Source organism: Devosia salina (assembly GCF_019504385.1).
GTDB classification, from domain to species: domain Bacteria; phylum Pseudomonadota; class Alphaproteobacteria; order Rhizobiales; family Devosiaceae; genus Devosia; species Devosia salina.
The window spans coordinates 2,043,701-2,100,233 of record NZ_CP080590.1 but is presented as its reverse complement, the minus strand read 5'-3'; the positions used below and the strand labels follow the sequence as shown (position 1 = coordinate 2,100,233).

55 protein-coding genes and 3 tRNA genes (2 of these 58 cut by a window edge) are annotated in these 56,533 nt (G+C 63.0%); 37 read left to right on the top strand and 21 right to left on the bottom strand.

The window, feature by feature from the left end; genetic code table 11:
- A protein-coding gene (locus K1X15_RS10155; RefSeq protein WP_220307315.1) for a hypothetical protein crosses the window boundary here: on the top strand, positions 1–219 show its 3' portion. It extends 138 nt beyond the left edge of the window; only the last 219 of its 357 coding nucleotides appear in the window; its start codon lies off the left edge, out of view; the stop codon is at positions 217–219.
- Positions 220–254: 35 nt separating this feature from the next.
- On the opposite strand, the gene K1X15_RS10150 is transcribed toward K1X15_RS10155, so the two are convergent.
- The 3 genes from K1X15_RS10150 to K1X15_RS10140 form a co-directional block, all read right to left on the bottom strand.
- The gene (locus K1X15_RS10150) at positions 255–518 is read right to left on the bottom strand and encodes a hypothetical protein (protein ID WP_220307314.1); all 264 of its coding nucleotides are present in this window, start codon (positions 516–518) and stop codon (positions 255–257) included.
- 434 nt (positions 519–952) lie between these two features.
- Positions 953–1,711 carry an exodeoxyribonuclease III gene (locus tag K1X15_RS10145; RefSeq protein WP_240549758.1) on the bottom strand — a complete coding sequence of 253 codons (759 nt, stop codon included), beginning with the start codon at positions 1,709–1,711 and terminating at the stop codon, positions 953–955.
- Positions 1,712–1,718: 7 nt separating this feature from the next.
- On the bottom strand, positions 1,719–2,204 hold the full coding sequence (locus tag K1X15_RS10140) for a pseudoazurin (protein ID WP_240549714.1): 486 nt from the start codon (positions 2,202–2,204) through the stop codon (positions 1,719–1,721).
- A gap of 229 nt (positions 2,205–2,433) precedes the next feature.
- Here K1X15_RS10140 and K1X15_RS10135 point away from each other — a divergent pair, with 229 nt between their 5' ends.
- Positions 2,434–4,368 carry a glucose/sorbosone family PQQ-dependent dehydrogenase gene (locus tag K1X15_RS10135; RefSeq protein ID WP_240549713.1) on the top strand — a complete coding sequence of 645 codons (1,935 nt, stop codon included), beginning with the start codon at positions 2,434–2,436 and terminating at the stop codon, positions 4,366–4,368.
- Positions 4,369–4,560: 192 nt separating this feature from the next.
- Positions 4,561–4,899 carry a hypothetical protein gene (locus K1X15_RS10130; RefSeq protein WP_220307312.1) on the top strand — a complete coding sequence of 113 codons (339 nt, stop codon included), beginning with the start codon at positions 4,561–4,563 and terminating at the stop codon, positions 4,897–4,899.
- Between the two features lie 225 nt (positions 4,900–5,124).
- Here the strand turns inward: K1X15_RS10130 and K1X15_RS10125 are convergent, their stop codons facing one another.
- Together K1X15_RS10125 and K1X15_RS10120 are read right to left on the bottom strand one after the other, a co-directional pair.
- Positions 5,125–7,188 (bottom strand): ATP-dependent helicase, encoded by a 2,064-nt coding sequence (locus tag K1X15_RS10125; protein ID WP_240549712.1) that lies wholly within the window; start codon positions 7,186–7,188, stop codon positions 5,125–5,127.
- Positions 7,189–7,248: 60 nt separating this feature from the next.
- The gene (locus K1X15_RS10120; RefSeq protein ID WP_220307311.1) at positions 7,249–7,419 is read right to left on the bottom strand and encodes a hypothetical protein; all 171 of its coding nucleotides are present in this window, start codon (positions 7,417–7,419) and stop codon (positions 7,249–7,251) included.
- A 95-nt stretch (positions 7,420–7,514) separates the two neighbouring features.
- On the opposite strand from K1X15_RS10120, the gene K1X15_RS10115 reads away from it, so the two are divergent.
- Entirely contained in the window at positions 7,515–7,796 is a 282-nt protein-coding gene (locus K1X15_RS10115; RefSeq protein ID WP_220307310.1) for a hypothetical protein, read from the top strand.
- A gap of 38 nt (positions 7,797–7,834) precedes the next feature.
- A complete protein-coding gene (locus tag K1X15_RS10110) occupies positions 7,835–8,092 on the top strand; it encodes a hypothetical protein (protein ID WP_220307309.1) in 258 nt (85 codons plus the stop codon).
- Here K1X15_RS10110 and K1X15_RS10105 read toward each other — a convergent pair.
- Positions 8,089–8,334: a hypothetical protein gene (locus K1X15_RS10105; RefSeq protein ID WP_220307308.1), complete on the bottom strand. Its 246-nt coding sequence runs from the start codon at positions 8,332–8,334 to the stop codon at positions 8,089–8,091. The genes K1X15_RS10110 and K1X15_RS10105 overlap by 4 nt on opposite strands.
- Positions 8,335–9,729: 1,395 nt before the next feature.
- A tRNA-Thr gene (locus K1X15_RS10100) sits at positions 9,730–9,805 on the bottom strand.
- 335 nt (positions 9,806–10,140) lie between these two features.
- On the opposite strand from K1X15_RS10100, the gene cysD reads away from it, so the two are divergent.
- Both cysD and cysN read left to right on the top strand, forming a co-directional pair.
- Complete coding sequence (gene cysD / locus K1X15_RS10095; protein ID WP_220307307.1) at positions 10,141–11,049, top strand: sulfate adenylyltransferase subunit CysD; 909 nt, start codon at positions 10,141–10,143, stop codon at positions 11,047–11,049.
- Position 11,050: 1 nt separating this feature from the next.
- Entirely contained in the window at positions 11,051–12,937 is a 1,887-nt protein-coding gene (gene cysN / locus K1X15_RS10090; protein WP_220307306.1) for a sulfate adenylyltransferase subunit CysN, read from the top strand.
- 94 nt (positions 12,938–13,031) lie between these two features.
- On the opposite strand, the gene K1X15_RS10085 is transcribed toward cysN, so the two are convergent.
- Complete coding sequence (locus K1X15_RS10085) at positions 13,032–14,264, bottom strand: ROK family protein (protein ID WP_220307305.1); 1,233 nt, start codon at positions 14,262–14,264, stop codon at positions 13,032–13,034.
- 226 nt (positions 14,265–14,490) lie between these two features.
- Here K1X15_RS10085 and xylF point away from each other — a divergent pair, with 226 nt between their 5' ends.
- The 8 genes from xylF (at position 14,491) to K1X15_RS10045 (ending at position 21,768) form a co-directional block, all read left to right on the top strand.
- Positions 14,491–15,525 (top strand): D-xylose ABC transporter substrate-binding protein, encoded by a 1,035-nt coding sequence (gene xylF, locus K1X15_RS10080; RefSeq protein ID WP_220307304.1) that lies wholly within the window; start codon positions 14,491–14,493, stop codon positions 15,523–15,525.
- Between the two features lie 112 nt (positions 15,526–15,637).
- Positions 15,638–16,957: a sugar ABC transporter permease gene (locus K1X15_RS10075; protein ID WP_220307303.1), complete on the top strand. Its 1,320-nt coding sequence runs from the start codon at positions 15,638–15,640 to the stop codon at positions 16,955–16,957.
- 11 nt (positions 16,958–16,968) lie between these two features.
- Positions 16,969–17,751 carry an ATP-binding cassette domain-containing protein gene (locus tag K1X15_RS10070; protein WP_220307302.1) on the top strand — a complete coding sequence of 261 codons (783 nt, stop codon included), beginning with the start codon at positions 16,969–16,971 and terminating at the stop codon, positions 17,749–17,751.
- A gap of 156 nt (positions 17,752–17,907) precedes the next feature.
- Entirely contained in the window at positions 17,908–18,552 is a 645-nt protein-coding gene (locus K1X15_RS10065) for a DUF1345 domain-containing protein (protein WP_220307301.1), read from the top strand.
- A 63-nt stretch (positions 18,553–18,615) separates the two neighbouring features.
- Positions 18,616–19,743, top strand: a complete 1,128-nt coding sequence (locus K1X15_RS10060; protein WP_220307300.1) for an S-(hydroxymethyl)glutathione dehydrogenase/class III alcohol dehydrogenase — start codon at positions 18,616–18,618, stop codon at positions 19,741–19,743.
- A gap of 71 nt (positions 19,744–19,814) precedes the next feature.
- Positions 19,815–20,366, top strand: a complete 552-nt coding sequence (locus K1X15_RS10055; RefSeq protein ID WP_240549711.1) for an AAA family ATPase — start codon at positions 19,815–19,817, stop codon at positions 20,364–20,366.
- Positions 20,359–20,823: a YaiI/YqxD family protein gene (locus K1X15_RS10050; RefSeq protein WP_220307299.1), complete on the top strand. Its 465-nt coding sequence runs from the start codon at positions 20,359–20,361 to the stop codon at positions 20,821–20,823. The genes K1X15_RS10055 and K1X15_RS10050 overlap by 8 nt, the downstream gene beginning before the upstream one ends.
- Before the next feature lie 126 nt (positions 20,824–20,949).
- Positions 20,950–21,768: a polysaccharide deacetylase family protein gene (locus K1X15_RS10045; protein WP_240549710.1), complete on the top strand. Its 819-nt coding sequence runs from the start codon at positions 20,950–20,952 to the stop codon at positions 21,766–21,768.
- A 10-nt stretch (positions 21,769–21,778) separates the two neighbouring features.
- Here K1X15_RS10045 and K1X15_RS10040 read toward each other — a convergent pair whose 3' ends face one another.
- The 5 genes from K1X15_RS10040 to K1X15_RS10020 form a co-directional block, all read right to left on the bottom strand.
- A complete protein-coding gene (locus K1X15_RS10040) occupies positions 21,779–23,029 on the bottom strand; it encodes an FAD-binding protein (protein ID WP_220307297.1) in 1,251 nt (416 codons plus the stop codon).
- Positions 23,026–23,418 (bottom strand): hypothetical protein, encoded by a 393-nt coding sequence (locus K1X15_RS10035; RefSeq protein ID WP_220307296.1) that lies wholly within the window; start codon positions 23,416–23,418, stop codon positions 23,026–23,028. The genes K1X15_RS10040 and K1X15_RS10035 overlap by 4 nt, the downstream gene beginning before the upstream one ends.
- Positions 23,415–24,170 carry a 23S rRNA (guanosine(2251)-2'-O)-methyltransferase RlmB gene (gene rlmB / locus K1X15_RS10030; RefSeq protein ID WP_220307295.1) on the bottom strand — a complete coding sequence of 252 codons (756 nt, stop codon included), beginning with the start codon at positions 24,168–24,170 and terminating at the stop codon, positions 23,415–23,417. Before rlmB ends, K1X15_RS10035 begins: the two co-directional genes overlap by 4 nt.
- Before the next feature lie 50 nt (positions 24,171–24,220).
- On the bottom strand, positions 24,221–24,802 hold the full coding sequence (locus tag K1X15_RS10025; RefSeq protein ID WP_220307294.1) for a hypothetical protein: 582 nt from the start codon (positions 24,800–24,802) through the stop codon (positions 24,221–24,223).
- 114 nt (positions 24,803–24,916) lie between these two features.
- Positions 24,917–25,001: transfer RNA gene (locus K1X15_RS10020), tRNA-Tyr, on the bottom strand.
- Between the two features lie 201 nt (positions 25,002–25,202).
- Between K1X15_RS10020 and K1X15_RS10015 the strand changes: the two genes are divergently transcribed.
- From K1X15_RS10015 to K1X15_RS09970, 10 genes are all read left to right on the top strand, one after another.
- Positions 25,203–25,276, top strand: a tRNA-Gly gene (locus tag K1X15_RS10015).
- Positions 25,277–25,411: 135 nt separating this feature from the next.
- Positions 25,412–26,443 carry a LacI family DNA-binding transcriptional regulator gene (locus K1X15_RS10010; RefSeq protein ID WP_220307293.1) on the top strand — a complete coding sequence of 344 codons (1,032 nt, stop codon included), beginning with the start codon at positions 25,412–25,414 and terminating at the stop codon, positions 26,441–26,443.
- Positions 26,444–26,590: 147 nt separating this feature from the next.
- The gene (locus tag K1X15_RS10005) at positions 26,591–27,439 is read left to right on the top strand and encodes an ABC transporter permease (protein ID WP_240549709.1); all 849 of its coding nucleotides are present in this window, start codon (positions 26,591–26,593) and stop codon (positions 27,437–27,439) included.
- Entirely contained in the window at positions 27,439–28,338 is a 900-nt protein-coding gene (locus K1X15_RS10000) for a carbohydrate ABC transporter permease (protein ID WP_220307291.1), read from the top strand. Before K1X15_RS10005 ends, K1X15_RS10000 begins: the two co-directional genes overlap by 1 nt.
- A 38-nt stretch (positions 28,339–28,376) precedes the next feature.
- Positions 28,377–29,798, top strand: coding sequence for an extracellular solute-binding protein (locus K1X15_RS09995; protein ID WP_240549708.1), 1,422 nt, complete (start codon positions 28,377–28,379; stop codon positions 29,796–29,798).
- Between the two features lie 243 nt (positions 29,799–30,041).
- Complete coding sequence (locus K1X15_RS09990; protein ID WP_220307290.1) at positions 30,042–31,211, top strand: ADP-ribosylglycohydrolase family protein; 1,170 nt, start codon at positions 30,042–30,044, stop codon at positions 31,209–31,211.
- A 9-nt stretch (positions 31,212–31,220) separates the two neighbouring features.
- On the top strand, positions 31,221–33,317 hold the full coding sequence (locus tag K1X15_RS09985; protein ID WP_220307289.1) for an ADP-ribosylglycohydrolase family protein: 2,097 nt from the start codon (positions 31,221–31,223) through the stop codon (positions 33,315–33,317).
- Positions 33,318–33,326: 9 nt separating this feature from the next.
- Complete coding sequence (locus K1X15_RS09980; protein WP_220307288.1) at positions 33,327–34,394, top strand: ABC transporter ATP-binding protein; 1,068 nt, start codon at positions 33,327–33,329, stop codon at positions 34,392–34,394.
- Complete coding sequence (locus tag K1X15_RS09975) at positions 34,391–35,587, top strand: CaiB/BaiF CoA transferase family protein (protein WP_240549707.1); 1,197 nt, start codon at positions 34,391–34,393, stop codon at positions 35,585–35,587. The genes K1X15_RS09980 and K1X15_RS09975 overlap by 4 nt, the downstream gene beginning before the upstream one ends.
- On the top strand, positions 35,587–36,390 hold the full coding sequence (locus K1X15_RS09970) for an HpcH/HpaI aldolase/citrate lyase family protein (protein WP_220307287.1): 804 nt from the start codon (positions 35,587–35,589) through the stop codon (positions 36,388–36,390). The genes K1X15_RS09975 and K1X15_RS09970 overlap by 1 nt, the downstream gene beginning before the upstream one ends.
- Positions 36,391–36,460: 70 nt before the next feature.
- On the opposite strand, the gene K1X15_RS09965 is transcribed toward K1X15_RS09970, so the two are convergent.
- On the bottom strand, positions 36,461–37,510 hold the full coding sequence (locus tag K1X15_RS09965; protein WP_220307286.1) for a LacI family DNA-binding transcriptional regulator: 1,050 nt from the start codon (positions 37,508–37,510) through the stop codon (positions 36,461–36,463).
- A gap of 133 nt (positions 37,511–37,643) precedes the next feature.
- Between K1X15_RS09965 and K1X15_RS09960 the strand changes: the two genes are divergently transcribed.
- From K1X15_RS09960 to K1X15_RS09935, 6 genes are all read left to right on the top strand, one after another.
- Positions 37,644–38,600, top strand: coding sequence for a glycoside hydrolase family protein (locus tag K1X15_RS09960; RefSeq protein ID WP_220307285.1), 957 nt, complete (start codon positions 37,644–37,646; stop codon positions 38,598–38,600).
- Positions 38,597–39,754 (top strand): serine hydrolase domain-containing protein, encoded by a 1,158-nt coding sequence (locus K1X15_RS09955; protein ID WP_220307284.1) that lies wholly within the window; start codon positions 38,597–38,599, stop codon positions 39,752–39,754. Before K1X15_RS09960 ends, K1X15_RS09955 begins: the two co-directional genes overlap by 4 nt.
- A gap of 109 nt (positions 39,755–39,863) precedes the next feature.
- On the top strand, positions 39,864–41,168 hold the full coding sequence (locus tag K1X15_RS09950) for an ABC transporter substrate-binding protein (RefSeq protein WP_220307283.1): 1,305 nt from the start codon (positions 39,864–39,866) through the stop codon (positions 41,166–41,168).
- Between the two features lie 38 nt (positions 41,169–41,206).
- Positions 41,207–42,142, top strand: a complete 936-nt coding sequence (locus K1X15_RS09945; RefSeq protein WP_220307282.1) for a carbohydrate ABC transporter permease — start codon at positions 41,207–41,209, stop codon at positions 42,140–42,142.
- Entirely contained in the window at positions 42,139–42,963 is an 825-nt protein-coding gene (locus K1X15_RS09940) for a carbohydrate ABC transporter permease (protein WP_220307281.1), read from the top strand. The genes K1X15_RS09945 and K1X15_RS09940 overlap by 4 nt, the downstream gene beginning before the upstream one ends.
- Positions 42,964–42,977: 14 nt before the next feature.
- Positions 42,978–44,042 (top strand): ABC transporter ATP-binding protein, encoded by a 1,065-nt coding sequence (locus K1X15_RS09935; protein ID WP_220307280.1) that lies wholly within the window; start codon positions 42,978–42,980, stop codon positions 44,040–44,042.
- Between the two features lie 59 nt (positions 44,043–44,101).
- On the opposite strand, the gene K1X15_RS09930 is transcribed toward K1X15_RS09935, so the two are convergent.
- The 3 genes from K1X15_RS09930 to K1X15_RS09920 all read right to left on the bottom strand — a co-directional run bounded on the left by K1X15_RS09930 (position 44,102) and on the right by K1X15_RS09920 (position 47,240).
- Complete coding sequence (locus K1X15_RS09930) at positions 44,102–44,944, bottom strand: carbohydrate ABC transporter permease (RefSeq protein WP_220307279.1); 843 nt, start codon at positions 44,942–44,944, stop codon at positions 44,102–44,104.
- Entirely contained in the window at positions 44,944–45,876 is a 933-nt protein-coding gene (locus K1X15_RS09925) for a carbohydrate ABC transporter permease (protein ID WP_220307278.1), read from the bottom strand. The genes K1X15_RS09930 and K1X15_RS09925 overlap by 1 nt, the downstream gene beginning before the upstream one ends.
- A 107-nt stretch (positions 45,877–45,983) precedes the next feature.
- Entirely contained in the window at positions 45,984–47,240 is a 1,257-nt protein-coding gene (locus K1X15_RS09920) for an extracellular solute-binding protein (RefSeq protein WP_220307277.1), read from the bottom strand.
- A gap of 325 nt (positions 47,241–47,565) precedes the next feature.
- On the opposite strand from K1X15_RS09920, the gene K1X15_RS09915 reads away from it, so the two are divergent.
- Genes K1X15_RS09915 through K1X15_RS09905 form a run of 3 tightly spaced genes read left to right on the top strand, consistent with a single transcriptional unit; the run spans position 47,566 to position 50,554 of the window.
- A complete protein-coding gene (locus tag K1X15_RS09915) occupies positions 47,566–48,792 on the top strand; it encodes an ROK family transcriptional regulator (RefSeq protein ID WP_240549757.1) in 1,227 nt (408 codons plus the stop codon).
- Positions 48,789–49,433 carry a ThuA domain-containing protein gene (locus K1X15_RS09910; protein ID WP_220307275.1) on the top strand — a complete coding sequence of 215 codons (645 nt, stop codon included), beginning with the start codon at positions 48,789–48,791 and terminating at the stop codon, positions 49,431–49,433. The genes K1X15_RS09915 and K1X15_RS09910 overlap by 4 nt, the downstream gene beginning before the upstream one ends.
- 32 nt (positions 49,434–49,465) lie before the next feature.
- A complete protein-coding gene (locus K1X15_RS09905) occupies positions 49,466–50,554 on the top strand; it encodes an ABC transporter ATP-binding protein (RefSeq protein WP_220307274.1) in 1,089 nt (362 codons plus the stop codon).
- A gap of 118 nt (positions 50,555–50,672) precedes the next feature.
- Here K1X15_RS09905 and K1X15_RS09900 read toward each other — a convergent pair whose 3' ends face one another.
- Positions 50,673–51,098: an Rrf2 family transcriptional regulator gene (locus tag K1X15_RS09900; RefSeq protein WP_220307273.1), complete on the bottom strand. Its 426-nt coding sequence runs from the start codon at positions 51,096–51,098 to the stop codon at positions 50,673–50,675.
- 52 nt (positions 51,099–51,150) lie between these two features.
- Positions 51,151–52,311 carry a hypothetical protein gene (locus K1X15_RS09895; protein WP_220307272.1) on the bottom strand — a complete coding sequence of 387 codons (1,161 nt, stop codon included), beginning with the start codon at positions 52,309–52,311 and terminating at the stop codon, positions 51,151–51,153.
- Positions 52,312–52,441: 130 nt separating this feature from the next.
- Between K1X15_RS09895 and K1X15_RS09890 the strand changes: the two genes are divergently transcribed.
- Positions 52,442–52,888 carry a DUF305 domain-containing protein gene (locus K1X15_RS09890; protein ID WP_220307271.1) on the top strand — a complete coding sequence of 149 codons (447 nt, stop codon included), beginning with the start codon at positions 52,442–52,444 and terminating at the stop codon, positions 52,886–52,888.
- Between the two features lie 54 nt (positions 52,889–52,942).
- Here the strand turns inward: K1X15_RS09890 and K1X15_RS09885 are convergent, their stop codons facing one another.
- Positions 52,943–54,247, bottom strand: a complete 1,305-nt coding sequence (locus K1X15_RS09885; RefSeq protein WP_220307270.1) for a sensor histidine kinase — start codon at positions 54,245–54,247, stop codon at positions 52,943–52,945.
- On the bottom strand, positions 54,244–54,900 hold the full coding sequence (locus tag K1X15_RS09880) for a response regulator transcription factor (RefSeq protein WP_220307269.1): 657 nt from the start codon (positions 54,898–54,900) through the stop codon (positions 54,244–54,246). Before K1X15_RS09880 ends, K1X15_RS09885 begins: the two co-directional genes overlap by 4 nt.
- A gap of 134 nt (positions 54,901–55,034) precedes the next feature.
- On the opposite strand from K1X15_RS09880, the gene K1X15_RS09875 reads away from it, so the two are divergent.
- A complete protein-coding gene (locus tag K1X15_RS09875) occupies positions 55,035–55,508 on the top strand; it encodes a DUF2271 domain-containing protein (RefSeq protein ID WP_220307268.1) in 474 nt (157 codons plus the stop codon).
- A gap of 18 nt (positions 55,509–55,526) precedes the next feature.
- Positions 55,527–56,533, top strand: the 5' portion of a protein-coding gene (locus K1X15_RS09870) for a PepSY domain-containing protein (protein WP_220307267.1). It continues 1,186 nt past the right edge of the window; the window shows 1,007 of its 2,193 coding nt (coding positions 1–1,007); it begins with the start codon at positions 55,527–55,529; the stop codon falls past the right edge of the window.

Genomic DNA, 56,533 nt, shown 5'->3' with positions numbered 1-56,533 from the left:
GGCATAACCTTCGGCTGCGGCTACCCGCGCAGAATCTGGCTGGTTGGCGGAGGACTGCTCCTTGGGATAGGCTGCCTCGAGTGGTCCCAGCAACTGCTGGTAGACCGGCATGGGCGGCTGGACGACGCTGCCGTCAAGTCGGGGGCGCTCATCATCGGACTCGGAATTGGACGGGTGCTTGCCCGAAGGTCCGGCGAACGGGAGCCGCAGGCGCGCTGACAACGACCTGGCGATGTTGAGCACCAGACTCGCATTTACTTTCTGTGGAGCTCGCGCATGACTTCTGCGAGTTCCTCGATCTGACGATCCTCTTCTGGCTCAGCAATCTGCGGACCGAGCACCAGGTGTCCCTCGACCGACAGCGCAAGTGCCAACAACGATAGTAGGGCCTGGTTTGGCGTGAGCGGTGGCGTTTGCCGAAGGCGCCACTCGGTGAACGCGCGCAGGAGCGAAGCGCTCATCCCCTGAACGGGCGGGAATGCTTCCGAGCTCGCCAAATGATCAAATCTGCGGTTCATGGCAGTCGTCCTTTCGGAAGCGCAATATGCTTCACGCCACGGGCCGGTGAAAATGGTTCTGACGGTTAAGGATAACGCAGGCGCGGCCGTGCGAAGGAGGCCATGCTGGGCCGGAGAATTGGGGCGTTGCTGCGCTTCCTGGCTTGCGCGTGGATCTTTTCCGGGATCAGCGCTGCATCGGGGTGGCCAGTGTAACGGATTGCGGGTTTGAATGCGCGGCGGCCGCCAGGTTGAGCCCTGAAATCCTTTAGGTCCTGCGCAATCGTCGCTGTTCTGGAGGAGCCAATGCTTTGGTCGTCGATCTCCGAAGCGGCCAGATCGAGCCGCAGCACAAGGTGGTGGCCACGATGCGCGGGGACGCCGCCGCAAAGGACCGGGTTGAAAGTAGTATGATCCGGTGGTCGTTCACCTGGTCCGTGGCGTATACTGCGGCCTTATTTCCAAAGCACGGCCACAGCGTTGGCTGGCGACCGCTGCGACAGGTGGATCCAAGCGGGGGCATGATCGATTGCGCCCGCCTCGCCGCGCACTTCCTTGTTGACGCCCGCCGCCTTGAGTTTGCGGGCAAGTGGGCGGCTCAAAAGGAGATGATCTAGACGCAACCCCGCGTTACGTTGCCAACGGTTTCGCATATAGTCCCAGAAGGTATAGATAGTCGCCTCTGGATGCTGGCGCCGGATGGCATCCGTCCAGCCCTGCTCCAACAGCTTTTGGAATAATGCGCGGCTCTCCGGCTGGACGAGAGCATTGTCCTTGTATGAAGTTGTCGCGTAGATGTCGCATGGTTCTGGAACGATATTGAAATCCCCGGCCAGCACAATTGGCAGTTCGCTCGACCAAAGCTCTTGAGCATGTGCGACCAGACGCTCGGTCCAGTCGAGTTTGTAGTCGTACTTCGGTCCGGGTCGGGGATTGCCGTTCGGTGCACAAAGACAGCCGACGATGACGCCATTGCAGGCCGCCTCGATGTAGCGCGCGTGGCGATCATTCGAACTCCCCGGAAGTGCATCCCTTGTTAGGACCGGTGTGCGTCCGCGGGCGAGGATGGCGACACCATTCCAGCTCGGTTCCCCTTTCCAGGCCGCCTCAGAGCCCGGATCCGCCAGCGCCGTGGCGGGAAACCTGCTATCGATGGTCTTGAGTTCCTGCCCGTTGAGACTAGAAAACAGGCGAAAGAATTGAACCTCGCGAATAGCGTAATTACTGCGGCCGATCGTCAGCGCTGTGCTGCTCCTCACCGCCCTGGTCCGCCTGTGCAATCAGTTCGGCCAAACGGGCTGCGGCACGGCCAGGCAGCTTGTCGATTTCCTCTGCGTCTATCTGGGGCCCATTGTCTCCGACCTGCAGCAAACCGACCATGCCTAGTCCTAAATGGGGCTGGCACTTGAAAGCGTAGAAGCCTTCTTGGTCATAGGTGATGGTGATCTCCTCATTGATCTTGCCCTTCCAGGGATCCGCCTCTGCCGGGATCATCTCCAGGATGGACTCGGAGTTGTGGCCCTTGTCGGAGGCAACGAAGGTGACGCTGTCACCCGGCTCGATTTTCAGGAACGCCGGCTCGAACTGCATGGTGCGGCCTTCAGAGTCCTTGTTGAGCATCTCTATGCGATGGTCTGCGGCCCAGGCGCTGGTTGCGGAGAGCAGAATGCCGGTAGCGATCGCAGATTTGAGTGCTGTGCGTTTCACGGCGTGATCCTCTTTCGGTTGACCTGGCCGGGAAATGCCTCACCCCCAGCAGGAGTTCAGAGCCGGGCAGACGAACCACTTCGGTTAACCCAGGTGAACGTCGGTTGGTCCTGAAGGACTTGCGAACCGGCCGCGGAGGCTGTGAAAGGCCTCCGCCACTTTGCAACCGAACGAAGTGCGGCTTGAACCGTTGGGGAAGGAGCCCAGACATCGATCCAAGGAGATGAAAATGTCCGCCTGCAAACCACGCCATCAGCAACCTTTGTCCTGTCTTATGAGCGGAGTTGCTCTTGGCGTGGCCCTGACTTGTGCGTCAGCTGTCGCCCAGGAAAATCCTGTCGAGATCGAACGGGGCGAAGATCAGCTCTTTTCGGGTCGTGTGCTCACCACGGGATTGTCCAACCCGTGGGAAATCACCTGGGGCCCCGACGACATGCTCTGGGTCACGGAGCGTTCGTCCGGGGAGGTGACACGTGTCGACCCGCGGACCGGCGAGCAACAGACACTCCTGACGATTGAGGATCTGAGTGTTGACGTGCAGCATCAGGGGCTACTGGGTCTGGCGCTGCACCCGGAACTGCTGCAGGGCAGCGGCAATGACTATGTCTATCTCTCCTATACCTACGAGACCGGCTCTACCCTGTCACCTGATCCACGCCAGAAGCTGGTGCGCTACACCTATGACGAGGCCAACCAGGTCCTGGCCGATCCTTTCGAACTGATTTCCGGAGTGCCAGCGTGGAACGACCACAATGCCGGCAGGGTGAAGATCGGCCCCGACCTGAAACTTTACTACACATTGGGCGAGCAGGGCGCCAATTTTGGAGGCAACTACCAACGCCCCAACCGTGCACAGGAGCTGCCCACGCAGGAGGAGGTCAAGGCCCAGGACTGGAATACCTATTCGGGTAAGGTGCTGCGCCTCAATCTTGACGGGTCGATTCCAGACGACAATCCGGAGATCAACGGTGTGCGCAGCCACATCTTCACCTACGGGCACAGGAACCCGCAAGGGATCGACTTTGGGCCGGGTGGCACTATCTATGTCTCGGAACACGGTCCGGACACCGATGACGAACTCAACGTTGCGGAAGCGGGGGGAAACTACGGCTGGCCGTTCGTCGCCGGCTACCGTGATGACAGTGCTTATGTCTATGGCAACTGGAGCGAGGCCTCCGCTGATTTGCGCTACACGGGCCGGGACATCCCCGAAGAGGTGCCAAAGTATCCCGAAAGCGAGTTCGAGCCGGATATCATTGAGCCGATTGCGACCTATTGGACGGTGGGCGACGACTACGATTTTGAGGGCAATTGCGGGTGGATCTGCAACCCGACGATCGCGCCCGGCTCCATCCAATATTACGCGGCGGGCGAGCGTGGCATCCCCGAATGGGACAATTCGGTACTACTGCCAACGCTCAAGCATGGCACCCTATACGTGCAACCTCTGAGCGAAGATGGTCTTGCGGCCGATGGTCGTCCCACGGCCTGGTTCAGTACACAGAACCGATACCGCGACACAGCCATCGGGCCAGATAACCGTACCATATTTATAGCCACAGATGGCTTCGGCACTGCCGCCCAAATCTACGGAGAGCGCGGCTTCACCAACGTGCTGCACAATCCTGGGACAATCCTGACTTTCACATATCAAGGAGAACTGGCGGAGGCCCAGGCGGTGTCAGGGCTGGGCTTGGGACCCGCCTCCGACCAGGAACTGGACGGGCAACGTGAGCCATCGAGCGAGGCAAGTGCAGCGGAAGGCGAGAGCTCCACAAAGGGGAGCAACGAAAGCGTCGGCTCGCAGGAAATGTCTGGCGGTGACGCGATTGGCGCAGAGGCGCCTGAGCGCGCCGCCCAAACGGACGTCGATACCAGCTTCGATCAGCTGTTCGACAATGGCCGAACGCTCTATGGCATCAACTGCGCCGCTTGTCATGCCGTCAATGGTCAAGGAGCGCAGGGGCCGGCACTGGCCGGCAGCAAAGCCCTGGATGACGACGAGTATCTCGCGCGCACCCTTGTACACGGCTTTGGCTATATGCCGCCCTTCGGCGACCAGTTGAGCGATCTCCAGCTCTCGGCGATTGCCACCTATATCCGCAATAGTTGGGGCAACGAGTTTGGGATACTGCCGCCTGACGATTTTGCGCAACAGCGCTAGGTTTTTTACTGAGGTGGGTCCTGAGATCGCAGAGATCCAAGCTCGGTAGCTGCATCAACGCTACAAGACGAGTCGACTCCGCCACCGCTCGAAGGGCAACGCTCTCGAAGCCCTGGCGTTTCGAATTCAGCAAGGAGACTGCGCTGCGTAGTGTTCAGTGACGCGTGCGCCCATAACGGACGAGGTGGGACGATGTCCAACGGAGAATTGAGCAATTTCGAACTTGAAGGCCGGCTTTCTGCGCAGCGCCAAGTACTGGCATGGGTGCTTGGGCGGACCGTAAGCTCGCCCGAAGCTCTTGCTGATCTCAAGGCGCATATCGACCAATCGGTCCCGCCGCGGGACCATCAGGAGGACCCAGGGGCCGTTCCCGATAGCGGTTATGCCGCCCTTACTGCTGCTGGCTTCGAAATCAGACTGTTGCTCGAACCTCTGGAGCTCAAGCTGGGCCATGAGCGCGGGGCCGAAGGCGAGCATAACCGCACTTGCAGAGACGGGTCGACTGGTGATGTTCGAGATCACGACCGATGAAAAGCAAAATTGCTGGCATGGCTTGAGCGAGGGGGCCAAATCGAGACCAGTGGTGTTCCTGTCTCTCTCTTCATTGTCTCTCGAACCGTCCGTACCGCACCGCTGCTTGGCTGAATCGCCGGCGCGGTGGTGCTTTGCGTTTGCGTCTTTGGCATACCGAGCGTGAAGAGCCGTGATCAGCGCTCCGGCGGAGAATATCTGGCGCCCACCAATTTTTTGCCCGTCTTACCACATTCCCCGCATCTTCGCGCCCAAGTCCACCACCACCGGACTTGCCGGCAACGCGCCGTCCCGAACAGACGCCACTGGCGGCCAAAAGAAGTCCTCGAATAGCACCATCATGGTGCGAGGGATGAAGCGCGTGCGCTGCGCATAGAGGTGCCGGTCGCCGTTTCGGGTCTGCTGGGTGACATAGAACCGCTGCGGCACGAGCAAGTGCAGCTCGTCCTTGGCCCGCGTCATGGCGACATAAAGCAGCCGCCGCTCTTCCTCCAGTTCTTGCGTTGAGCCGGTTCCCAAATCGGACGGAATACAGCCATCAACAACGTTGAGGACGTGGACCGATTTCCACTCCTGGCCCTTGGCGGAATGAATTGTCGAGAGGATGAGATAATCCTCATCGCGCATCGGCACGCCCGCTTGGCCGCTTGTGGCATCTGGCGGGTCGAGGGCCAGTTCCGTGAGGAACTTCTCGCGGTTCGGGTACCCCGATGCGATCTGTTCGAGCTGCACGATATCTGCGGTTCTGGTCGCAGCGTCCTCGTACCGGTCCTCCATGAGAGGCTCGTACCAGTGACGGGCGTGCGCCAGCTCCAGGGGCCAGCCGGTTTCTCGGCCGGACAACCGAGAGACGAGGGTGACGAGATCAGTCCAGTGCTGTCCTGCCTTGGACGGCGGCGGAACCTCGGACAGTGCCCAGGCTGCGTTCGTGGACGCCTCGATCACATCCAGGATGCGCCCAGCAGTGGTCGGCCCGATACCCGGCATCAATTGCAACACACGGAACCCCGCCACGCGGTCGCGTGGATTCTCTGCCCACCGCATAACCGCCAGCAGGTCTTTCACGTGGGCGGCGTCGAGGAACTTGAGGCCGCCGAACTTGACGAAGGGGATATTGCGACGGGTCAGCTCGATCTCGAGCGGCCCGGAATGGCTTGATGTCCGGAAAAGGACCGCCTGTTGCTTGAGGGGTGTGCCGGCCTCGCGCGCCTCGAGCACCGAACTGGCGATATAGCGGACCTGGTCCGCCTCATCCTTGACGGTCACAAGGTTTGGCTTCGCCTCCGAGACGCGCTCCGACCAGAGGTTCTTGGTGAAGCGCTCGGTTGCTTGCTCGATAACGGCGTTGGCGGCGGCCAGGATGGGCTGGGTGGACCGGTAGTTCTGATCGAGTGTCACGATCTCGGCCGGTGGGTCGAATGTCGTAGGAAAGTCCAGGATGTTTCGGACAGAGGCGGCCCGGAAAGAGTAGATGGATTGGGCGTCGTCCCCGACCACCGTCAGACCTCTGCCTTCGGGCCGCATTGCCAAGAGAATGGCGGCCTGGAGGCGGTTGGTATCCTGGTACTCGTCAACCATCACATGATCGAACTGGCTTGAGACCCGCTGGGCAATCATAGGCTCGGCCATCATCCCGGCCCAATAAAGCAGCAGGTCATCGTAATCGAGGACGTTTTGTTTCTGCTTCGCCTCCACGTAGGCGCCAAAGAGGTTCCGCAACTCGGCGGACCACATGGCGCACCATGGGAAGACCGACTGCAAGATTTCTTCGAGATCGGCCTGGCTGTTGACGACGCGGGAGTAGACCGCGAGGCACGTCCCCTTGGTGGGAAAGCGCGATTTGGTCTCACTGAAGGTCAACTCATGCCGGACGAGGTTCATCAGATCGGCAGAATCTTCGCGGTCATGAATGGTGAAGGCAGGATCCAGGCCAATGTGATGAGCATATTCCCGCAGGAGCCTGGCTCCAATCCCATGGAAGGTGCCCGCCCAGGTCAGACTGTCGGTGATTGCGCCCGAGCCCACACCGAGCACTCTGGTGGCGATACGTTCGACTCGTCGGATCATCTCTGCTGCCGCGCGTCGGGAGAATGTCAGGAGCAGGATGCGGCGGGGGTCGGTGCCATTGACGATCAGGTGGGCGACGCGGTGAGCAAGGGTGTTGGTCTTGCCGGACCCCGCGCCGGCAATAACGAGCAGGGGGCCGGCTTGAGGGGTCGAGCTTCCATGCTCGACGGCCCGGCGCTGCCCAGCATTGAGGCTATCGAGATAGGCGACATCACCAGGCACGAATCGATCCTTCCGAGTAGTCGGGCCAGATGATCGCATTCCTGTTTTGTTCACAAGCTCTCAACGGTGCAGCAAGGTGGCCAGGCCGCCGAAGACAAAAACGAGGAGCAGCCCGACCGCAGCCAGCCGAACATCGAATTCTGCCCCGGACAGTGGTGCCAGAACCAGGGTGGACATCGAGGCCACCGCCAGACCCGCCAAGATCTGAGCCAAAACTTTCTTTGCTTTCATCGCTATCGCCTCCTTGCCATTCAAACGCAGAATAAGCGGGCGTGACGGGCCGGGGATAAGATGGTTAGTCTCGACTTCCCATGGAAGGCGGTACCATGAAGGTCTACATCGACATGCTCAGCGAGAGTCTGATCGACCAGTACAAGCTCTATCTCGAGACCTTCATGGTCGATCTTTGGAGCGACCACGGCTTCATCGAGTTCCGCACAGGCTTTGCGCTGCGATCCGACCACAAGCTGCGCGACTTCGTAATCAAGGTCGAGGCCCGCGAAGCGATCAATGACGTGGAGCGCAGGGCCGTCATCGCTGCAGTTTTCGTTGAGATCGAGGATGCAATCGACGCGGCTATTGCCGACGAAGTCGTGGCGGCGAACTAATGGCGCGTGTTCCCACGTTCTCGAAGTGTGGAGGGCCATTGGGTGAGGCCGGCCAGTCCGGTGATGCTCTGCGTCAATTGTCTGACAGCGAGGTTGGAATCCTCATCAAACGGTGCGCCGCTGCCCTCAAGGCGCATGGCACTGACTTCCATCGGGGTGACGACAAAGAAAATGCGCTGACGGCCTTTGAGTCCACCATGGTGCTATTGCTCGAGGTTCGGGACCTGCACCCCAGCCGCCGCGTCGACATCGACGCCGTCTTAGTGCGCTTCGGCTATCCGGTGCAGGTAAATTAAGTTCGCCGCTGCGGCTTCTTGGCTCGTGCATAGAGCAAGCAGCCCAAGATCAGCGCGCCGCCGATGACGAGGTTGGACCAGACCACGAGCTGGGGCATCGCGGGGCTTGCTGCACACGCATTGATGTTGATCAGATCCATGTAGAAGCAGTGCTGCTCCGGCTCGGCAAAGCTGAAGGTTCGAGTGAACATGCCATTGGTGAACAGCAACAGACCCAAGACCAGAAGAAGCCACTTCAACATCGCGCACCCCCAAAGACACGATCGAGCGGCAGGATAATGCGCCTGATCCTACGCGATGTCCAATATGAACAACTGAGTTGACAGCCAGATACTTGTGGTCCCCGGTAAAAGCGCCTTGGTAGCATCTCCGCCGAGGCCAGCACGGAGATCGGCGCGGACGGCCCAGTCGGCTAAGGCCTATGCTGCGCTCCCTCTGCGCCGGGCAAGGCGTCAATGTCCATTCCGCCAGGATACTAGATTTCCCGCGCCGAGCGTCGTGCCGTAGCGGCACAAACGCGGAAGGCGGCGCAAGTTGCAGGCCCCGATCCTGACCAAAAACCCCAACAGCGCAAGCTGTCGGGGTCATGGGGAAGATTGGGGGGGGGGGTAGTGCCCCTGGCGATGGGAGTCACCAAGGCAGCGCGTGAGATCACCGGGGGAAGTTCACCACGCCCCGACAGAACGTGCGCAGGGCGACGGGGTTCCCATAAGATATCCAGAGTGAGCGCAACCCTGGCCCTTAGCCGGGGTGGGACCATCCCGTTCCGGTCTCAGGGCCGCGCTCGGGTCGTTGGTAGCGGGGGGAGGCTGACGGGTGCTTTAACCGGCAGGCGGCATTTTAGCGATAGGCGAACTTACCTTCGGTGGACGGAGCCTATAGCCAAACGGGTGAGGCAACCGCAGTGCCGCTGCCATCGCCTCACTCTCTGTTCCAAACGGCCCATCCAGCAAGCTGTGGCTATCGTAGACGCCGTAGCTGCCGTCTGGTCGGCGGCGGATTTCCCAGCCATCGACCCATGCCACATCCTGGTCCATCTCCGACCTCCTAGCTCTCGCAATGCAGGCATTCTAGGGAGCGGGGAAGACACCAGCAATTCAGTTTGACATGTCGATGGCCGGTCGTGATTTGACCACGGAGCGAGACTCTTGGTCCCGGTTTTGGCGTTGGCCGACATCTACGACACGCTGGATCCGAAACCTCGGTTCAAAGCCATGGATCTAAATCTAGGTTCTGGCCCGCGTATATGACGGACATGGCAGCCGGGACACGCATTCCGTCACAACTGCTCTCAGCCGTGGGACGGCGTTCACAAGTTGCCAACGCCTTGCCGGGAGACCTGCACTGGGCCAAGCCACAAGGTTGGCCCAGTCTGCTGAAAGTGCCTGGTTACCCCAGGCGGTTCGCCGATCAGTAGGCCGACTTCGAACCGAACAATGGGCACTACGCTCAACGCAAGGCGAGAGCGGCTAAATCGACCGTTTAGAGATGGGTCTGGGTAAGCGGCTCCGGGTGGCGATTCTGGAAGAAAATCATATAGCCACCGCGGCTTAACCGTTTCAAAATTGTTTTGAATCGGCTCACAAAGCTTTGGAATCGACTCAACGATTTTTTGGATCGACAACGCTGGATATTTCTGGTGCCGGCAGCAGGGTTCGAACCCGCGACCCCCTGATTACAAATCAGGTGCTCTACCAACTGAGCTATACCGGCACAGGATCGCATCTATCATTGCGTTCGTGCCCTGCGCAAGAAGAATGGAGCCATGCCAAGGGGGGGCGGGACGAACCGACGACGATGCGGCAATGGCCAGGGTATCACGGCGTTGAACTATTTTTCTGCTTAATCCTGCTAGAGCGCGCCGTCCGGACCGACACTGAAAGCCTAAGTGGTGCTCTTTCATAAGTAGTGTCTCACTGGAGGACGAATTTGCCTTTGTGCCCGCATTGCCGGACATTTGGCCCGTTTGAGGCTTGATACGGGTCAGGACGCAGGGGTACCTACAGCGTCGCTGCCGCTGGAGCGCAGTTCATCGCTGGATTAAGATCTTGGACCAGAATCGACTGACACATTTGCAGACCCTCGAGGCCGAGAGCATCGAGATTTTGCGCGAGGTAGCGGCCAGTTTTGAGCGGCCGGTGATGATGTACTCGATCGGCAAGGATTCGAGCGTGCTGCTGCATCTGGCGCGCAAGGCCTTCTATCCGAGCAAGATCCCGTTCCCGCTGCTGCATGTGGACACGACCTTCAAGTTCCGAGAGATGATCGCGTTTCGGGACCGGACGGCCGAAGAGTATGGTTTCGATCTCATCCGCCACACCAATCAGGACGGGGTGCGCGACGGCATCAATCCGTTCGACCACGGTTCGTCCCGGTACACCGACATCATGAAGACCCAGGCCCTGCGCCAGGCCCTCAATGCCGGCAAGTATGACGCCGCCATCGGTGGTGCGCGTCGGGACGAGGAGAAGTCGCGCGCCAAGGAGCGGGTGTTTTCCCACCGCAATGCCAGCCACGCCTGGGATCCCAAGAACCAGCGACCCGAGCTCTGGCGGACCTTCAACACGCGGCTCAACCCTGGCGAGAGCATGCGGGTGTTCCCGATCTCGAACTGGACCGAACTGGATGTGTGGACCTACATCTATTCCGAGCAGATCCCCATCGTTCCGCTCTACTTCGCCCGGCCGCGTCCGGTGGTGGAGCGCTCGGGTACGTTGATCATGGTCGATGACGAGCGCCTGCCGCTCAACCCGGGCGAGACGCCGCGCGAGGAGATGGTGCGGTTCCGCACCCTTGGCTGCTATCCGCTGACCGGCGCCATCCGCTCGGAAGCTTCGGACCTTCCCTCGATCATCATGGAGATGCAGGCCAGCCGTACCTCGGAGCGCGAAGGCCGGCTGATCGACAGCGACAGCGTGGGCTCGATGGAAAAGAAGAAGCAGGAAGGGTATTTCTAGGATGAGCGTTGCCATGGCCACCGCCAATACCGACCTCGATCTCTGGCTGGCCCAGCAGACGGACAAGTCGCTTCTGCGCTTTCTCACCTGCGGCAGTGTCGATGACGGCAAGTCCACCCTGATCGGCCGTCTGCTCTATGACAGCCAGCTCATTCTCGACGACCAGCTGGCGAGCCTTAAAAAGGAAAGCCACAACCGCACCGTGGGCGAGGAGGGGATCGATTTCTCGCTTCTCGTGGACGGGCTGGTGGCCGAGCGCGAGCAGGGCATCACCATTGACGTCGCCTATCGGTTCTTTTCGACCGACAAGCGCAAATTCATCGTGGCCGACACGCCGGGCCACGAGCAATACACCCGCAATATGGCAACCGGGGCCTCTAATGCCGAACTGGCGCTGGTGCTGATCGATGCCCGCAAGGGCGTGCTGACCCAGACCCGCCGCCACAGCTTCATTCTGTCGCTGATCGGGGTGAAGCATGTGGTCCTGGTGGTCAACAAGATCGACCTGGTCGATTATGAGCAGGCCACTTTCGATCGGATCGTGGCCGAATACCGCGCCTTTGCCGAACCGCTCGGGTTCAAGAGCCTGCACGCAGTGCCGGTCTCGGCCCTGCGCGGGGACAATATCCTCAAACAGAGCCCCAACACGCCCTGGTACCGTGGCGAAGCGCTTGTGCCCTATCTCGAGACCATCGATGTCTCGGAAGATCGTACGGCGCAGACCTTCCGGTTCCCGGTGCAGTGGGTGAACCGGCCCAATCTCGATTTCCGGGGCTTTTCGGGCACGGTGGCGTCTGGTGCGGTCTCGGTGGGTGACGAGGTGCTGATCGCTTCCTCGCGCAAGCCGGCGGTCGTGAGCCGCATCGTGACCATGGATGGTGAGCTCAACCGCGCCATTGTGGGGCAGGCGGTGACGCTGGTGCTCGATCGCGAGGTCGACATCTCCCGCGGCGACGTGTTGAGCCATCCCGGCGAAACGCCCGAATACTCCAACCAGGTTCAGGCACGGCTGATCTGGATGAACGAGGAGGCCGCCTTTCCCGGGCGTTCCTACCTGCTCAAGATCGGCTCGCAGACGGTGCCGGCGGCCATTACCGACCTCAAGTTCCGCACCAATGTGAACACGCTCGAACATACGGCCGCGACCAAGATCGACCTCAATGAAGTGGCCACGGTCACCATCGCCACCGACAAGCCGATCGCCTTTGACCCCTACGCCACCAATGCGCTAACCGGCGGGTTCATTCTGGTGGATCGGATCTCCAATGCCACGCTGGCGGCGGGCACCATCGAATATGGCCTGCGGCGCGCGCAGAACCTGACCTACCAGTCCTTCGACGTGAACCGGGAGGTGCGGGCCCGGATGAAGGGGCAGACCCCGCGCATCGTCTGGTTCACCGGTCTTTCCGGGTCGGGCAAGTCCTCGATCGCCAATCTGCTTGAAAAGCGGCTGACCGCCGAGGGTCGCCATGCCTATATCCTGGATGGCGACAATGTCCGCCATGGCCTCAACAAGGACCTTGGCTTTACCGAGGCGGCGCGGGTCGAAAACATCCGGCGCGTGGCCGAGGTTGCCCGGCTCATGGCCGATGCCGGCCTGATCGTGCTGGTCTCGTTCATCTCGCCCTTCGAAAAGGAACGGCGCCTGGCCCGCGAGATCGCCGGCGACATCGACTTCACCGAGGTCTATGTCGATACCCCGCTCGAAGTGTGCGAAGCGCGCGACCCCAAGGGGCTCTACAAGCGCGCTCGTGCCGGAGAGATCAAGAACTTCACAGGTATCGACAGCCCGTTCGAGGCGCCCGATGATCCTGAATTGGTACTGCACGGGGCCGAAGCTGACCCCGCGGTACTCGCCGACGAGCTTCACCTATTCCTCAAGTTCTGAGTCAAAAGGCGCCGCAAGCGGAGCCGTCTTCTTAATGGTTACATGAGGATTGCAGCATGGAGCATGCATGCATCCCATATCGGTCTTGGCGGCGTTACAAGCGAATGCCGCTCTCCAACCCCGCGATGTCGCCCTGATCAAGCGCGCTCAGCGTCTTCATCATCAGGCCGCGGAAGATGGGTTCCTTTTCGTCCATATGTGCGGATATCCGAGGCACGCCGTTGATGCGGCATACGAGGGAGGCGGCCAGCGCGGCCTCAATTTCCGCGCGCATCAGCGGCAAGGCTCGCGCCCCCGGACCAACAAGCAGAATGTGGCTGGGGTCAAACATTGCCAACATGCGGCTCAGGCCGAAGCCGATCGCCCGACCGGCCATGTTGAACCCATGAGTTGCCGCACGGTCTCCGGCCTCGGCGCGCTGCACGAGGGATTCATATTGTTGCGCCGGTACGGCCGGGGCAGGGTGGGCCGTATCCGGCACGGAGAAGCTGGTGCGCAACACTCCATAGTCCGCCGCGTAGGCCTCGATGCAGCCGCGCATGCCGCAACGACACAGGGCGCCGTTCGGCATGTGGTTCATGTGGCCAAACTCGGTCGCGCCGCCCTCGCTGCGCCCTGTGATCTGACCGCGCAGGCTTAGGCCCATGGCCACAGTCGAGCCGATGAAAACCGTTGCAACGCTTTGATCGTGCAATGCGGGATCGAGCCAGCGCGTGCCCTCGGCCAACAATCTGCCGCGCTTGTGAAGCTCGACCGGAATTCCGGATTGCTGCGCCATGTCGGTGGCGAAGGCCGTTCCGGCCAGGTGGGCCACAGGCGACCACCGCACGCCACCCCCGCCATCGCGGTCCAGGATGCCCTGAACGGAAATGGCGATGCGCCGCAGGGCCGGCGCGGCTTTGGGCGTGCGCTGGCGCAGGCTCTCAAGGTGCTCGGCGAAGAAGACGGTGGGAGAGGTGTCGAGAAATGTCGTGGGGGTGACATTGGTTTCGATGCGATCCACCAGCACGCCCGAATAGTCGACCAGCGAGGCCCTGAGGCGGTTCACGTCCAGTTCGAAAAGCGCCACGTAGGCGGCCGATCGCCTGAAGCCCACCAAGGTAGCGGGCCGCCCGCGCATGCGCCCGTCCGGGCGGTCGGAACTCAGCTCCTCAACAGCGCGCTGGGTGAGCAGATCCTGCATAATGGCCGTGACGCTGGCATGACTGAGGCCGGTGAGGCCTGCCAGGGCCGTACGCGATTGCGGCCCGCCCGAGCGCAGAGCGGCCAGGATAAGCCCGCGATTTTGCCGCCGGACGCTATCACTATCGCTGACGTTTCGCGTCAAGCACGCTCCTCCCAACCCCGCGCACAAATCAGCATTCAATTGGTCGCATCGCAACCATGATTATCTTCGAGGCTCGAAATTGACGTTGACATGCTGCAAGGCAACATGCGAGAGGTTTTTTCGAGCAGTAAAAATAATGCTCAGAGGCGCAGGGAGGCGGCGCCTGGTTGGGGTTATGCCGCCAACTTGCATTTCGGGCAGCATCGCTGCCCATTGGGAGGACATCATGAACAAGTTTGCAGCGATCCTGCTTGCGTCGACGGCCCTTTTTGGAACCGCGATCGCGCAGGACCAGATCGTGGTCGGCGTTTCCTGGAACAACTTCCAGGAAGAGCGCTGGAAAACCGACGAAGCCGCCATCAAGGCCGCACTCGATGCCGCTGGCGCACAGTATATTTCGGCTGACGCGCAGTCTTCAGCGTCCAAGCAGCTGACCGATATCGAAAGCCTGATCAGCCAGGGTGCCGACGCCCTGATCGTTCTGGCCCAGGACAGCGACGCCATCGGACCTGCTGTTGCCGCAGCCGTGGCCGAGGGCATTCCGGTGGTTGGATATGATCGCCTGATCGAAAATCCCGACGCCTTCTACCTGACCTTCGACAACAAGGAAGTGGGCCGCATGCAGGCGCGCGGCGTGTTCGAAGTGCAGCCGGAAGGCAATTACGTCTTCATCAAGGGCAATTCGGCTGATCCGAACGCCGACTTCCTGTTCGCCGGCCAGATGGAAGTGCTGCAGGCTGCGGTGGATTCGGGCGCCATCAAGAATGTGGGTGAAGCCTATACCGACAACTGGAACCCGGAAGTCGCCCAGGCGAACATGGAGCAGTTCCTGACCGCCAACAATAACGAGGTCGACGCTGTCGTAGCCTCCAATGACGGTACCGCAGGCGGCGCCATTGCAGCGCTGAGCGCCCAGGGTTTGGCTGGATCCGTGCCGGTGTCGGGACAGGACGGCGACCACGCCGCACTCAACCGCATCGCGCTGGGCACCCAGACTGTGTCGGTCTGGAAGGACGCCCGCGAGCTGGGCAAGAAGGCGGCCGAGATTGCCGTCGAACTGGCTGGCGGCGTTGCGCTCGATGGCGTGACCGGCGCCACCAAGTTCTCCGATGGCCCGAACGGCGTCGAAATGAACGCCGTCCTGCTGCCCCCCGTGCCGATCACCAAGGACAACCTCAACGTCGTCATCGACGCCGGCTGGGTTTCCAAGGACGTGGTCTGCCAGGGCGTAGCTGCCGGTTCGGTTGCTGCGTGTAACTGATGCCGTCTTGACATAGACTGGTGAAGAGGTGCCGCGGCGTCACGCGCTGCGGCACTTCCACAACCGGATTGCGCCCCGGTCCGCCGGAGCGCCGCTTCCTAGGGGGAACTCGATGGCCGAGCCGCGCGCCATGTCCAGCACCACGCATCCGAGCCAGATGGTGCAAAATCCGCTCCAGCGCTTTCTGATGGCAACCGAGATCGATACACGCCTTCTGGGCATGATCGGTGCACTTGCCATTATCTGGGTGGGATTCAATTTCTTTTCGGGCGGGCTGTTCCTGACGCCGCGCAACCTGTGGAACCTGTCGGTGCAGACGGCGTCCGTGGCCGTCATGGTGACTGGCATGGTGCTGGTCATCGTCACACGCAATATCGACCTTTCGGTTGGTTCAATCCTGGGTGTGGTGGGCATGGTGATGGGCGTCATGCAGACCCAGATCCTGCCGGTGCAGCTTGGGCTGGGACTCGGGCATCCGCTGATCTGGGTATTGTCTCTGGCCACAGGCCTCGCCGTAGGCGTCGGCATCGGGGCGTTGCAGGGCACTATCATCGCTTATCTGCGCGTTCCGGCGTTCATCGTCACCCTCGGTGGTTATCTGGTCTGGCGCGGCGCCGCCTGGTGGGTAACAGCCGGCCGCACCGTTGCACCGATGGATTCCACCTTCCAATTGATGGGCGGTGGCCCCGCCGGTGCCGTCGGCAATATGTGGAGCTGGGTCGTGGCCGTTGTGGCCTGTGCCGCCATCGTGATCGGTCTCTATTTCGGACGGCGGCAGCGGCAACGGTTCAATTTCCCGCAACGTCCCGTCTGGGCCGAAGTTTCGCTCGCCGTTATTGGCTGCGGCGCCACTTTGGCTGCCGTCTGGGTGGCCAATGCCTATCCCTGGCCGGTCCGCATTGCCGAAAACTTCGCCCAAGCCAACGGCATCCCGGTGCCCGAGGGCGGCTTGTTCATTTCGCACGGCATTGCCATTCCGGTGCTCATTGCCGTGGGTGTCGGCGTGGTCATGACGTTCCTGGCCACGCGCACCCGTTTTGGCCGCTATGTCTACGCCATGGGTGGCAATCCCGAAGCTGCTGAGCTGGCCGGCATCAATACGCGCTGGGTCACGGTCAAGATTTTCATGCTGATGGGGGCGCTTTGCGCCATTGCGGCGGCCATTTCCACGGCGCGCCTCAATGCCGCGACCAATGCCCTGGGCACGCTCGACGAGCTCTATGTCATCGCGGCAGCCGTCATTGGCGGCACCTCGCTGGCCGGTGGCGTCGGCTCCATAGCCGGGGCGCTGCTGGGCGCGGTGGTCATGCAATCGCTGCAGTCGGGCATGGTGCTCATGGGCATCGACAGCCCGCTTCAATCCATCGTGGTTGGTATCGTTCTGGTTTTCGCGGTGTGGCTCGACACGCTCTACCGCCGGAACAAGCATTAGGAGTAGCGTTCATGCTGGATACCAGCGCGCCACTGGTCGAAATGACCGACATCTCCATCTCCTTCGGCGGTATTCGCGCCGTCGATCACGCCTCTATCGATCTGCATCGTGGGGAAGTGGTCGGGCTGCTCGGCCACAACGGGGCCGGCAAGTCGACGCTGATTAAGATCCTCTCGGGTGCCTACAAGCGCGATGCCGGCGAAATCCGCATCAATGGCGAGGCGGCGACGATCAACAATCCGCGCGATGCCAAGGCTTATGGCATCGAGACGATCTATCAGCAGCTTGCGGTTGCCGATAATGTCGATGCGGCCGCCAACCTGTTCCTCGGGCGGGAGATGGTCACCTCTCTCGGAACACTCGATGATGCCGCCATGGAATCCAAGGCGCGTGAGGTCATGGGGCGTCTCAACCCCAATTTCCGGCGCTTCAAGGAGCCGGTGAAGGCCTTGTCGGGCGGCCAGCGCCAGTCGGTGGCCATTGCACGCGCCATCCTGTTTAATGCCCGCATCCTGATCATGGATGAGCCCACTGCTGCCCTGGGGCCGCAGGAGACCGCGCAGGTGGGCGAGTTGATCAAGCAGCTCAAGGCCGATGGCATCGGCATCTTCCTCATCAGCCACGATATCCATGACGTCTTCGACCTGGCGGACCGGGTCGTGGTGATGAAGAACGGACAGGTGGTCGGTGAAGCGAAAACGTCCGATGTCACCAAGGACGAGGTGCTCGGCATGATCATCATGGGCAAGGTGCCGCCAGGCGCCCGGCCCGGCCCGGGAGCCATCCCCGGCTGATCGGCGTTACATGCACTGCCGGGCCGAAACCGGCAGTGACATTGTGAACCGATGGCAAAAGCACAGGCGAAACCGAAGCGCTCCAGGGCGCGCACCCAACCGAAGCCGGAACAGCAGACGCCCAGCCCTTTTCGGCAAAAGGCGCTGGAGCGGCTGATGCCGCGCCACACACCGTTCTACGTCAGCCTTGCCCTGGGCGTCGTGGCCCTGTTGCTGGGGTGGTGGCTGGCGCCGGAATATGCGGTGAGCCTTGGCAGCAACAGCCTGTTCGTGGCCTATCTGTTGCTCACCTATTTCAAGCTGCCACACCTGACGGCGGCCTATCTGCGCAAGCATGCGCAGGAGGAGGACACGCCAGCGGGTGGGATTTTCCTCATCGCGTTCATCGTTGTCGCCGCTTCGATCGTCTCGCTGTTTCTGGCGTTGAGCGGGGGACAGCAACCTGACCCCTGGCAGGTGGCGGCAAGTGTGGTGTCGGTACTTCTGGGGTGGTTCACCGTGCAGACGCTGGGGGCGCTGCACTACGCGTACGAATACTACCAGGCGCCGGACACCGGCGAGGACGGAGCGGTGGAAGGCGGCCTGGAGTTCCAGGGCGACCGCGATCCGGATGGTGCCGACTTCATGTATTTTTCCTACACCGTTGGTACCTCGGTCGCCACGTCCGATACCAAGACGACCAGCAGCAGGATGCGAAGACTGGTCGTCTATCACCTGGTGTTCTCGCATCTCTACAACACGATCATCCTCGCCTCTGCGGTCAATGTCATGCTGAGCCTGGGCGGTGGTGGTGGCGGCTAGCGGTTGCGTAGCGCGTCAGGCGCGTGCCATCTTCCGGGCACTGAATCTGGAGGACGTCTACAAATGAAAACCCGTGCCGCCGTTGCCTTTGCTGCCGGCAAGCCGCTCGAGGTCGTCGAGGTTGATCTCGAAGGTCCCAAGGCCGGTGAGGTCCTGATCGAAATCAAGGCAACCGGCATCTGCCATACCGATGACTTCACGCTGTCTGGTGCGGATCCTGAGGGACTCTTCCCCTCCATTCTGGGGCATGAAGGTGCTGGCGTGGTGGTCGATGTGGGTTCGGGCGTGACCTCGGTGAAGAAGGGTGACCATGTCATCCCGCTCTATACGCCCGAGTGCCGTGAATGTCCGTCCTGCCTCTCACGCAAGACCAATCTGTGTACCGCCATCCGTGCCACACAAGGGCAGGGGTTGATGCCCGACGGCACCTCGCGCTTCTCCTTCGAGGGCAAGCCCATTTTCCACTATATGGGTTGCTCGACCTTTTCGAACTTCACCGTGCTGCCGGAGATTGCCGTGGCGAAGATCGACTCGTCAGCAGCCTTCGACAAGGTCTGCTATGTCGGCTGCGGTGTCACGACCGGCGTGGGTGCCGTCATCAACACCGCCAAGGTGGAGGAGGGGGCCACCGCGGTGGTGTTTGGCCTCGGTGGGATCGGGCTCAATGTGATCCAAGGCCTGCGGCTGGCGGGCGCGGACATGATCATCGGCGTCGACATCAACAATTCCAAGAAGGAATGGGGCGAGCGGTTCGGCATGACCCATTTCGTCAATCCGACCGAAATCGGCGAAGATATCGTGCCCTATCTCGTCAATCTCACCAAGCGACGTGGGGACCTGATTGGCGGCGCGGACTACACCTTCGACTGCACCGGCAATACCAAGGTGATGCGCCAGGCGCTCGAAGCCAGCCACAGGGGCTGGGGCAAGTCCATCATCATCGGCGTGGCGGGAGCCGGACAGGAGATTTCCACCCGTCCGTTCCAGCTGGTCACCGGGCGGACCTGGATGGGCACGGCCTTTGGCGGTGCGCGGGGCCGCACGGACGTTCCCAAGATCGTGGACTGGTATCTCGATGGCAAGATCGAGATCGACCCGATGATTACTCATTCGCTGCGCCTCGAAGACATCAACAAGGGCTTTGAGATGATGCATTCGGGCGAGAGCATCCGCAGCGTGGTGGTTTACTGATTGGAGATTGCCGGCTAGGAATGGGGCGCGGCGAGCAAGCCGCTCCCCCAACATTTCTGCGAGGCAACAGCATGAAAAATGCTGCTGAACGCCTGTTCGTTGTCACTGGTGCGCCCGGTGCCGGCAAGACCACACTTCTCGATGCCGCTGCCGCACAAGGGCTGCGCATCGGGCGGGAGGCCGCGCGGGCAGTCATCCAAGTCCAAACAGCCATCGACGGACCGGCGCTGCAATGGCGCGATCCGGCGCGCTTTGCCGAACTGATGCTCGACCGGGACATCCAGACCCACGAGGCGCTGAGTGCCGTAGCCGGGCCGGCCCTGTGCGATCGTGGCATTCCGGACCTTGTCGCCTATGGCCGTATCATGGGTCTGGAGGAAACCGGGCACTTCGCGCGTGCGGCGGCGCTTTACCGGTACAATCCTATTGTATTCTTCGCCCCGCCGTGGCGCGAGATCTATGCCGACGATGCCGAACGCACCGAGGGCTGGGAACACGCCCAGAGGATCTATGGCCCCATGCGTGACGCCTATGAGGAACTGGGCTATCGCATTGTCGAATTGCCCAAGGTCCCGGTGGGCGGGCGGCTCTCTTTCATGATGGACGTTATCGCCCATGCCTGAGCCGGCCATCTTCGTCGATGCCGATGCCTGTCCGGTCAAGGACGAGGCCCGCAAGGTGGCGGAGCGCCTCGGCCTCGTGATCACCTATGTCAGCAATGGCGGCATCCGCCCGTCACGCGATCCAATGGTCAAGGTTGTGGTGGTGCCCGCGGGCGCCGATGCGGCGGATGACTGGATTGTCGAACAGGCCCAGCCCAACGACATCGTTCTCACGGCCGATATCCCCTTGGCGAGCCGGGCGATCGACAAAGGCTGCCACGTGCTGGGCTTTATGGGCAAGCCATTCACCCCCGCCTCGATCGGCATGGCGCTGGCCATGCGCGACCTGAAGCAGCATCTGCGAGAAACGGGGGAAATCCAGGGTTTCAATCCGGGCTTCCAGCCGGCCGATCGATCGGCATTTCTCGGCGCGCTCGACACCCTTGGTCGCAAGGCGAAAACTTTGGCGGGTAAGTAGTTCTTAAGCTATTGCGAGGGGAATATTAACCATAATCGCAAAAAGTGAGCCCGTTGATTTTGCGGGATGGGTGCTCACTTGCGGTTGTTGCGTGTGCTAGTTGTTGCGGGCCTGCTGGCCTCTGCCATGGCCGGCTGCGCCAAGCCGATCCGGCATACGGATGTGTCGGCTGACGCCCAGGTCGTCGCCGACCGCATGACGACCGGCGCCGTGATGCAAATGGCGTCCGCCCGCCTAACCCAACCCATCCCGAACCGGATCCTTCAGCCAGGGCATCTTGAAGGCCGGACCCTGACCGTCGCGACCACAGCCGACATTGTGCTGCGCCCGGGAGAGGTGATCCTCACCTTCGATGATGGCCCCCGCGCGGGCAAAACCCCTGCCATCCTCGATGCCTTGGACCAGTATGGAGTCAAGGCGACGTTCCTGATGCTGGGTTCGGCGGCGAAGGCCAATCCCGCGCTGGCGCGGCAGGTGGCGCAACACGGCCATACGGTTGGCAGCCACACCTACAACCACGTTGACCTGGGCAAGCTGTCCCGGCAGGCGGCGCTCGACGAGATCGCACGGGGCGAGGCGGCGGTGGCCGAAGCACTGGGTAACGAGGACCTTTCGCCGTTCTTCCGCTTTCCCTATCTGTCCCAAACTGGCTATCTGCGCACGACGCTGCTGCAAGGCGACATGGTGGTGCTCGACGTCGATATCGACAGCAAGGACTATTACAGCGACAGCGTCGCCGTGGTGACGGCGCGTACCCTGGATCGGCTGGAAGCACGCGGCAGCGGTATCATCCTGTTTCACGACATCCACCAACGCACGGTCGATATGCTGCCGGGATTTCTCGCCGAACTCGAGGAACGCGGCTATTCGGTGGTGCGCCTCGTGCCCAAGTCATCCGGAATATTCGGTCGCAGCGTCATCACTGCCGAACTGGGCGGGCAGTGACGCATAGGCGTCAGGTGAACAGCAAGTCAGTGACAAAGGCATTGCGGAACTTGCCGCCCGGGTCCATCCGCTGCGCCAAGTGCCTGAATGCGTCCATCTTCGGATAGAGCGACTGCACCTGGGCGCCCGGCAGGGTGAAGAGCTTGGCCCAATGCGGACGCGGATTGAAGGGCGCGAGGGCCAGTTCGACCGCCCGAACCGCCGCAATGGTCTTGACCCAGTCCGGCTGCCAAGTGAAGTGGAAGCCGATCGTGTCCTGTTCATAGGCAGAACTGAGCCACAGCGTATCTGCAGCAACCGAGCGGATTTCCGAGATGAACAGAGCGCTGTTGAACTGGTCCTGGGCCGCATGCAGCGCTGCAATGGCGGCCGGCGCGTTGGCGCGGGACACGAAGAACTCGGACTGCAGTTCGGCGCCAGCCGAAGCAGTGTTGCCGATGGCAAAGTGAAACAGGCGCTCATGCCAGGGGCCGGGCACGCCCATCTGGCCGGTACAGAGGCTGCCATCCATGCCGGGAATGGGATGACAGGGGGCGGTGGCGGGCAGGGCGCCAAGAATATCTGCGGCCGGTTCGCCGGCACTAGCCAGTGCCTTGACCCAGACCTGACCGATGTTGGTGCCTTGCCAGCGGGTGAAATGACTGACGCTGTAGGCACTGGATGTCAGTGCATCGAGGTTCTTGATGACCGTGGCCGCCGGCAAGTCCAGGTAGACGGTCTGCCTGACGTCGAAACGCGGCACCACGTCCAACGTCATCTCGGCGATGACCCCCAAGGCACCCAGATTGACCACCGCGCCATCGAAGTCGGCGTCGCCGCGGCGGAGCGAGACGATCTCGCCGCTGGCGGTGACAAATTTCAGGGCGGCGACGGCCGCCGAGAGGTTCTGGTTGCGGTCGCCCGAGCCATGGGTTGCCGTAACTACTGCACCGGCAATGGTAATATTGGGGAGTGAGGCGACATTGGCAAGCGCCAGCCCCGCCTCGTGCAGGGTCGGGGCAATGTCGGCATAGGTGGCGCCGCCATCCACGGTCACGGTGCGGGAATCGGGGTCGATCTGGATCGCGCGCTTCAGTTGGCCAAGAGACAGAAGCGTGCCTTCCGTGTCGGCAATGCGGTTGAACGAATGTCCGGAGCCGACCACGCGAACCTTGTCCGCGCGGCGGACCGTTTCGCTCAGCTCATCGACACTTGCCGGCCGGGCAATGCTCGCGGCCGAGAACTCAATGTTTCCGGCCCAGTTCCGCAGCGTGTCACTCATGCGTCCTCGTCGTCCTCGACATCCGTGAGATAGACCGAAATCTCGATATCGATGCCGTATCCCGCGATGGCCGCTGCGGCATGCGCCGGCAGGCGGGCGGACATGGCTTCGCCTTCCGCCGGATAGTCGAAGGCGATGTCGAGCACGGCCTTGCCGATCCGGCGGTCCTCAAGCATGGCGGCGAGAGTTGGTCCGGAGCGCTCGGCCAGTTCGAGAATGGCGCGCACTGGATTGGCCACGGGCACGTCGATCTGGGCATAAAAGCTGTCGTCGGCGTCTTCCGGTTCATAGCGGACGCTTAACTGCCTCAGAGCAGTGTCGAGCTCACGCTGGGGCAGGGTGACGCCGGACAGGCGCAGGGCCATGGCAAAGGGCTCGAAGCTGCTCATGGTGTCCGTCCGGCAGTCGCTGCAAACAGGGCGATCGCGGCGGCATTGGAGACATTGAGCGACTTGATGGGGCCGGGCATATCGAGCCGCACCATCTCATCACAGAGCTCGCGGGTGCGCTGGCGCAGGCCCTTGCCCTCGGCGCCGAGCACCACCGCCATGGGCCTTGAATCCGTGCGCGGGCGCAGCGGCGCTTCAGCTTCTGAATCAAAACCCAGAACCAACATGCCGCGCTGCTTGAGATTTTCCAGGGTGTTGCCGAGGTTGCGCACCTCGATCATCGGCACCAGGTCAAGCGCGCCAGAGGCCGCCTTGGCCATGACGCCCGTCTCGCGTGGCGAGTGACGCGCAGTCGTGATGACGGCGTCCGCGCCAAAGGCGCAGGCGGTGCGCAGGATGGCGCCAACATTATGCGGATCGGTAAGCTGGTCGAGCACGACCACGAGATTGAGCCGGGCGATGTCGTCCAGTCCGAAGCGGCTGACGGGGTCGACCTCGAGGGCTGCGCCCTGATGCACCGCCTCGCCGCCCAGCAGGCGATCAAGCTCCTTGGGCGTCGTTTCCTTGACTGGCACCTTGCCGATGTCGCCGGATTCTTTCAGGCGATTGAGGGCGTTGGGTGTTGCCAGGAGCACCTTTTTGATGCGTCCCGGATTGTCCAGCGCAGCGCGCACCGTGTGCAGGCCATAGAGATAGACCGGCCCGGTGTCGGGATCATATTTCGGTTTGGGCGGAAACTTGTTGCGGCTCATGGGCGAGCGGTATCGGGTTTGCCGGCATTCCGCAAGAAGCCTGAAGGGCCTCAGTTGCCGAACGGATCGGCCTTCGCCTTGCTCTTCTTGCTGGCAAATGGGTCGGCGGCAGGGGCCGTGGTCTGGTGGTCCTGGCAATCAAGCATGACGCCGGTTGCCCGGGCGCTGCCCGCCAGGCTCACCTTGGCGATGGATTGGCCAGCATAGGACAGGGTCAGGGTGTTCTTGCGGATGAACTCGTCGAAGAAGTCGATATCGGACCCGAAGACGTAGAGGAAATTCGTCTCGCCGCCCATGTTGACGCCCGAGGCGACCGCCGTCCACTCGGCCTCCCGGTCAAACTGCAGCGCAACGTCATATTCGCCATTTTCTTCGATCGAGCGCCACGCGTCATTGCCGAACATGATGTACCAGCGGCCCTCGGGGTCGGACATGTCCAGGCCAATGCGCAGCACCGTCCCGTCGTCATATTCGTTGAGTGCAAAGCAAGAATTGTTCAGCGAGGGGTCGACCGCAATCGTCCATCCCCCGACTTCGCCCCAATTGCGGGTGTCCTGCGCTGCTGCCGGAATGCCGGCCAGCACTGCCAAAGCGAGTCCCGCAAGCGCAGGCAGCAAACCCGATCTACCCATTCAGGTCCCCCTCCAGGACATATGAACTGGTCGAAATGAACCAGAGCCGGGCCGTCCTGTCGAGAGGATTGGCCGCGCGCCGAGCGGGCATTTTCACATGACTATTGAGGGGGGTGGTGGAGGGGACTGGATTCGAACCAGTGTAGCCTGAGGCGTCAGATTTACAGTCTGATGGATTTAACCACTCTCCCACCCCTCCACATTTTCCGGGCAGGAAACGAAGCGCTCGTCGCGTTTCGTCGGGCGGTTTATGGTGGCCTGTCGCAAAGGTGTCAACACCCTTGCTCGTCTCTCCAGCAAGATTTTGGCCCGGCGCGCATTTTGTGGGAAGCCGGGCGCGCTCGCTCTTGCCAGCCGGGTGCGGATCGCGCTAATCGGTGCCTGTGGCTTCGCCCTTCGGGCGGGTATAGCTCAATGGTAGAGCAGCAGCCTTCCAAGCTGAATACGCGGGTTCGATTCCCGCTACCCGCTCCAGTTATCCTTTAAAATTTTGATCCATCTCATTGACCCTTAAGGGTCATTTGCCTTTTGGGCTATCGCACTTGACAGAGTGATGGTGCGTGGTAACGTTCCCATGAGCCGCCATGTAGAGCGGCGGGAGGTGAATTGGTGCGGAAACGCCGTCCAACGATCATCGATGTTGCCGAGCGTGCCAAGGTGTCCAAGAGCACTGCGGCGCGGGCGCTGACGGCCGGCGAGAACATTCTGCCGGAGACGCGCGAACGCGTGCTGGCAGCGGCGCGGGCCGTGGGCTATGAGCGTAACCACCTGGCGGTGGGCATGCGCTCGGGACGCTCCGGCATGCTGGGCCTGGTCATTCCCGATATCACCAACCCTTTCTGGGCCGATGTGGCGCGGGGCGCGCAGGATCGCGCCGCCGAGGCCGATGTGTCGCTCCTGGTATTTTCCTCGGACTGGGATCCGGCCAAGGAAGAAAGCCATTTGCGCGCCCTGCGCCGCGCGCGAGTGGATGGTGCCATCGTCAATCCGGTCTCGGACGCGCTGGACGATCTGGATCGGTTCGGCCTGCCTTTCGTGCTGATCGGGTCGAGCGCAGAGCGCTTTGCCGATGTATCAAGCGTCGGCTCGGATATCGGCCAGGCCGTGCGGCTGGGGCTCGATCACCTGGTATCCAAGGGGCATCATGCGCCCACGTTGATCGTGGGGCCCCGGTCACGCCTGGCGCGGACGCGGTTCCTCAATGCCGTGCAACGCCACTGCATCGCGCGGGACGTGGACCCGGCGCAGCTGCTGATAGAGGACGGCGAATATACGCTCGAAGGTGGCCGGGAAGCCATGCTGCGGGTGCTCGACCGGCCGCGACTGGGCCATGTGTGCATCTTTGCGGCCAACGATATGATGGCGATTGGCGCCATGATGGCCGTGCGCGAACGCGGCCTGAGCTGCCCCGATGATGTTTCGATCCTGGGTTTCGACGGGATTCCCTCGGGTGCTTTCACCTTTCCGGGCCTCACCACGATCGCCAAGCCGGGCCGGGATATCGGCGTGCGGGCGGTGGAGAGCCTGTTCGATGAAATTGAAGGACGGCCGGAACACGGTCGCGTCTATATGCCGTGCCGATTGATCGACCGGGATTCCCTGGCTGACCTGTCGCGCGAACCCCGCAAGCTGGCGGGCTAGGGAGAGTTCGGGATGAGTGACCGGCAGGAGGGAGTGGGCAGTTCTGCATCCAGACGTGGGAACGTTCCCAGTTTTCCGGCGCCAGGCCAGGATCGCCTTAATGAACGAGTCCTGAACGGAATCCGGCAATGGTGGCCCTATTACGCCATGATGGCGCCCGGCCTGCTGTTCTTCGTGGTCTGGCACTATGTGCCGATCTGGGAGGCCAAGATGGCCTTCGAGCAGGTTCGCATCATCCCGCCCAATATCTGGGTGGGGCTGAAGAACTTCCAGGTGCTGTTCTCCTCGCCCATCTTCTACCAGGTGCTGGCCAATACGCTGATCATCTCGGGCATGAAGATCCTCTTCGTCTTCCCGGTGCCGATCATCGTGGCGCTGCTGCTCAATGAAATCCGCAGCGGCAAGCTGCGGGGCGTCATCCAATCGGCGGTCTACCTGCCGCACTTCCTGAGCTGGGTGGTGATCTCGGGCGTGTTCATCGCGCTGCTGTCGCCGACCGACGGCGCCGTCAACCAGATCGGCCAGGCCATGGGCTTCGAGCCGATCAACTACATGACCAATACCGGCACGATTCGCTGGGTGCTGGTGGTCTCCGAAATCTGGCGTTCGGCCGGCTGGGACAGCCTGCTCTATCTCGCGGCCATCTTCGCCATCGACCCGCAACTCTACGACGCGGCCGAGATGGACGGAGCCAATCGCTGGCAGAAAATCTGGTACGTGACCATTCCGGGCATCGTGCCGACCATTGCCACGCTCTTCATCCTCAATATGGGCATGTTCCTGTCGGCGGACCTGAACCAGGTCATCAACATGCAGAATGCCGTCAACGCCTCCACCATCGATATCATCGACACCTATGTCTACCGGCTAGGCCTATCGACGGGGGAATATGCCCTGGCGACGGCGGCGGGCCTGTTCAAGGCGGTGATCGGGATGGTCCTTGTGCTGGTCTCGCACCTGGTCAGCAAGCGGCTGACCGGGAAGGGGGTGTGGTGATGGCCATGAACAGCCGCCGGACGCCGCTTGAGCGCATCGAATATATCATCATTGTCTCGACCCTGATGCTGCTGGTGGTGTTCACCCTGCAGCCGCTGCTGAACCTTTTGGCGCTGTCGCTGTCGGCGCCCGAGAACGTGGCCGGTTTTTCGGGGCTCTCGATCATCCCGGACGGGTTCTCTCCCGATGTCTGGATGCTGCTATTGCAGCACCCGAATGTGCAGCGCGGTATTTTCAATTCGGTCTGGATGACCACGACCAGCGTGGTGATCGGGGTGTTCTTCACCGCGCTGATGGCCTGGGGGATGTCGCGGCCCGGCCTGCCGGGGCGCCGGCTGATCTTCATCCTCGTGCTGGTGACCATCGTCTTCGAGCCGGGCATCATTCCGGACTATTTCCTGATGAAGCGCATGGGCCTGCTCAACACGCCCTGGTCGGTGATCATGTATAAGGCGATCAGCGCCTGGTACCTGATCATCCTGATCCGCTTCTTCGAGGAAATTCCCAAGGAATTGCTGGAAGCGGCCGAGCTGGACGGCGCCAATCCGTTCCAGACCTTCTTCATGGTCGTGCTGCCGCTGGCCAAGCCGGCCCTGGCCACCATCGCGCTGTTCTATTTCGTGCTGCACTGGAACGAGTTCTTCCGGGCCATGATCTACCTCAACGACCAGAGCAAATGGCCCCTCCAAGTCGTGCTCCGGCAGTTCGTGATCGAAGGCGACAAGGTCGCCATCGTGGGCGCGAACAACGTCAACAACAATCTCGGCCTGGCGCAGATCAATATCCGCGCCCTCAAGGCGGGCATGATCCTGATCACCATCGTGCCCATCCTGGCCATCTACCCGCTCATCCTCAAATTCTTCACCAAGGGCACCATGTCCGGGGCGGTGAAGGGATGAGCGCGTCACCAAAAGCGAAAGCAAAAGGGAGGAAAACCATGCTTCGTAATCTGTTCCTGGCAACCACAGCCGTTGCGCTGCTCGGCTCGGCCGCGGCACCCGCCTTGGCCCAGACGACCATTCGTCTGGTCAGCAAGGACCTGCTCACTACCAATCCCGATGACGTCAAGGAAATCGAGGCCATCGAGGCCGGGCTCAAGGCACAGGGCACGGATGTCGATATCCAGATCGTCGATATGCCGGGCTCGGGCTATGCCGACGCGCTGGGCGTGATGCTGCTCTCGGGCGATATCCCGGACATCATCTACTTCCAGGGCGGCGACCAGAAGATGGCCGAACAGGGGATCCTCGAGGACCTCAATCCCTGGATCGAAAACTCCGAGCACATCAAGGACGCGCTCTGGCCGCACAATGTGGACCGGCTCGCCCATTATCCATACCTGCTCTACATCTATCCGCCGCGGGCGCCCCAGCCGGTGATGCGCAGCGACTGGCTCGAAGAGCTGGGCATGGAGCCCCCGACCACGGTCGAGGAATATGAGGCGCTGTTCCAGGCCATTCACGACGCCGATCTCGATGGTGACGGCACGACGGGCAATACGCTGGGCCTGACCGGCTATGGCACGACGGCTGAACTGGATTCGGTGTTCAACCAGGCCTTTGGCGTGACCGGCACCTGGATGAAGAATGCCGATGGCCAGTGGGTCAATTCGCGCGTCACCGACGCGGAAAGGGCAAAAATCGAATTCTATGCGCGGCTGGCCGACAAGGGCCTCTATGACAAGGAATTCGTCACCAACACCTGGGACGTCAAGGAAGACAAGTTCTATTCGGGCAAGGCCGGCGTGATCTTCGGCTCGTCCCCCGAAGTGATCGACATCTATACCGGCAAGATGCGCCAGGCCCACCCGGACGAGGATATCAGCCTGACGCTGCTGCCCGCGCCGCAGGGGCCCGGAGGGCAGGGGCTGGCCGCTGTCGACGTCTCCAAGGAGGCGCGCGGCTTTGCCATTTCCTCGCTTTCCGAAAACAAGGAGACGGCGTTCAAGGTGCTCGACTTCATGGCCTCGACCGAAGGCCAGAACATCGACCGCATGGGCTTTGAGGGCGCACAATATACCAAGGACGCCGATGGCAAGGTGACGTTCACCGACCAGATCTCGACCTGGTATGCGCGCTTCTTCAACGCCGCCAACTGGCAGCCGCCGACCCCGCTGCTTGGCGACACCGCACAGCAGGCGCTGGACAATCTCAAGAGCGACTTCACCCCGGACAATGCCTTTGTCTGGCCGGCCGACTATGCCGCCGATGTGGACGCTACCGAGCAGGTTTATCGCGCCTGGGTCGCCAAGTTCATCACCGGCGAGGCAAGCCTGGACCAGTGGGACCAGTTCGTTGCCGAGTACAATGCGGCGGGTGGCGAACGCATGGCCGAATACGCGCGCAGCGTGCTGGAGTAGTCCTGACAGAGCCGCTGCGAACGATGTGGCGGCTCCATCGCCTCCCTCCCCCTTGAGGGGAGGGAATGAGGGTGGGGGTCCTTTCAGTGACCCACCGGGTTACCCCACCCCAGCTTTGCTAGGGCCCTACGGGCCCAGCGACGCTACCCTCCCCTCGAGGGGGAGGGCGGGCAGGAGCGGCAAAGTCCTGAATATCCCCCCTCAGAGGGAAGCGACCAGACCGGCTGAAATGACGAGAACACAATGACCCCATCTTTCCGATCCCGCATCCGAGCCATGATCTATGGCGTGGCGCTGGGCGATGCCCTGGGCGCCCCCGTGGAGAAGCTTTCGGCCGAGGCCATTCGCAGCCGCTACGGGCGCGTCGAGAGCCTGCATACCCGCTGGCACAAGATGGACCTGCCGCCAGAGCAGCGGAACAATCGGGTGCGCGGCGACGGTATCGTCACCGACGACACGCTGATGACGCTGGCACTCTGCGATGTCTATGCCGAGACCGGGCGGCATCTGGACGCCTGGGACATGGCCGACGCCATGGTGCGCCAGATCGCCTGGGTTCCGCGCTGGATTCCCGAATTGCAGCGCGAAACCGTGCTGCTCGACCGCCTGTTCTACCCCGAGAAGTGGATCTTCCAGCGGCACCAGTTGAGCTCGTGCGATCCCCGGCAGGGCGGTATCGGCAACATGGTCAATTGCGGGGCGGCGATGTATGTGGCGCCGATCGGCGCCGTGAACGCGGCCAATCCGCGGGCCGCCTATGACGAGGCCATCGCCTTTGCCTCGGGCCACCAGGAAAGCTATGGCCTGGAAGCCGCGGGCGTGCTTGCCGCCGCAGTGGCCGCTGCCTTCGTCCCGGGGACCAATATCGACACTGTCGTGGACACGGTGCAGTTCCTGGCCAAGGACGGGACGCGGCAGGCGATTGCCGATATTGCCGGCATTGCGCGCGCCGAGCGGGGCAATGGCCGGGATCACGCGGCCATCGTGGCCGCCTTTCACGAGGCCATCGGCCGCTACTCGCCCATGGGCGACGACGTCAACCACAGCGCCGAGAAGGCCGGCCGGCTGACCGATGCCTATCAGCCGTCACGCCTCCGGGCCATCGAGGAGCTGCCGCTGGCGCTTGGCTTCTGCCTGCTGAACGGGGGTGATTTCCGAACATCGGTGGCGGACGGCATCAATTCTGGCCGCGACACCGATTCCATCGGCGTGATGGCCGGAGCCATCCTTGGGGCGCTTCATGGCGAGGCGGTGATCGACCCGTCAGAACTCGCCCTGCTCAACAGCGCCAACCGTCTCGACCTCATGACCCAGGCCGACGGCTTCGCCGCCCAGGCCGCCAGCATCATCGCCACCGACCGCGCGGCCGCCCAGGCCCGCGACGCCGCCTATTCCCAACTATCGCTAGCCTGAAAGCCGCCCATGCTCTCCGACACCCAAATCCTCGAAAAGATCTATGCCGGCTTCATCGCCAAGGCCATTGGCGTGCGCCTGGGGGCGCCCGTCGAGCCGACCATCTGGAGCTATGAGCGCATTCGCGACACCTATGGCGAGGTGACGCAATATCTGCGCGATTTCAAGAATTTCGCTGCCGACGATGACACCAATGGGCCGGTCTATTTCATTCGCGCGCTACGCGACTACGGGCTCGACTGCACCGCCGAGGACGTGGGCAAGACCTGGCTCAACTATGCCGCCGAGGAGCATGGCATGTATTGGTGGGGCGGGTTCGGCGTTTCGACCGAACACACCGCCTACAAGAATCTTCAGGCCGGGCTGCCGGCGCCGCTTTCGGGCGCCATCGCCACCAATGGCACGACCGTGGCCGAGCAGATCGGCGGGCAGATCTTCATCGATAGCTGGGGCTGGGTGAACCCGGGCAATCCCAAGCGCGCGGCGGACATGTCGGCCATGGCGGCGTCTGTGGCCCATGATGGCGACGGGCTCAATGGCGCGCGCTTCTGCGCGGCGGCGATTGCCGCGGCCTTTGAGGCGGGCAGCATCGACGAGATCATCGAGACGGCGCTGGCCCAGGTCGATCCCGGTTCGACCTATGCGAAGGTCTGCCGGGCCGTGATCGACTTCCATCGGGTCAATCCGGACGACTGGCGGGCCTGCCGTGACATGCTGACCGCCGACTGGGGTTATGACCGCTATCCGGGCGTCTGCCACATCATCCCCAATGCCGGGGTGACGATCATGGCCATCCTTTATGGCAAGGGTTCGTTGCCGCGCACGGCCGAGATTGCCACCATGGCCGGCTGGGACACGGACTGCAATGCGGGCAATGCGGCGGCCATTGTCGGCACCTTCCAGGGGCTCGATCCGAGCTGGGACAAATATCGCAAGCCGATCAATGATTTCCTCGTGGCGTCGGGGATCGTGGGGTCGATCAATATTGTCGACATACCGAGTTTTGCGCGGGAGCTGACAGTGCTGGCGCTGCAGCTGGCGGGGCGCGATGTGCCGGCCCTGTGGCTGGAAGATTTCACCCGGCGCGGCCTGCGGTTCGATTTTGACCTGCCCGGCTCGACCCATGGGTTCCGCACCGAAGGGTTCAACCAGATCAGCGTTCGGCATTCGGACGAACGCCATGTCGAGCGCTCGCGCGGGTCGCTGGAAATCCAGCTCGACCGGCTGGAGCGCGGGCAGGGCGGGCGTGTGTTCTGGAAGCCTTTCTATCGCCGCAGCGACTTCGACGACGAACGCTATCGGCCGATGTTCTCGCCGGTGGTGGATGGGGGCCAGGTGGTACGGTTCAAGCTGTGGCTCGACCCCTGGAACGGGGACGGCAATCTGCGCGTGGCGCCCTATGTGCGGCGCACCATGAGCGGGACCATCGAGGAAACCGGCGCCTGGGATGTGCCCTCGAGCGCGGGCTGGCAGGACTATGAATTCGTGGTGCCCGAGGGTGTCGAGGCCATCGACGAGATCGGCATCTCAATCGAATATTTCGGGCGGCTCAAGTTCCTGGGGCGGTTGTTCCTGGCCGATTTTTCCGTGTCGGGGCCGGGACACCTGGAGATTGATCCCAAGACCGAGGTGCAGGAATGGGGCGCGATTTCGCGCTTTACCTGGAACCGCGGGCACTGGACCAAGAGCGACGGCCGCATCCATGCGCATGCGGCGTCCAATGCCGATATGTGGACCGGGCATTACTATGCGCGGGACGTGGTGGTCAGCGCCGATATCGAGCCACTGGCGGGGCAGTCGCATCTGGTGACGGCGCGGGTCATGGGCACCGACCGGTTCTATGCCGGTGGCTTCCAGGATGGGCAGGCGGTCATCCTCCGGCACGATTTCGGTCAGGAAGTGCTGGCGAGTGTGCCGTTCGCGCCTGAAGCAGGAAGGGTCTATCGGATCGAGCTGGCGGCCGAAGGTACGGCGCTGACGCTGAGCATTGACGGCACGGTGGTGGCGACGGCCACCGATGACAGGTTTGCCCATGGCATGAGCGGGCTGCGGCTCGGCTCGATCGGGCGGATGGCGGTGGATCGCTTCGCGGTCACGGAAAGCTAGGAGGCGAGGATGGCCGAAATCGAGCTCAAGCATGTCAGCAAGAGCTATGGCGGGATGACAGTCATCCGCGATCTCTCGCTCAGCATGGAGACGGGGGAATTCGTGGTGCTGGTCGGCCCGTCCGGGTGTGGCAAGTCCACGCTTTTGCGCATGATCGCCGGGCTCGAGGACATTTCGGGCGGCGAGATCAGGATCGGCGGCAAAGTGGTCAACAACATGCCGGCCAAGGAGCGGGACCTGGCCATGGTGTTCCAGTCCTATGCGCTCTATCCGCATATGAACGTGGCCGACAATATGAGCTTTGCGCTCAGGCTCGGCGGCGTTCCCAAGGCGGAGCGCAAGGAGCGGGTGGCCGAGGCGGCGCGCATATTGGGGCTCGAGGACCTGCTGGACCGGTTGCCCAGGGCTCTCTCGGGCGGACAGCGGCAGCGGGTGGCCATGGGGCGGGCCATCGTGCGCAATCCGCGGGCCTTCCTGTTCGACGAACCGCTCTCGAACCTGGACGCCAAACTGCGCGTGCGCATGCGCGGCGAGATCAAGGCGCTGCACCAGCGGCTGGGCAAGACGACGATCTATGTCACCCACGACCAGACCGAGGCCATGACCATGGCCGACACGATCGTGGTGCTCAATGGCGGCAAGATCGAGCAGGCCGGGGCGCCGCTCGAACTCTACAACAATCCGGCCAATCTGTTCGTGGCGGGCTTCATCGGCTCGCCGGAAATGAACCTGCTGGACGTGACCGCGCTGGGGCCGGACAAGGAAAGCGTCGCCTTGCCGAACGGCACCGAGCTGCCGATCCCCAGGGCCCTGACGCTGGCAGCGGGTACGCCGCTGGTCTATGGCGTCCGCCCGCAGCACATGACGCTTGCCCCGACCGGCGTGGCCGCCGAGGCCATTGTGGTGGAGCCGACGGGCGAGGCGCAGGAGGTGCGGGCGCGCATCGGCGCGGCCGAGCTCAGCGTCGTGATCCGCGATGCCGACCTGCTTTCGCCCGGTCAGGCCATGGCGCTGGGCATCGACGCGGACAAGGTATTGCTGTTCGACAAGTCCAGCGGCGAGAGACTGCGTCCGTGAGCCTCAAAAGACGTCATTTCGATGCCGAGGCGACCGGCCCCCTGGCGGGGCTGCGGGTGATCGACCTGTCGCGGCTGATGGCGGGCAATATGATGAGCCTGCAACTGGCCGATTTCGGCGCCGATGTGATCAAGGTGGAGCCGCCCGAAGGCGATCCGCTGCGCGACTGGAAGGAGGACGGGCACTCGTTCTTCTGGAAGGCCTATGGCCGCAACAAGCGGTCCATCTGCCTCAATCTGCGCGAGGCGGCGCAGATGGACGTGCTCTGGGCACTGATTGAAACCGCGGATGTGTTCATCGAGAACTATCGGCCCGGGACGCTCGAGAAGATGGGGCTGGGGCCCGAGACGCTACTGGCGCGCAATCCGAAACTGGTGGTGATGCGCATTTCCGGCTTTGGCCAGACCGGCCCCTATGCGCATCTGCCCGGCTTCGGCACGATTGTCGAGGCGATGAGCGGCTTTGCCGCGCGCACCGGCTTTCCTGATCGCGAGCCAGTGTTGCCGCCGCTGGCGCTGGCGGACATGATCGCGGGCATCTACGGCGCCTCGGCGGCCATGATGGCGCTTTATGCGCGCGATGCGCGGGGTGGGGCAGGGCAGGTGATCGACCTGTCGCTGCTTGAATCCATGTTCTCCGTGCTGGGGCCCGAAGCTGGTATTTTCAGCAAGACGGGGCAGATAAAGCAGCGCGTCGGCAGCGCCTCCAATACGGCGTCGCCGCGCAATGTCTATCGCTGTGCCGATGGGTCCTATGTGGCCCTTTCCGGATCGACCCAGGCGGTGGCGCGGCGCATCTTCGAGATCATCGGTCATCCGGAAATGAACGCGGATCCGCGCTTTGCCACCAATTCGGACCGGGTGAAGCATCGCGATCTAGTCGATGGCGTGATCTCGGAGTGGTTCGCGACACGCGACCGCGACGTCGCGCTCGAGGAGATGCGCGCTGCGGGCGCCACGGTCGGCCCAGTCTACGATATTGCGGATGCCCTTGCCGACCAGCATTTTGTGGAGCGGGAAATCGTGGTCGAGCTCGATGACGACAGTTTCGACGCCATGCCGATGCATAATGTGGTGCCGCGCCTGTCGGCAACGCCGGGACAGTTTCGTCGACCCGCACCTGCGCTGAACCAGCACGGGCCGGAACTTCTGGCTGAACTGGGTTTTGACCGCCAATTCCGAAAGCAGGCGTGATGCGCTCGTGGCTCTATGTGCCGGCGGACCAGGATCGCTTCATCGCCAAGGCGCATGAGCGGGACGCCGATTGCATCATACTCGATCTCGAGGATGCAGTCGCGGACGCGCGCAAGGATGCCGCCCGCGCCGGGCTTGGTGCGGCTGTCGAGAGCCTGCGGCAAGGCGAGAGCCAGGTGGCGGTGCGGGTCAATGCGGGTGTCGCCGGTGATGTGGATGCCGCGGTCGCGGCCGGCGTCGACTGGCTGGTCTGCCCCAAGGCCGACCTGGCTTCGCTGGATGAGCTGGCCTCCTGCCTGCAGCGCGCGGGAGCGCCCGGGCTGCCCGTGCTGGCGACGATTGAAAGTCCGGCCGCACTCCTGGATGCGGCCGCGATTGCACGTCATCCCGCAGTCGGGGCCGTGAACCTGGGCAGCGAGGATTTTGCACTGGCGCTGGGTGGCCGGCCCGACCCCGATGTGCTGCTGCAACCGAAGCTCATGGTGCATTACGCCGCCAAGGCGGCCGGCAAGCTGTCGCTGGGCCTGCTGCGCTCCATTGCCGACTATGCCGATCTCGATGGACTGACCGCGGCAGCGCGCGATGCGCGGCGTCATGGCTTTGACGGCTCGACCTGCGTTCACCCCTCCGCGGTGCCCATCTTCAATACGGCTTTCGCACCGAGCGAGGCCGATATCGCCTGGGCCCTGGCGGTGGCTGCGACCGAGGGCACGGTCAGCCTCAATGGCCAGATGATCGACAAGCCGCTACGGGCCCGGGCAGAAGCCATTCTCCGGTCCGCAGGACGCGCGCCGATGGACTGATCCTGCCATCGGCGGATTGCACCTATTGGCGCTGCCAATCCCGACCGGATGGGGCCGTTGGGCCGAAAGGTCAGCGGGGTGGCTTGACGGCGGACGAAGCGGGTCTGGTGGGGAGCGAGCCCCTGACAACGACCGGCATTGGCATCAGGTTGGCGTCTGCAGCCTCCGCGGCGCCGAGCAGCAGGTCGACAGCGCGATGACCCATGTCCTCGTGCGGCAGGCCGATCGTGGTCAAACCCGGGCGCAGATAGGAGGCGATCTCGTCGTTGTCGAAGGATACCAGGGCGACGTCGTCGGGTATGCCGAGACCGGCCTCGGCCAGAGCCTGGTAGGCACCAAAGGCAAGCCGATCATTGAGGCAGAGGAGGGCGCGGGGACGGCGGGACTTGAGCAGCTTGCGCGTCAAGTCATAGCCATAGCCCGGCTCCCAGTTCCAGCAGCTCAGTTCCTCGACGAAATGAAGACCGGCCTCCGACATGGCATCGCGAATGCCCTCGAAGCGGCGGGCAATGGTTTCGGAGCGGAACAAGCCCTCTTCCTGCTGCGCATTGTGGCCCAGAAGGACAATATCGTCCGAGATGCCGGACTGGATCAGCAGCTCCACTGCGGCGCGGCCGCCGCGATATTCATCGGGCAGGACGGAAACCGGAAACCGCGCACTGGTGCCGTTGAGCATGACCACGGGGATGTTGATCGCCATGTCGGGGACGAAGACTTCGCGCGCGCGCATTGCGGCAAAGATCAGCCCGTCCACCTGCCGGTCGAGGGCCGCCTCGATCGCCTGGATTTCGCGGGCCGGCTCGCCGCCGGTCTCCAGCACGAGCATGACATGCTTGGCATCTTCGGCGGCTGCCAGTGCGCCCCGGATAAGGCCGCTGGCGAAACGCGTGGTGGCGACATAGTCGGAGATGAAGGCAATGGAGCGGGACTTGTCGGTGCGCAGCGCCCGCGCAGCCACATTGGGCCGATAGCCAAGCTGCGCGGCCGCATCATGCACCCGCTTGTGCGCCTCGGGCGAGAGGCGGGTATCCGGACGGCCGGTGAGAATCATGGATGCCGCGGTCGTCGACAGGCCAGCCAGGCGCGCCACATCCGCCAGAGTTACACGCTTTTTTGCCAAAGCCTCGAAACCTTCCCCCGGCGCGTAGCCGCCCCATGGATTGGATAACCACGCGACCCCCGCTTGACAAGTTTGACAGACCATAGCATGTGCTAAATGGTTTTAGCAAAGACCTCGGAAAGGGGCCTGAGGAGTGGCATTCCATCTGCCGGATCATTGGGTCTGGGACTTCTGGCTCGCCGACGATGGCGATCTGTACCACCTGTTCTATCTGCACGCTCCCAAGGCGCTGGGCAATCCGGACCTCCGGCACCGCAATGCGCGGATCGGTCATGCGACCTCGACCGACATGATCACATGGCGCGATCATGGCCTGGCCTTCGATGCCGGTGCGCCGGGGAGTTTTGACGGCAGTGCCACCTGGACCGGGTGCGTGGTGAAGGGTCCCGATGGGCATTGGCGCATGTTCTATACCGGCTCGCGGTTCTTGTCCCCGGACAGCAATGCCAATATCGAGACCATCGGCCTTGCGACATCGAGCGACCTCTTTACCTGGCATAAGCAGCCGGAGCCGGTCCTGAGCGCGAATGGCGATCTCTATGAAACGCTCGGCAGCTCCTCCTGGCCCGAGGAGGCCTGGCGCGATCCCTGGGTGTTCTGGCGCGAGGCCGACCACCGCTGGCACATGCTGATCACCGCGCGCGCCAAGAATGGCGCCGAGCCGGATCGCGGCATCATGGGTCATGCGACCTCGATCGACCTCGAGACCTGGACCGCGCTGCCGCCGATGGGCGCGGCGGGGTCCGGTTTTGCCCATCTCGAAGTGTTCCAGCTGATCGACATCGACGGCCAGAACCATTTGCTGTTCTGCTGCGACAGGGCCAAGCTCTGTGGCGCGCGCGCTGGCAGTGCCGGCGGCATCTGGAGCCTGCCGGTCGACGACCTGCCGGGGCCGGTCGATTTCGGGAAGGCTCGGTTGCTGGTGGATGAGCGGCTCTATGCCGGCAGGATCGCCAAGGACCGGCAGGGGCGTCCATGGCTATTGGCCTTCAACAATGCCGGCGCCGCCGGCCGGTTCGGGGGCGGAATCTGCGATCCCTTGCCCATCGAGACCGGTGCCGATGGCTATCTTGAGGTGAGCGCATCATGACCATTCAGATACAGGGATCATTCGAGCCCGGTTTCGAGGCGGTGGCGGATGCCTTTGCCGCTGCCTTCGCCGGACGCCCAGAGATGGGCGCGGGCCTCCACGTGCTGGTGAAGGGGCGCAGCGTCATCGATCTCTGGGCGGGCGTCGCCGATGCGCGGACGGACCGGGCCTGGGCGGAGGACACCCCTTCCGTGGTGTTCTCCTGCACCAAGGGACTGATGTCGATCCTGGTCGCGCGCCTCGTCGAGGACGGACGGCTGGCCTATGACGCGCCGGTAGCACGCTACTGGCCTGAATTTGCCGCCGCCGGCAAGGCGGAGATCACGGTCGGCCAGGCCCTGGCGCATCAGGCGGGGCTATCGGCGCCGCGCGATACGCTGAGCGAAGACGATATCGTCGACTGGGAGCGCATGGTGTCGGTGCTGGCGGCCCAGGCGCCGCTCTGGCCGATCGGCAGCGGCTATGCCTATCACGCGCTAACCCATGGCTGGCTGGCAGGCGAACTGGTGCGCCGGGCGACCGGATTGTCCCCTGGCACATATTTCCAGCAGTTGATTGTCGAACCGCTTGGCGTCGATGCCTGGATTGGGCTGCCCGAGGCGCTGGCAGACCGGCCGGCTCACCTGCAGGTCAGTGCAGCTCTGTCTGCGCTCTGGGCCGAGGAGGCCCAGAAGCCGGCGCCAAACTGGCCCTACCGGGCCATGACGCTTGGCGACGCGCTGCCGGCCGACCTGGTGACCGATGAGGGTGGCTTCAACCGCCAGCGCATCCGCGCCGCGGAGATTCCGGGGGCAGGGGGCATCGCCTCGGCAAAGGCCCTGGCAACGATCTGGTCGGCGACGGTGGTGCCGACCGGGGGCGTGCGATTGATTGACGACGCCGTGATCGCCGAGGCGACACGCGCACGCAGCGAGGGCGTTTCGGTGTTTGGCGGCGACCCTCCCTATTCACGCTGGGGCTATGGCTTCCAGCTCGATTCCGAAGCGCGGCGCTATCTTGACGCCGGCTGCTTCGGGCATGATGGCGCGGGGGGGCAGGTCGGTTTTGCCGATCCCAAGCGCCAGATCGGTTTCGGCTTCGTCACCAATTGGATGATGGGGCCGGAAGACCAGCGAGCAACCGAGATCATCTCGGCTCTGCGCAAGGTCGTCTAGTCGCCGCGCCGGGTACAAAGGGCATATTGACACCGCTTTGTGCTCATGCGCTAAATCCATTTAGCAGACGGAAACATCCACTGCAGACTTTACCCTGGAGGAGGTAGTCGTGAGAAATTCATCCCGCCACGCACTTCGCATTGCCGCCCTGAGCCTGTCGGTCGCCGCCACCGCAGGCACGGCACTGGCCGCGCCGAGCTGCGGCACTGACCCGGTCGTGCTCAATTCCTATTTCGAGACCGGTTTTCCACTGCCCAGCAGGCTGGCCGAGGAGTTTACCCGGCAGTTCCCCAATGTCACCTTTGACATCAAGGAAGACCAGTTCGCCAACATGATGGAGAACTCGCCGCGCATCCTGTCCGAGGACAATGCGCCCGATCTGATCCGCCTGCCGTCGCTGACCGATCTGGTCGCCAATGACCTGCTGCTCAACCTTGACGGCTACTTCACCGAGTTCGGCTGGGACGCCTTCCCGGCCGGCCAGTTGGTGCAGTTGCGCGTCGAAGAGGGCGGGCGCCCGCGCGGCACCGGCTCGCTCTATGCCATGGGTCTCAACTATTCGATGACCGGCGTGTTCTACAACAAGGAGCTGGCGGCCCAGCTCGGCATGACCGAGCCGCCCAAGAGCCTGGCAGAGCTCGATGCGCTCATGGCCGCGGCCAAGGAAGCCGGCATCCAGCCGATCATGCAGTGGAACAAGGGCACGGCGGGCCTCGCCTTCCCGCTGCAGAACCTGATGGGTGCCTATGGCGCGCCCGAGCCGATCAATGACTGGATCTTCCAGAAGGACGGCGCCACCATCAACACGCCGGAAAACCTGGAAGCGGCCCAGCATCTCGATGCCTGGATCAAGGCGGGCTATTTCCCGTCCGACGCCAATGCCATCGAATATTTCCAGATGATGAGCCGGTTCATGGGCGGCGAGGGCCTGTTCATGTTCAATGGCGACTGGGAGTCGGGCAATCTCGATGCCAATGCGGCGGGCAAGTTCGGCTTCTTCATCATGCCCAGTGAAGAAGAGGGTGGCCGCCACGCCACCATGTCGGCACCGCTGACTTTCGGCATTGCGGCCAATGCCGCCAATCCGGACTGTGCAGCGTTCTTCCTCGATTGGGTCGCGACCAATGAGGAAGCACGCAAGATCAACGTCGCCGTCGGTGGTTCCAACCCGGGTGGTCCGACCGATTTGCCCATGCCGGCAGTCGAACCCGGTTCGGTGACCGAGCAGTCCCTCGCTGCCGGCCAGACCCTGGCCGAGGACAATGGCGCCATGGACTTTATCGCCAATGCCACCGGTGCCATCTTTGCCGCGGGCTGGACGCCCGAACTGCAGAAGATGGTGGGCGGGCAGCAAACGCCGGAAGGCCTGCTCGAAGCCGTGCAGGAAGAATACGAGACCCAGCTGTCCCGCTAATAGAGGGCTCGTGAAGCCCTCAGCGTTCGGAATGAACAATGACTGAAGACAAGACGTCCATTCCGGACGCTCATGGGCAAAAAAGGCGGCTCCCTCCGTCCAGGGGGAGCCGCAAGACGCGGCAGGCAGCGTGGCTGTTCGTGGCGCCTGCCTTCCTCGCCTATGCCGCCTTCGTGCTCGTGCCTTTGGGGATGAGCATATATTATTCGCTGCTGCGCTGGGATGGCATCGGCAAGGCCAGCTTCCACGGCCTGCGCAATTATGTCACCGTGCTCACCGACAGTGATCTGCTGCAGATCATCGGCAATGCCTTTCAGTTGGTGCTGTATTTCACGCTGATCCCGGTGCTGCTGGGGCTGGCCGTGGCTTCGGCCATCCGCAGCCACATGGATGGACGCTTCGGGACGCTGACCCGCACGGTGCTGTTCCTGCCCCAGGTCATTCCGCTGGTGGCCGCCGGCATCGCCTGGAGCTGGATGTTTGCCTCCACCGGCCTCGTCAACCAGACGCTCAAGGCCATTGGCCTCTCAAGCTGGGCGCGCGGCTGGCTGGGCGACTTCGTCTGGGCGCTGCCGGCCGTCGGCATTATCGGCGCCTGGGTCCTGCTGGGTCTTTGCACCATGCTGCTGGTCACCGGCATCACCAAGATCGACCCGAGCCTTTATGAGGCGGCGCGGCTCGACGGCGCGCGCCCCTGGCACGAATTCCGTTACATCACGCTGCCGGGCCTGCGCCAGGAAATCGGCGTCTGCATCACCGTCACGGTCATTGCGGCGCTCGCTAGCTTCGACATCGTCTATATCTCCACCCAGGGCGGGCCGGGGATCACCACCACCGTGCCGGGACTCGAAATCTATCGCCTGGCCTTCGCCCACCGGCAGGTCGGCCTCGCCTCGGCGCTGGCCATCGTGCTCATGGTGCTGGTGCTGATCACCATCGCTCCCGTCCAGTGGTTCACGCGGGACAAGAAATGAAGACCGCGACACCCAACACGCTCCTGGCCCGTGGGCTGATCATCCTGCTGATGATCGTCACCCTGCTGCCGTTTCTCTCCATGCTCTCGGCGGCCCTGGCGCCGCAGGGCACCTATCCCAACGGCCTGCAATGGCCGGCCGATCCGCAATGGGGCAATTTCGTTCGCGCGTTCGAAGTGGCCCGGATGGACCAGCTTCTGCTCTCGAGTACGCTGATCGTGCTGGGCGTGGTGCCGATTTCGGTGCTGATTTCCACGATGGCCGGCTATGGCTTGGCCAAGCTGACGAGCAACAAATACAAGTGGCTCTATCTCGTCTTCGTTTTCGGGCTGACGCTGCCCTTCGAGGCGGTGATCACGCCGCTCTATTACGAGGTGCGCGCCCTTGGGCTGCTCAACACCCGCTTTGCGATCATCCTGCCGCTGATCGGGCTCTATATGCCCTTCTCGGTCTATTGGATGCGGGCGCATTTCCTCAACGTGCCGCATGACCTGACCGAGGCAGCGCAGCTGGATGGTGCGACCCGCTGGAAGGAATTCTGGCTGGTGCAGGTGCCGCTGGCGCGACCGGCCATCATGTCGCTGACCATCCTGCTCTTCCTCTGGACCTGGAACCAGTTCCTCCTGCCGGTGGTCCTGGTGCAGGACCCGATGCAGCGCACCATGGCCGGCGCGCTGGGCGCCTTCCAGGGGCAGTGGGGCACAGATATTCCGCTGCTCTGCGCTGGTTCGCTTCTCATCCTCACGCCGACCGTGGCGTTGTTCCTCGTCTTCCAGCGCCAGTTCGTCGCTGCCCTCATGCAGGGCGCGGTGAAGGGCTAACAGGAGTACCGTCCATGGCTGGTCTCACCCTCCGCTCCGTCCACAAGGCGTATGGCGAAGTGCCCGTCATCAAGGGCGTCGACCTCGACATCGCCCATGGCGAATTCGTGGTGTTTGTCGGCCCTTCGGGCTGCGGCAAGTCAACACTGCTGCGCATGATTGCGGGTCTCGAGGACATTACCGATGGCGAAATCCGCATCGGCGACCGTGTGGTCAACGATGTCGAGCCGCGCGACCGGGGCGTCGCCATGGTCTTCCAGTCCTATGCGCTCTATCCGCATATGAGCGTTTACGACAATGTCGGCTTCGGGCTGAAGCTGGCGGGCATGCCGCGGGCGGTGCGCGACGCCAAGATACGCGCGGTTGCGCGGGTCCTGCAGATGGAGCATCTGCTCGATCGCCGCCCCGCCCAGCTTTCGGGCGGGCAGCGCCAGCGGGTCGCCATCGGCCGGGCCATCGTGCGCGAGCCCGATGTCTTCCTCTTCGACGAGCCGCTCTCCAACCTCGATGCGGCGCTGCGCGGCGACATGCGCATGGAACTGGCGCGGCTGCATGGCGACCTCGGCTCCACCATGATCTACGTGACCCATGATCAGGTCGAGGCCATGACGCTGGCCGACAAGATCGTCGTGCTCGATGCGGGGGTCGTGCAGCAGGTGGGCTCGCCGCTGGAGCTCTACAACAAGCCGGCGAACCTCTTCGTGGCCGGATTCATCGGGTCACCCAAAATGAACTTGATCACGGTGATCTCCCAGGCCGATGGAGTGGTGACCGCGCCAGCCCTTGCCGGGACGCTGACCTTGCCCGCCCATCGCCACACCGCCACGACCAATGCGACAATGACCCTGGGCATCCGACCGCATGACCTCGAACTGATGGATGATGGGGTGCTCAAGGGGCAGGTTCGGCTGGTCGAGCGCCTGGGCAACGAGACCATTGTCCGCGTGATGCTGCCGGACGCGACTGAAATCACCGCCGCGCTGCCGGGCCAGGACCAGATCGAGATCGGACAGTCCATCGCGCTCGGCTTCAGGCCCGAAAGCGTCCATCTGTTCGGTCAGGACGGTAAGCGACTTTAGGAAAGGGCGGGGCGGGACAGGCCTGGCCACGTCCCGCCCCGCTCAATGGCCCCGCAGGTTCAGCCCTTCACGGCGCCGCCGGTCAGCCCCGAGATCACGTAGCGCTGAGCCAGCAGGAAGAAGGCGATGGCCGGCATGATCGAAAGGGTCAGGAAGGCCAGGATGCGCGGCCAGTCCGAGCCGTATTGCCCCTGGAACTGCATGATGCCGAGCGGCCAGGTGTATTTGGCTTCGGAATTGAGCACGATCAGGGGCAACAGGAAGCTGTTCCAGCTGCCCACGAAGTTGAACACCCCCACCGTCGCGATGATCGGCAGGCAGAGGGGCAGGGTCACGTACCAGTAGATGCGGACATAGCCGCAATTGTCCATGCGCGCCGCATCGATCAGCTCCTTGGGCAGTTCCTTGAAGAAATTATGGAACAGCAGCACCGAGAAGGAGACGCTGAAGGCGACCTGCACGGTGATGATGCCCCAATGGCTGTCGAGCATGCCCAGGTCGCGCATCTTGATGAAGAGCGGCAGGATGCCGGTGGCGGCGGGAAACAGCAGGCCGAGCATGAGATAGCCCAGGATGAACTTGCTGCCGAAGAACTTGATATGGGCCAGGGCGAAGGCCGTCATCGAGGCAACCAGGGTGGAGAGCACAACCGTGCCGCCGGCAATCAGCAGCGAATTGCCCAGGGATGAGAAATAGCGCGGCCCGCCCAGGATTTCGGTGAAGCGCACGGGGTCCCAGCTGGCGGGCAGGCCGAAGGGATTGACGCGCAATTCGCCGATCTCTTTGAACCCGCCCAGGGCCGTGGTGTAGAACGGCACGATCACGAAGGCAGCAACGATCAGCAGGGTGATCCACTGGGCCGCCGAGATCGCCGGACGGCGTTTTTTGGAAGCGGTAGCCATCAGTTCTGCTCCACCTTGAACAGGATGCGACGATAGGCCAGCGCCACGATCACGCAGGCGATGAACAGCAGCACGCTCACCGCACCGCCAAAGCCCAGCTTCATGCGCAGAATGCCGAACTGGTAGAGGAAGGTCACGATCGTGTGGCTCGAATGCGAGGGCCCGCCATTGGAGAGCGGGATGATCAGGTCGAAGAGCTGCAGGGCGCCGGTAATCGCAAAGAACACCGAGATGACGATAGCCGAGCGGATCATCGGGATCTTGATATGCCGCACGATCTGCCACTTGCTGACGCCGTCGAGCCGCGCCGCCTCGATGACCTCACCGGGAATGGACTGAAGCCCGGCGATGAAGATCATCATGTGGAAGCCGAAATACTTCCAGGTGATCACCAGCATGATCGCCGGGATGACCCAGAGCTTGTCGCCCAGCACAAAGGGCATGTCGACGCCAATAGCCCCGCCGATCGCCGGCAGCAGACCATAATTTCCGTCATAAACGAACTTCCAGATCAACCCGGCGGCCACTTCGGCCAGCATATAGGGCAGGAAGAACAGGACGCGGATCAGGTTGATATGGGTGCCGCGCTCCGCCAGTGCGATGGCGCACCACATAGCCAAGGGCAATTGTATCAACAGCGATACCGCCACTACGATCAAGCTGTTGCGGACGGCAGTCCCGAAATTGCGGTGGGTGATGACGTCGGCATAATTCTCGAAGCCGACAAAGTCCGTGATGGGCCCGTAACCGTTCCAATCGAAGAACGAGAAGGTTGCCGCATCGATCATCGGCAAGACGACGAAGAGGGTGAACAGGATCAATGATGGTGGCAGGAACAGCAGGAGCGGCAGCAGGCTCTTGCGATCGACATAGCGCCTGCGCCGAACTGCGGTCGTCGCGCTCATATCCGTTCCGGTGGCGACACTCGTCATCAATGCATTCCTCGCCTGCAAGACGCAGCGCCAGTCGGCAGCTACAGGGTCTTGCGTGAACAGGGCCGGCGGGCAATGGATCGCCCGCCGGGTTCAGAGAGTGACGACTAGAGCTCGTCGTCGACCGCTTCCTTGATCATTTCGGCGGCTTCCTCGGCGCTCATGGCGTTGGCTGCCAGTTCCGCGGAGACGTCGTTGACGACACCGCCGACATTGGGACCCAGGGCCTGGTCGAAGAACAGGGCATGCCAGTGCGCATTGCTGATGTTCTGACCGATCTGCACCTTGAAGGGGTTGGTCATGACGTCGGCCGCACCCTTGGCAATCGGGATGTAATAGGCATCCTTGGCGTAAAGCGCCTGGTTCTCAGTGGAATTGAAGAACTCGATCCACTTCACGGCTGCATCGGAGGCGTTCCTCGAGAACAGAACGCCGCCCAGGCCGCCCAGCGTATCGGTCGGATCGCCCTTGCCACCCTCGATGGTCGGGAAGGGCAGGATGCCCAGTTCCTCATCGGGAATGCCGTTCTTGTCGGCCGAATTGTCCTTCATGGCGCCATAGTCCCAGTCGCCCATCAGGTGCATGGCGGCATTGCCGTCGCCGAAATAGCCCGAGGCATCGCCGTAGCCGGCCGCCAGGAAGCCTTCCTGCCAGGGATCAAGCGCCGCCAGCTGAAGGAAGTATTCGCCCGCCTTGACGAAATCCTCGCCGGCAAAGCCGTCGCCCTCGCCGCGGGCCGCAGCAGCAAAGCCGTCCTGGCCGGCCAGCCGGACGACCAGCTTGGACCACCAGAAGTGAGCCGGCCACTTGTCCTTGGCGCCAATGGCGATGGGGGTAATGCCGGCATCCTTGAAGGCCTGGACGCCCGCCAGGAACCCATCCCAGGTTTCCATGCTGGCCGGATCGACACCGGCCTGCTCGAACAGGGTCTTGTTGTACCAGAGCACGACCTCGCTGACGTCACGCGCCACGCCATAGAGATGGCCATCGGGCGCGGTAAAGGCGGAAACGCCGGCCGTGCCGACATTGGCCTTGGCCTCGTCGGACAGCACGTCCTCAATCGGCCGCAACACCCCGGCCGCCGCCTGTTCGTAGAACACGCCACCACCCCAGGAGTGGAATACGTCCGGCGCATCGGCCGACTGCAGCAGGGTCGTCAGCTTGGCCTTGAAGGCCTCGTTTTCGAGAAACGGCAGCTCGACCTTGATGTCGGGATTCTGGGCCATGAAATCGGCGGCGATCTTGTTCATCAGTTCCACCTCGGCGGGAATGGACGTGATGTGCAGATGCCGGACCACGGTCTGGGCCTGGGCCGGCGCAATAGCCGCCAGTCCCAGCATTGCGGCAAGCGCAATATGCTTCATGAATTCCTCCTGTGAAAATTGCGGCCTCCGGAACCAATTCCGGAAAATCCTCCCTGACCGCGGCGATGAGACAGTCCCCACTGAACTCACCACTTGCTACTTTCTACGCATCCCGTATTAAAGACGCAAGAGGAACGTACCTCATTGTTGGGTGTGAATGGTGGGCGGTAGCAGGAACTGCGTATAAGCTATTGAAGAATATGGAAAAATAGCCAAGTTTGGTAAGTCTAAAACGTTTACGGGCTGGTTTCGGCGCTTGAATTTGATATAGATAGCAAACTAAATCATCAATGCTGAACCTGACCTGCGGAGTGTCCTTTTGGTCGTGAAGATCGCCGATCCGCTGCTGATGCGCGAAATCAACAAGTACCATGTGCTGGAGACCATCCGGTGCCATGGGCAGATCTCGCGCGTGGAGATTGCGGAGCGGACGCTTCTGAGCGGCACCACGGTCTCGGCCATTACCGGGGCGTTGATCGAGGAGGGGTTGATCCAGGCGACGCATACCCAGCCCAGCGGCGATGCGCAGCGCGGCCGGCCGCGGGTGCTGCTGGGCCTGGTGCCGGACGCAGCCTATGTGCTGGGCATCAAGATTTCGGAAGCCATGACCACGGTGACGCTGGTCGATTTCCGCGGGGAGCTGGTGGCAACGCTGCAACTGCCCGTGCGGCTCGCCCGTCAACCGGCAGATGTGATTGCCGACCTGATCGAGGATGCCATGGACGATTGCGTGACCCGGTCCGGCATCGATCGGGGCCGTATCCGAGGCATTGGCATCGGCGTGCCGGGCCTGGTCGATCCGCGCTCGGGAAGAAGCTATTCCAGCTCGGTCTTCGGCGAGCGGGAGGTCCCGATCGGCGCGCTGCTGGGCGAGCGCACAGGGCTGCCGGTGAAACTCGAAAAGCCGGCCAATCTGCTGGCGCTGGCGGAGAGCTGGTTCGGCCATGCACAGCGGGAAGAGGACTTTGCCGTCGTGACCCTCGACCAGACCGCGAGCGTGGGGCTGTGGATGGAGACCGACGTGCATCGCGGCGCCAGCACGCTGGGACCGACCTTCGGCCATCTGAAGGTGGGCGGCGCGGATGCAATATGCGAATGCGGCCAGGCCGGCTGCCTCAATGCCCATGTCAGCGACGCAGCTCTCAGGCGCCAGGCGGCAGCGGCACTGGGCGCCGGCTTCCTCGAGACCCCCTTGGGGCGCACCAATATCCGGGCGGCGCTGGCCGAAGCCTGTCGCGCTGGGAACGAGGGCGCGCGGGCCCTCATCGAGCGACAGGGCGAGATGGTCGGCATCGGCGTCTCGCACATCATCAACCTGATCAATCCCGAAAAGATCATCATTGCATTTGAGCCGGAAGGCTATGGCGAACTGGTGGAACCGGCCCTGCGGGCCGCCGCGGCGGCCAATAGTTTCCGGACCCACTATGCATCCACCGAACTGATCTTCCACACGCTGGACGACCAGCTCTGGGCCCGCGGGGCCGCCGCGCTGATGCTGCGCGACATCTACAGCGCCCCATGGGCGACGAATTACCAGGAGGAAAACCAATGACGAAATCGGCCCTGATCGTGTGGGGCGGCTGGGATGGCCACACGCCCGAGCAGAGTGCGCGCCTGGTTGGCGCCATGCTGGAGGAGCATGGCTTTGCCGTCGAAATCGAGCCCACCACGGAAGCCTTCGCCGATGCCGCCCTCGGCCGGTTCGACCTGATCATCCCGGCCATCACCATGTCGCGCATCGAGAAGGAGGAACTGACCAATCTCCTGGCGGCGGTGCGAGCCGGCTCGGGACTGGCGGGATTTCATGGCCTGATGTGCGACAGTTTCCGCAACGAGCCGGACTACCAGTTCATGGTCGGCGGGCAATGGGTCGCCCATCCGGGCAATATCATCGACTTCACCGTCAACGTGACCAGGGCAGACGACCCCATCATGCAGGGGATCGAAGACTTTCCCTATCACTCCGAGCAATATTATCTGCATTTCGACCCCAGCATCGAGGTGCTGGCGACCACGACATTCTCGGGCGAGTATTTCGAGGAGATCGATGGCGTCGTCATGCCGGTGGTGTGGAAGCGCCGCTTCGGCAAAGGCCGGGTGTTCCACTCGACGCTTGGCCACGTGGTGGACGAATTCCAGGTGCCGCAGATGCGGACCATATTCGAGCGCGGCGCCCTCTGGGCGGCTCGCTGACCCTGACCCCAACCATCGGCAAGGAGGAGACGATGGCAGATCTGCAATTGCGAGGCATCAACAAGAGCTTCGGGGCAGTCAAGGTGATCCACGACATCGATCTGGACATCGGCAATGGCGAATTCGTGGTGTTCGTCGGGCCCTCGGGCTGCGGCAAATCCACCCTGCTGCGCACGATTTCGGGGCTGGAGGAGCCCTCCTCGGGCCAGGTGCTGATCGGCGGAGAGGATGTCACGGACTACGACCCCTCCGAGCGCGGCGTGGCCATGGTGTTCCAGTCCTATGCGCTTTACCCGCACATGACCGTGGAGCAGAATCTGGGCTTCGGGCTCCGCATGGGCGGCATGCCCCGAGAGCAGGTGGCCGAGCGGGTGGCCGAGGCGGCGCGCATCCTGGAATTGACCGAGCTGCTCGAGCGCAAGCCACGGCAACTCTCTGGCGGCCAGCGCCAGCGCGTGGCCATCGGCCGGGCGATCGTGCGGCAGCCCAAGGCGTTCCTCTTCGACGAGCCGCTTTCCAATCTGGATGCCGAGTTGCGCGTGCAGATGCGCATCGAGATCGCGCGCTTGCACCAGCAATTGGGGGCCACCATGGTCTATGTGACCCACGACCAGGTCGAAGCCATGACCCTGGCGGATCGCATCGTGGTTCTGCGGGCCGGGCGCATCGAGCAGCAGGGCAGCCCCATCGAGCTCTACGACAATCCGGACAACCAGTTCGTGGCAGGCTTTATCGGTTCGCCGCGCATGAACTTTCTCGAAGGCGAGATTACCGCGATTGCCGGAGATGAGCTGGTCGTCTCGCTCAAGGCCTTCGATGCGCCTGACCTGCGTGTCCGGCAACGTGGCAAGAGTGCGCAAGTCGGGCAGGCGGTCAGCATCGGCGTGCGGCCTGAGCACTTTGCCGAAGCCGTCGCGGGTGCGCCCACATTGACGGCCACGGCCCAGGTGGTCGAGCAATTGGGGGGCGTTTCCTATGTCTACGCGGTGGGCAGGGACGGCGAAACCAAGGTCACCATCCAGCAAAAGGGCCATTCGCGCATCACTGATGGGGCCTCGATCACCGTCGGCATCGAGCCCGGAGCATTGCTCGCCTTCGACGAGGCCGGGCTGAGGCTCTAGCCGGGGTATTGATCGTCCCTTTCGTTAACAAAACGATGGGGCGGTGGCGAGGCGCCACCAGGACGTCGAGCGAGCGCCTCGGCCGATATGAGCGGGTGCCGGAACGGAGCGGGTTTCCTCAAATCTGCGGGGGAGGGGCGACCGGCCAGTGACCCGGCAGGACATCGAGGATGCTGTAGCGGTCGGCCGTTTCGAGAAAGGCGCGCAAGGCGGACTCAAGGGCGCTGGGGAGGCGACAGACAGCGGTAAGTGTGCAGGCTTCGCCCGCCATGCAACCAACCATCGCGAAATCCGGCTCGGTGGCCCTGAGCACTTCACCCAAGGTGATCTCCCGAGGTGGGCGCGACAGGGCCAACCCACCGCCTCTGCCGCGGCCTGGCCGGATCAGTCCGGCGCTAGCCAGCCTGGCGGCGACCTTCATGAGATGGCTGCGAGAAACGCCATAGGCGGCGGCCGCCTGCGCAATGGTCGTCCGCTGGTCGGGATGGGCGGCCATGAAGAGCAGAAGCCGCAAGGCCAGATCCGTGAAATGGGTGAGACGCAACCGGACTTCCTCCCGTGCAAGGCACGGCGGCCACAAGGGCCGCCGCGGCAGGCTATTGATGCTGGCTTTCGGGCGCAGCGGCACCGTGCGGGTGCTCGGCGTTGGGGACGTGTGTGAGCAATTCACCGCCGGCCACGACCGGAACCCGGTCATAGTCATAGAAGGCGGCATGCAGCCCCCAATACGATCCGGCGATCACCAGCATGGCCGCCAGCAGTCCGGCCGGCACGCTGCCGAGGGCCGGTGCGACCTTCTTCAGCGACAGTCCCGAAGGGCTCGGATCAGCCGCGATCAGGAACAGGGTCCCCATGATCAGTGCATGCCCCACCAGGTCGATGCGACCGAAGGGATAGACGGCTGCCGTGAAGATGACGATCAGGGCGACCGCGGAGAGGCGACGGATCAATGCAGTCCAGAGCAGGCCGAAGCCCATGGTGAATTCCGCCACGCCCGCCATGGGGATGAAGGTATCGCGGGGCATGCCGAACGTCAGGAAGGGGCGCTCTTCGACCAGCGGGTAGAACCATTCGGCGTAAGCGAATTTTTCCAGGCTCGACCACATCAGAGCGATGGCGACACCCCAGCGCAGGACCGCGAAGCGGTGCTGGTACCATTTGCCGTCCGGATTGGACGCAAGCGCGAGGTACCCCGCAACGCCGACGCCCAGGGCGAGGTAGTCGAGCAGATGGAAGAAGTCGTAGTCGCGCAGCGCGATGACCCAGAGCCCGATAATGCCGGCTGCAGCCAGAGGCATGGTTCGCCGCGAGAAGACGAAAAGGGCGATCAGCAATTGCAGCCAGGAAACCCATTCGTTGGGCGTCTGCAGGTCCGGGGTCAGATAAACGCCGCCCACTGCGAAGATGGCGACGAAGAAGGCGCCAATGATGGCCCGCATGAAATCGTCCGCCCGCGACCATAGCGGGTCGCTGATGCGGTTAAGAAGGCCGCCGATGGTGGCTCCAAGCGGCCCGCGTTCGATCAAGACCGTGGTGGCAAAGAAGGCAAGCACCATGACGATGCCGAGCCAGAACCACCCATTGGCGAGGGTTTCGCCAACCGGGGCAGGTGCCGCGCCGACGACGTAGGGGGCGAACCATTTGACATGGGCCTGTGCCGGGGCGGTGGCAAGAAGCGTGGCAGCTGCCGCACCGCCGACTGTGCCGAGGTTTCCAAGCCTGGTCCAGCGGGGACAGTTCCTTGTTCGGTGGATCACTTTAAACTCCGTCGTCTGTTCGATTTTTCCACCTCTTAAACATGCATGGAGGATGCATCTTTGATCTCGATCAACAGCGCGGCTCGAACCCTCTGCCATGTTCCGGGCATCAGAAGAGAAGGACTTGGCCATGGATTGGACGAAACTGGGGGCGGGTGGCATGCTTGTTGTTGCCCTTGTGGGTGCTTTGCTGGTTCGCGAGCAGCCGGCGAGCGCGGTGGCTGCGCTGCCCTTGCCAGCGATCTGCGGCGAGCTGCATGCCGATCATGGCGGCGTATCGATGCAGGCGCATCTGGACGGCATGGCCGCGACAGCCAGTGAGGCGCACGCCGCACTGATCCAGACCATGGAGCCCATGCATTCGGACATGATGCGCGGCATGACTGCCGCGGACTTCCAGACGGCCTTCGTGTGCTCGATGATCCCGCATCACCAGGGGGCGGTGGAGATGGCCCAAGTGGCTCAGGCCTATGGCGACGACCCTTGGGTGAAGATGTTCGCTCAGGAGATCATCAGCGCGCAACAGGCTGAAATCGGCGAAATGCAGGCCTGGCTGGCGCGGCGGGCGCAGCCCTGAATGTGCGATGAGGGGGAGAAGTCCCCCGACAAGAGCTTGTGTTCGAGCCTCTCCCTAGAAGCGCACTGCCACTTCGAAGCCGTCGCTGCGCCCTTGGGCGGGCGAGAGGAAGGAAAGGCTGCCGCCGGTCTGCTCGACGACCGAGCGAACCATCGACAGCCCGATGCCGGTGCCGCTGGCAGAGGTCTGCCCGCGGACAAAGGGATGGCCAAGCGTCGACAGGGTTTCAGGGGGCACGACCGGGCCGGCATTGATCACGCGGATGGTGCCGTCGCGACAGGCCCGCAACACGACTTCGGAAGCCGGATCGCCGTGGCGCATGGCATTGTCGATGAGATTGCGCAGTACGAGTGCGAACGCATCGGAATCGACGCGTCCCTTTGGTGCGGCGCCCGCTTCGACTTCAAGCGTCAGGGGCGCGCCGCTGCCAACGAAGTCACGCACGACCAGATCGATGACGGGAAGCAGATCGATTTCGGTATCGCTGCGGGCGAAGCCGGCCTCGAGCCGGGTCAGTTGCAGCAGGCGTTCGGCCAGGGCCGACAGGCGGCGCAGGGCGCGTTCGATTTCGGCAGTGCGTTGCGCGGCGGGATGCTGGCGCAGCTCGGCGGCCAGCAACTGGGTCTGCGCCAGCGCGCCGGCAATCGGGGTGCGCAGCTCGTGGGCGCTGGTGGCGGCGAAGGCGCGCTCGGCATCCATGGCTCCCTGCAGGCGATCGAGCAGGCTGGCCATTTCCCCGACGATCGGCGTCAGTTCGGGCGGATAGCTGGCCGGGTCGAGCGGGGCCAGGTTGTGGCGGCCCCGCTCGGCAAGGTCGGCACGCAGCCGCTGCAGCGGCGCCAGCGCCAGGCGCAGCGCCAGCCATACGCCCAAAGCCACCAGGGGCAGGAGAGCGGCTAGTGGACCCAGCAGCGCCCAGCCGCCGTCGAACAGGGCTTCGCTGCGCTCGCTTTCGGCTTCGAGCACCACGATGCTGAAGCCGGAGCGCGGGTCGGTGCGAGCATAGGCGCGGCCCGCTTCGGTGTCGAACTGACCGTCATCGGTGATCTGGGGCAGGATGGTCTCGGGCAGATCCCCGTCGTTCAGGACAATATTGCCGCCGGGGTCGCGAATGACGTAGCGGAATTCACCGCCATCCTCGCGATCGGCCTCGATCTGGCGGCGCTCATGCGGCTCGCGCAGATCATGGACAGCGAGCGGCAGCAGGCGGTCGGCGACCTGTTCGAGCGCATAGTCATAGGCTTCGTTGATGGCATGGCTCATGACCGCTGCCGAAATGGCGGCGGCGCCCAGCCAGAGCAGGCCCGTCATTGCGGAAAGTCCGATGGCCAGTTGCCAGAACAGCGAGCGCCGCTTCATGAGGCAACCTGATAGCCAAGGCCGCGCACCGTATGCACCGCGTTCCGGCCCAGCTTCTTGCGCAGACGGCTGACATAGACTTCCACGGCGTTGCTCTCGATTTCCGCGCCGAAAGCGTAGAGCGATTCCTCGATCTCCGCCTTGGTGACAATGGCTCCGGGGCGGCTCACGAGCCGCTCGAGCACCGCCCATTCACGCGCACTGAGCGTGACCGCCTCGCCCTCGACCCTTACCAGGCGGCGCGCCAGATCGATCTCCACCGGGCCAAGGCGCAGAACGGGCGCGTTGTTGCCGCCATAGCGCCGCGCAACCGCGGCGACGCGCGCCGTCATTTCGCTGAGGTCGAAGGGTTTGACCAGATAATCATCGGCCCCCGAATTGAGGCCTTCGATGCGGATCGCGATCTGGTCCTGGGCGGTGGTGATGATGACTGGAAGGTCGTCGCCCCGCCCGCGCAGGCGGCGCAGCAGGTCGAGCCCCCGACCGTCAGGAAGGTTCAGGTCGAGCAGCATCAGTTCATATTGCACCGTGGTCAGGGCTGCTTCAGCATCGTCCAACCGTTGCACCCAGTCGACGGCGTGACCGCCTGCCGAAAGGTGGTCGCGGATGGCCGCGCCCAGCACATGGTCGTCCTCGATCAACAAAATCCGCATATCCGCCTCGGCTCGCGGCCACATCAATACCCCAAAGCTGACACCAGGCTGAACGCCGGCCCGTTCCCGCTTCAGGGTAGCGTCAGCTTGCCATGGCATCGGTGGGTTCGTCTTCCCAATGAGGCCAGAGCCAAATGAAAAAAATCCTCGCCATCCTCCTTCTTGGCACCGCGCTGGTGTCCCCTGGCGCCGCCTATGCCGCCCAAGTCACCGTGACGGGACAGATGAGTTCCTATCGCGGCCCCGAGGCCTATCTGGCGGTTTACCTCGCCGGACCCGATGGTCGCTATGACTCGACGCTCTACGTGGCCGGCCGCAAGAGCCGGTATTACCGGGATCTGAGCGGCTGGGCCCGCTATGCTGCGGCCGATGCCAGCCTCAATCTCAATGGCATCACCGGCGCGAGCGTCGGGAGCGGCCGCAGCTTCACGATCAATCTCGATCTGTCCGATGCGCTGATCAATGCCGGCTACACGATCCATATCGACTCGGCCGTCGAAGAGCGCGGCACGACGAGCGACGACGTGGTGATCCCGCTCGATCGTTCCCAGTCTGGGATTGCCCAGCCTGGCCGAGGCTTTGTCCAGTCCGCCAGCGTCAACCTGTAGCAGCGGGGAGGACCGGCCATGCTTCGTCGACTTCACTCGCTGCCCGGGCTGTTTGCCGCGCTGCTGGTCAGCTTCATGGCCCTCACCGGCGCAGTGCTGTCGTTGCAGCCGCTGGTGGAACGCGTGACCACTCCGGCCGGCAGCGCGGTCAGCGTGGCCGAGCTGGCCGACAGAATCATGGCCCAATTGCCGGACACCGAGACCATCACGCGCTCCGCGTCGGGCGCGGTGACGGCCCATGCGGGCAATGTTGCGACGGCCATCGATCCGGCGAGCGGGGCGGTGCGCGGGGTTGTCGAGCAGTCGCCGGTTTTCGGGTTCTTCACGCAGTTGCATCGCTCGCTGTTCCTGGGTGATGGCGGGCGGGTGGCCGCCGGGCTTGCCGCCGCGGCCATGGTTGCCCTGGCGTTGACGGGCATCGCCATGCTGGTCAATCGCATGGGCGGATGGCGACAGCTATTTGCGAATCCCCGCGGCAGGTTAAGTCAACGCCTTCATGTGGAACTTGGGCGCATGGCCATCGCCGGGCTGCTGCTTTCGGCGGTGACGGGCGTCTATATGGCGATGGTGACCTTTGGCTTCGTGGCCGATGGCAGCGCCGAGTTCGGGTTCCCGGCCAGCGGCAGCGGCGGAACGCCGGCTCCGATCGCCAGCCTCGCCGCGCTGCAGGACGTTCCGGTGAGTGATCTGCGGGAGCTGGTGCTGCCAATGGCGGGCGACGCGGCGGACGTCTTCACCCTGACCACCAATGCGGGTACCGGTCATATCGACCAGTCGACGGGCGCGCTTATCGATTTTGCGGCCAATTCTCCCATGCAGACGCTCTACGAGGCGGTTTATACGCTTCATACCGGCCAGGGACACTGGTGGCTGGCGGCGCTGCTGGGTCTTTCGAGTCTTGCCGTGCCGGTGCTGACCCTCACCGGCGTCGTCATCTGGTTCATGCGCCGCCGCAGCCGGCCGCGCCTTGCCGGGGATGCGGGTTGGCGCCGGGCCGACAGCGTCATCCTGGTAGGAAGTGAAGG

What these genes read in the sequence shown, in the direction of transcription:
- K1X15_RS10150 (WP_220307314.1), bottom strand. Translation starts at nt 518, where the DNA reads ATGAACCGCAGATTTGATCATTTGGCGAGCTCGGAAGCATTCCCGCCC.
- K1X15_RS10135 (WP_240549713.1), top strand. Translation starts at nt 2,434, where the DNA reads ATGTCCGCCTGCAAACCACGCCATCAGCAACCTTTGTCCTGTCTTATG.
- K1X15_RS10130 (WP_220307312.1), top strand. Translation starts at nt 4,561, where the DNA reads ATGTCCAACGGAGAATTGAGCAATTTCGAACTTGAAGGCCGGCTTTCT.
- K1X15_RS10120 (WP_220307311.1), bottom strand. Translation starts at nt 7,419, where the DNA reads ATGAAAGCAAAGAAAGTTTTGGCTCAGATCTTGGCGGGTCTGGCGGTG.
- K1X15_RS10115 (WP_220307310.1), top strand. Translation starts at nt 7,515, where the DNA reads ATGAAGGTCTACATCGACATGCTCAGCGAGAGTCTGATCGACCAGTAC.
- K1X15_RS10105 (WP_220307308.1), bottom strand. Translation starts at nt 8,334, where the DNA reads ATGTTGAAGTGGCTTCTTCTGGTCTTGGGTCTGTTGCTGTTCACCAAT.
- cysN (WP_220307306.1), top strand. Translation starts at nt 11,051, where the DNA reads ATGAGCGTTGCCATGGCCACCGCCAATACCGACCTCGATCTCTGGCTG.
- xylF (WP_220307304.1), top strand. Translation starts at nt 14,491, where the DNA reads ATGAACAAGTTTGCAGCGATCCTGCTTGCGTCGACGGCCCTTTTTGGA.
- K1X15_RS10075 (WP_220307303.1), top strand. Translation starts at nt 15,638, where the DNA reads ATGGCCGAGCCGCGCGCCATGTCCAGCACCACGCATCCGAGCCAGATG.
- K1X15_RS10070 (WP_220307302.1), top strand. Translation starts at nt 16,969, where the DNA reads ATGCTGGATACCAGCGCGCCACTGGTCGAAATGACCGACATCTCCATC.
- K1X15_RS10065 (WP_220307301.1), top strand. Translation starts at nt 17,908, where the DNA reads ATGCCGCGCCACACACCGTTCTACGTCAGCCTTGCCCTGGGCGTCGTG.
- K1X15_RS10060 (WP_220307300.1), top strand. Translation starts at nt 18,616, where the DNA reads ATGAAAACCCGTGCCGCCGTTGCCTTTGCTGCCGGCAAGCCGCTCGAG.
- K1X15_RS10055 (WP_240549711.1), top strand. Translation starts at nt 19,815, where the DNA reads ATGAAAAATGCTGCTGAACGCCTGTTCGTTGTCACTGGTGCGCCCGGT.
- K1X15_RS10050 (WP_220307299.1), top strand. Translation starts at nt 20,359, where the DNA reads ATGCCTGAGCCGGCCATCTTCGTCGATGCCGATGCCTGTCCGGTCAAG.
- K1X15_RS10045 (WP_240549710.1), top strand. Translation starts at nt 20,950, where the DNA reads ATGGCCGGCTGCGCCAAGCCGATCCGGCATACGGATGTGTCGGCTGAC.
- K1X15_RS10040 (WP_220307297.1), bottom strand. Translation starts at nt 23,029, where the DNA reads ATGAGTGACACGCTGCGGAACTGGGCCGGAAACATTGAGTTCTCGGCC.
- K1X15_RS10035 (WP_220307296.1), bottom strand. Translation starts at nt 23,418, where the DNA reads ATGAGCAGCTTCGAGCCCTTTGCCATGGCCCTGCGCCTGTCCGGCGTC.
- rlmB (WP_220307295.1), bottom strand. Translation starts at nt 24,170, where the DNA reads ATGAGCCGCAACAAGTTTCCGCCCAAACCGAAATATGATCCCGACACC.
- K1X15_RS10025 (WP_220307294.1), bottom strand. Translation starts at nt 24,802, where the DNA reads ATGGGTAGATCGGGTTTGCTGCCTGCGCTTGCGGGACTCGCTTTGGCA.
- K1X15_RS10005 (WP_240549709.1), top strand. Translation starts at nt 26,591, where the DNA reads ATGATGGCGCCCGGCCTGCTGTTCTTCGTGGTCTGGCACTATGTGCCG.
- K1X15_RS10000 (WP_220307291.1), top strand. Translation starts at nt 27,439, where the DNA reads ATGGCCATGAACAGCCGCCGGACGCCGCTTGAGCGCATCGAATATATC.
- K1X15_RS09995 (WP_240549708.1), top strand. Translation starts at nt 28,377, where the DNA reads ATGCTTCGTAATCTGTTCCTGGCAACCACAGCCGTTGCGCTGCTCGGC.
- K1X15_RS09990 (WP_220307290.1), top strand. Translation starts at nt 30,042, where the DNA reads ATGACCCCATCTTTCCGATCCCGCATCCGAGCCATGATCTATGGCGTG.
- K1X15_RS09985 (WP_220307289.1), top strand. Translation starts at nt 31,221, where the DNA reads ATGCTCTCCGACACCCAAATCCTCGAAAAGATCTATGCCGGCTTCATC.
- K1X15_RS09980 (WP_220307288.1), top strand. Translation starts at nt 33,327, where the DNA reads ATGGCCGAAATCGAGCTCAAGCATGTCAGCAAGAGCTATGGCGGGATG.
- K1X15_RS09970 (WP_220307287.1), top strand. Translation starts at nt 35,587, where the DNA reads ATGCGCTCGTGGCTCTATGTGCCGGCGGACCAGGATCGCTTCATCGCC.
- K1X15_RS09955 (WP_220307284.1), top strand. Translation starts at nt 38,597, where the DNA reads ATGACCATTCAGATACAGGGATCATTCGAGCCCGGTTTCGAGGCGGTG.
- K1X15_RS09945 (WP_220307282.1), top strand. Translation starts at nt 41,207, where the DNA reads ATGACTGAAGACAAGACGTCCATTCCGGACGCTCATGGGCAAAAAAGG.
- K1X15_RS09940 (WP_220307281.1), top strand. Translation starts at nt 42,139, where the DNA reads ATGAAGACCGCGACACCCAACACGCTCCTGGCCCGTGGGCTGATCATC.
- K1X15_RS09935 (WP_220307280.1), top strand. Translation starts at nt 42,978, where the DNA reads ATGGCTGGTCTCACCCTCCGCTCCGTCCACAAGGCGTATGGCGAAGTG.
- K1X15_RS09930 (WP_220307279.1), bottom strand. Translation starts at nt 44,944, where the DNA reads ATGGCTACCGCTTCCAAAAAACGCCGTCCGGCGATCTCGGCGGCCCAG.
- K1X15_RS09925 (WP_220307278.1), bottom strand. Translation starts at nt 45,876, where the DNA reads ATGACGAGTGTCGCCACCGGAACGGATATGAGCGCGACGACCGCAGTT.
- K1X15_RS09920 (WP_220307277.1), bottom strand. Translation starts at nt 47,240, where the DNA reads ATGAAGCATATTGCGCTTGCCGCAATGCTGGGACTGGCGGCTATTGCG.
- K1X15_RS09910 (WP_220307275.1), top strand. Translation starts at nt 48,789, where the DNA reads ATGACGAAATCGGCCCTGATCGTGTGGGGCGGCTGGGATGGCCACACG.
- K1X15_RS09905 (WP_220307274.1), top strand. Translation starts at nt 49,466, where the DNA reads ATGGCAGATCTGCAATTGCGAGGCATCAACAAGAGCTTCGGGGCAGTC.
- K1X15_RS09890 (WP_220307271.1), top strand. Translation starts at nt 52,442, where the DNA reads ATGGATTGGACGAAACTGGGGGCGGGTGGCATGCTTGTTGTTGCCCTT.
- K1X15_RS09885 (WP_220307270.1), bottom strand. Translation starts at nt 54,247, where the DNA reads ATGAAGCGGCGCTCGCTGTTCTGGCAACTGGCCATCGGACTTTCCGCA.
- K1X15_RS09880 (WP_220307269.1), bottom strand. Translation starts at nt 54,900, where the DNA reads ATGCGGATTTTGTTGATCGAGGACGACCATGTGCTGGGCGCGGCCATC.
- K1X15_RS09875 (WP_220307268.1), top strand. Translation starts at nt 55,035, where the DNA reads ATGAAAAAAATCCTCGCCATCCTCCTTCTTGGCACCGCGCTGGTGTCC.